Source organism: Streptomyces sp. NPDC111744, from assembly GCF_055634995.1.
This window is the reverse complement of record NZ_JBVKCG010000006.1, coordinates 336,330-393,356: the sequence shown is the minus strand read 5'-3', so window position 1 is coordinate 393,356 and position 57,027 is coordinate 336,330. Positions and strand designations below refer to the sequence as shown.

The window sequence follows — 57,027 nt, the reverse complement described above, 5'->3', positions numbered from 1 at the left end:
CAGCGCGGCCTTGCCGCCCGGCCCGGCGCAGCCGTCGAGCCAGGTCCGGTCCGGGCCGTCGAGCGGCACGTTGGCGAGCGCGAGGGCCACCAGCTGGCTGCCCTCGTCCTGCACACCGGCCCGGCCCTCCTGCACGGCCTCGATGGCGCCGGGCTCCCCGCCCTCGCTGAGCCGCACCGCGTACGGCGACCAGCGCCCCGGCACGGCCGCTTCCTCATCGAGCAGCTCCTCGGCGGTGGCCCGCCCCGGCCGGGCGACCAGCGTCACCTCGGGCCGCTCGTTGTCGGCGGCCAGCAGTTCCTCGATCCCCGCCCGGCCCCCGCCCAGGGAGTCCCAGAGTGCCGAGACGACCCACCGCGGGTGCGAGTGCACCACGGCGAGATGGTCTTCGGGGTCCTGGTCGTAGGGGGGCGCGACCTTCGCGAGCCAGCCGTCGAGGTCCTCCTGCGCGACCTTGCGCAGTACGGCGTTGACGAACTTGGCCCGTCCGTCTCCCAGCACCACCCGGGCCAGCTCGACGGAGGCGGACACGGCGGCGTGGGACGGGATCCGCGTGCCGAGGAGCTGGTGGACACCAAGGCTCAGCACGTCCAGCACCGGCGGGTCGACCTCGCGCAGCGGCCGGTCGACGCACTCGGCGATGATCGCGTCGTACGTCCCCTGCCGGCGCAGCGTCCCGTACACCAGCTCGGTCGCGAGGGCGGCGTCCCTCGCGTCGAACTTGTCGGGCCCCTCCTTCTCCCGCGCCTTGCGCAGCAACGGCGGCAGCACGAGGTTGGCATACGCGTCCCGCTCGTCCACGGCGCGCAGCGCCTCGAAGGCGAGGAGGCGGACGGGGTCCTTCTGAGGACGACGGTAGGGCTTGGCGGGCCGGCGCGGCCCCCGGGACTGCTGGCTCACGAAAAAGGTGCTCCGGTCATGGGAATGATGCGACTCCCAGGGTACGCCGCGCACACCGGAAAGCCGCTGCTGAGAAGGGCGGCTCAGTCGCCGAGGGTCTCCCCGGCGCCGATGCGCACGCCACGCGCCCAGTCGGCCGCCCGCATCGGCTTCTTGCCCTGGGCCTGCACCCAGAGCAGTTCCACGGCGTACGACCCCGTCCCCACATGCGCGCTGTTCTTCCCGACGGCGATCTGGGCCGGCGCGAGGTCGGTCCGCTCGGGCACCGGCGTGACCTGGATCAGCTTGAGCCGCTCACCGCGGAAGGTGGTCCAGGCACCGGGGGCGGGAGTGCAGCCGCGCACCACCCGGTCGACCCGCAGCGCGGGCGCCGACCAGTCGACCCTGGCGTCCTCGACGGTGATCTTCGGGGCGAGGGTGATGCCCTCGGCCGGCTGCGGTACCGCCTTGAGCGTGCCGTCCTCGATGCCGTCCATGGTCGCGGCGAGCAGCCCGGACCCGGCGAACGCGAGCCGCGTCAGCAGATCACCGCTGGTGTCGGTGGGCCGGATCTCCTCGGTGACGGTCCCGTAGACGGGCCCGGAGTCGAGACCCTCCTCGATCAGGAAGGTGGACGCGCCCGTGATCTCGTCGCCCGCCATGATGGAGTGCTGGACGGGCGCCGCCCCGCGCCAGGCGGGGAGCAGCGAGAAGTGCAGATTGACCCACCCGTGGGCCGGCACGTCGAGGGCGACCCGCGGCAGCAGCGCACCGTAGGCGACGACCGGGCAGCAGTCCGGCCCGATGACCTTCAGCCGCTCAAGGAACTCCGGATCGCGCGGCTTCTGCGGCCTCAGCACCTCGATCCCGGCCTCCATCGCCCGCTCGGCCACAGGGGAAGCGACCAGCCTGCGGCCCCGCCCGGCCGGCGCGTCGGGCCGCGTGACCACGGCGGCCACCTCGTGCCGCCCGGAGGCGATGAGAGCGTCCAGAGCGGGAACGGCGACTTCGGGGGTACCGGCGAAGACAAGCTTCATGGGCGACTGAGGGCCTCTCGGACGGGACGAACACGGGCAACGCACAAGTCTATGCCGCAACCCGAAACCACCACCCGCGAACCGCAAGCCGCCGACGGCGAAGGCACCACAGGTCGCCTCAGCCTCTCTGCCGGCCCGAACGGGCGGTGCGCGGACCGGAGAGAACACCACAACACTCCGGGTGGTGCACACCCCGGCGCACGGCGTACGCATATGCCCACACGCCCCCACACCGTGACCAGCGGAGCGCCCACGCGTTGGTCAAGAAAGAGTTGACCACAACGGGCCGCATACGCGGCCCATTCCTTTCAACGCCGGTTCGAGAGGCTTGTTCATGGCCGACCACGCAACCCACGACGCCCAGGCCCGGGCCAGCCTGCACTTGTTGGTGCGGGACATCGAGCGGGTCCGCCGGCAGGTGGACGCACTGCGCACCCTCACCGCCCAGTTGGGCAACGTCTACCGCCCGCGCCGCTCCGGCCCGTCCACGGGCTTCGTCGTCTACGGACGCGCCCCCGCCCCGACGGTCCGCCTTGCCCAGGAACTCCGGGACAGCGTCGAAACCCTGGTCACGGCCGCCGTGGACTTCGACCGCTCACTCGGCTTCTCGTGGGACGCGGTGGGCTCCGCGCTCGGGGTGACCAAGCAGGCGGTGCACCGCCGTTACGGCGCCCGTCGCGCCGCGGCCCAGCCGACGCCGGTCGCCGAGACGGAACGGCCGACGGAGCCGTCCGGCAGCCGCACGGTCAACGTGGGCGCCGGCCTGCCCACGGTACCCACGGTCCCGGCCGCCCGCTCCATGCCGACCCAGCCGGTCGCGGGCAGCCCCGCCCTCCGCGACGAGGCGAGGCCAACAGCCTTCCCAGGCCCGCGTAACGGCTGACCCGCGCAACGGCTGACCCGGACAGCGGTTGACCGGACAACCGCTGACCAGAAACAACAGCTGACCGGAAGCAACAGCTGACCAGGACAACGGCTGACCTCAAGGGGCTGCCCCGCCCGCCCTCTGCCCTCCGGGCAAGCGCCCGGGAGGGCAGCCGTCTGCCCGGCCGCCCGTCGTCTCGCCCTCAGCCGATGTCCGGCGGATCGACCCGCACCCGTACGGGCTCCGCACCCCCCCGCGCCATCCGCGCGGCCTGAGCCGTCTTCAGCGCGGCCGCCAGCGCGGCACCGCTCCCGGGCGGCACCCGTACCAACGCCCGCTCCCAGTGCTCCCCGGGCGGCGGCGCCCCCGCCCGCCGAGGCGCCCCGACCCGCACCACGGGCACCGGCACCGGCCCCAACACCTCTGCGTCCGGCGGCAGTTCGGCCGTAGCGAGGAACTCCGCGACTGCCTCCGCCGGCCCCGACACCGCCGCCATCCGCGACACCGGCGGAAACCCCAGCTCGGCCCGCTCGGCGAGTTCCCGTACCGCGTGCCCCACGGGATCCCAGCGCACCAGCGCCTGCACGGGCCGCAGCGTGGGCTCCGCGACGACGACCACGGTGCCGCCCTCGTCCTGCGGCCGCACCAGCGCCCCTGCCGCGATCCACCGCCGCAGCGCGTCCTCACCGGCCCGCAGATCCGGCCGCCCGAGCATCGCCCAGCCGTCCAGCAGCAGGGCTGCCGCATAGCCGCCCTCGGCGACCGGCTCGGCGCCCGGTGTGCTCACGACCAGCGCGGGCGTCTCCGGCACGGTGTCCAGCACATGCTCCCGCCCCGAGGTCCGTACCGGTACGGCGGGAAACGCCCGCCCCAGCTCCTCGGCGGTCCGCCGGGCCCCGACCACCTGGGCACGCAGCCGGAAACCACCGCACTCGGGGCAGTGCCAGTCGCTCTCCTCGCGCCCGCACCACGCACAGCCGAGCGCTCCGGCGTCCCGCGCCTCCAGCGGGCCGGCGCAGTGCCGGCAGCGGGCGGGCGCACGGCACTGGGCGCAGGCCATGCGCGGCACGTATCCCCGCCGGGGCACCTGCACGAGCACCGGTCCGTGCCGCAGACCGTCCCGGACCGCCTGCCAGGCGAGCGTCGGCAGCCGCGCGGCCCGCGCGGCCTCGTCCCGCGCGAGGTCGCTGTCGCCCACCGTCCGCACAAGCGGCGCGGACCGCCGTACCTGTTCCCGCCCGGCGACCAGGGGCCGCGCCCAGCCGTTCTCCACGAGTTGCGCGGCCTCCACCGTGCAGCTCCAGCTCCCCAGCAGAAAGCCGCACTTGTCCAGCGCGGCGCGCAGCAGCAGGACATCCCTCGCATGCGGTTGCGGGGCGTGCTGCTCGCTGTGGCTGTCGTCCCCGTCGTCCCAGACGGCGACGAGCCCGAGGTCCCGTACCGGCGCGAACATGGCGGCCCTCGTTCCCACCACCGCCCGCACCGAGCCGCGGCTGACGGCGAGCCACTGCCCGTACCGCTTCTCGGGCCCGGCATCGGCGGTGAGCAGTGCATGCCGGCCCGGGCCGAGGACATCGGTGAGCGCGGCATCGACCCGTGCGGCGGCCCGCCCGTCCGGTACGACGACGAGTGCGCCGCGTGCCGAGGCGAGCGTGGCGGCGACGGCCCGGGCGAGTTCGTCGCTCCACTCGGGTCCCGGCAGGGCGTTCCACACGGCGCGCGGCGCGCCACCGGAGGCCAGCGCCTCGATGAAGGCGGGACCGTGCTCGTACCGAGTCCAGGAACCGGCGTCCGGTGGGCTCGGCGGCGGCAGCGGTTCGGGCGAGGGCCGCTTCTCGGCCCGTGCGCTGCGTGGCGGCACGGCCAGCTGCAACACGTCCGCGAGGCTCCCCGCGTAACGGTCGGCGACGGCCCGGGCGAGCCGCAGCAGTTCCTCGCTCAGTACCGGCTCGGGCGACACCACCTGGGCCAGTGCGGCCAGCGGCCCCGGGTAGTCGGACTCGGGGAGCCGCTCCACGAGGAACCCGTCGATGAGCCCCCCGCCCTCCCGGCGTCCGTCCCGCACCCGGTGCCGACCGGCTCCGAACCGCACCCGTACCCGCACGCCGGGCTGTGCGTCGGCGTCCAGCTCGGCCGGGACGGCGTAGTCGAAGTACCGGTCCAGGTGGAGCACGCCCTTGTCCACGAGCACCCGCGCGACCGGCAGTCGCTCCGCCAGCGCGGCCCCCCGCCAGGTCCGTGGCTTGGCCCGGGGCACCTTGGCCCCCCGCACGCTCTCCCGGATGAGCGCGAGCTGCTCCGGCGGCGCCCCTTCGGCGCCGCCGCCCCCCTGCCCGTTCTCGCTGCTCACCCTTGCATTCTTACCAAACGCCACTGACAACGTCCGTGCCGCGAAGATTCGTCTCCCTGCCCCGCCAACCGGCCCGCAACGGCCTCGGCTCCTGTGATCACCGGGCGGTGATCACAGGAGCCGAGGTCAGTCGCGTCTGCGGGTCAGAGGCCCGCGGCCTTGCGCAGGGCGTCCACGCGGTCCGTCTTCTCCCAGGTGAACTCGGGGAGCTCGCGGCCGAAGTGGCCGTACGCGGCGGTCTGCGCGTAGATCGGGCGGAGCAGGTCGAGGTCGCGGATGATCGCGGCCGGACGCAGGTCGAAGACCTCGTCGATCGCCTTCTCGATCTTCTCGGCGTCGATCTTGGCGGTGCCGAAGGTCTCCACGAACAGACCAACGGGCTCGGCCTTGCCGATCGCGTAGGCCACCTGGACCTCGCAGCGGGAGGCCAGGCCGGCCGCGACCACGTTCTTGGCGACCCAGCGCATGGCGTAGGCGGCGGAACGGTCGACCTTGGACGGGTCCTTGCCGGAGAAGGCGCCGCCACCGTGGCGGGCCATGCCGCCGTAGGTGTCGATGATGATCTTGCGGCCGGTCAGGCCCGCGTCACCCATCGGGCCACCGATCTCGAAGCGGCCGGTCGGGTTGACCAGGAGGCGGTAACCCTCGGTGTCGAGCTTGATGCCCTCGTCCAGCAGGGCCTTCAGCTCCGGCTCCACGACGAACTCGCGGATGTCGGGGGCGAGCAGCGACTCCAGGTCGATGTCCGAGGCGTGCTGGCTGGAGACGACGACCGTGTCGAGGCGGACGGCCTTGTCGCCGTCGTACTCGATGGTGACCTGCGTCTTGCCGTCCGGGCGCAGGTAGGGGATGGTGCCGTTCTTGCGGACCTCGGACAGACGCTTTGACAGGCGGTGCGCCAGGAAGATCGGCAGCGGCATCAGGGTCGGCGTCTCGTCGGAGGCGTAGCCGAACATCAGGCCCTGGTCGCCGGCGCCCTGCTTGTCGAGCTCGTCCTCGTCGCCCTCGACCCGGGACTCGTAAGCGGTGTCGACGCCCTGTGCGATGTCCGGGGACTGCGCGCCGATCGAGACCGAGACGCCGCAGGACGCGCCGTCGAAGCCCTTCTTCGAAGAGTCGTAGCCGATCTCGAGGATCTTGTGGCGGACCAGCGTCGCGATGTCCGCGTACGTCTTGGTCGTGACCTCGCCGGCCACGTGCACCAGACCGGTGGTGATCAGCGTCTCGACGGCGACCCGGGAGGTCGGGTCCTCGCGCAGAAGCGCGTCGAGAATGGTGTCGCTGATCTGGTCAGCGATCTTGTCGGGGTGACCCTCGGTCACGGACTCCGAGGTGAACAGGCGACGGGACACAACGCTCCCTGGGGTTGCAGCGGCTGCTGGCTGATCATTGGCGGACGACACGGGGAGCTGCGCCCGGCATCGTCCGAGAACAGTTTATCGGTCGTACCTTGCCGTCGGCCCACCTGTCTCGCCACTCGGGAGTGCTGTGACCTGCGGCACAGGCATTCTGCCCAACGGGCGGCGGCGTTGAACAGGGCCCCACACCCTGATGTGACGTCCGGGAAAGTTTACAAATGGCTGAAAAAAGTTAAGCCAATCGAGCCGCCACCAGATCCCACACGATGTCGGCGAGAGCCTCCTTGGGCCCGTGCGGCACAGGCGTCTCACTGCCGTCGGCACCGAGCACCACGGCCTCGTTCTCCTCGGAACCGAAGGTCTTGCGCTCCCCCACCTCGTTCACCACGAGCAGGTCGCAGCCCTTGCGTGCCAGCTTGGTCCGGCCGTTGGCGAGGACGTCGTCGGTCTCGGCGGCGAAGCCGACGATCACCTGTCCGGGCCGCGCCCGGTCGGCCGAGATCTCCGCGAGGATGTCCGGATTCCGCACCAGGACGATCGGCTCGGGATCATGGCCGTCCTTCTTCTTGATCTTCCCGGCCGCGTAGACCGCGGGGCGGAAGTCGGCGACGGCGGCGGCCATGACCACGGCGTCGGCGTCGGCGGCCGCCTTGAGCACCGCCTCCCGAAGCTGTACGGCCGTACCGACCGGGACGACGTCCACGCCGGCCGGGTCGGGCAGACCGGTGGTGTTGGCCGCGACCAGCGTCACCCGGGCACCCCGTGCGGCAGCCGTGCGGGCGAGGGCGTAGCCCTGCTTGCCGGAGGAGCGGTTGCCGAGGAAGCGGACGGGGTCGAGGGGCTCTCGGGTACCGCCGGCGGAGATGACGACATGACGCCCCGTAAGGTCGGGCTCCCGCCCTCCCCGCGCGAGGATGCGACGGCAGTCCTCGAAGATCTCCACCGGGTCGGGGAAGCGGCCCTTGCCGGTGTCGACCCCGGTGAGTCGGCCGACCGCCGGTTCGATGACGACGGCGCCGCGGCGGCGCAGCGTGGCCACGTTCTCCTGGGTGGCCGGGTGCTCCCACATCTCGGTGTGCATCGCGGGGGCGAAGACGACCGGGCAGCGGGCCGTGAGGAGGGTGTTGGTGAGCAGGTCGTCGGCGAGGCCGTGGGCCGCCTTGGCGAGCATGTCGGCGGTGGCGGGGGCGACCACGACCAGGTCGGCGTGCTGGCCGATCCGGACATGGGGGACCTCTTCGACGTGGTCCCAGACCTCGGTGGAGACGGGGTTGCCGGAGAGGGCGGACCAGGTGGCGGCGCCGACGAAGTGCAGCGCGGAGGCGGTGGGCACGACCCGGACGTCGTGGCCCGACTCGGTGAACCTTCTCAGCAGCTCGCAGGCCTTGTACGCGGCGATGCCACCGCTGACCCCCAGCACGACCTTCGGCTTGTCCACCGGGCCTCCACTCGTTGAATCCACGACTCCATCACACACCACAGGCCCGGCAGCATGACTGCCGGGCCTGTGGATAAGTCAACCGCAATCTGAAAATACTACTGCGCCGGGCCTTCGACGGCCTCGGAGGTCAGCAGACCCGCGTTGATCTCGCGCAGGGCGATGGAGAGCGGCTTCTCGTGGACGTGGGTGTCGACGAGCGGACCGACGTACTCCAGGAGACCCTCGCCGAGCTGCGAGTAGTACGCGTTGATCTGACGGGCACGCTTGGCCGCGTAGATCACGAGGCTGTACTTCGAGTCGGTGGCCTCGAGGAGCTCGTCGATCGGAGGGTTGATGATGCCCTCGGGCGCGGTGATGGAAGAGGACACGCTCTGCCTTCCGATGGATGGGAAAGATTCAGTCTGAATGATCAGAGACGATCACACAACGTCCATCAAGGCTAGCAGCTCGCGCGCCACGTCCTCGACGGAGGTGTTGACCAGTGTCTCGTCGAACTCCGGCTCCGCCGCCAGCTCGATCTTGGCCGCGTCCAGACGGCGCTCGATCACCTCGGGCGGCTCGGTGCCCCGTCCGGTGAGCCTGCGCACCAGCTCCTCCCAGGAGGGAGGGGCCAGGAACACCAGCCGACCCTCCGGCATGGACTCGCGGACCTGCCGGGCGCCCTGGAGATCGATCTCCAGCAGCACCGGCACCCCGGACTCCAGGTGCTCCAGCACCGCCTGCCGCGGGGTGCCGTAGCGGTTGCCGGCGAATTCGGCCCACTCCAGAAGCTCGCCGTTGGCGATGAGCTTGTCCATCTCCTCGTCGGAGACGAAGAAATAGTGCACTCCGTGCTTCTCGCCCGGGCGGGGCCTGCGGGTGGTCGCCGACACCGAGAGCCAGACCTCGGGGTGCTCCTTGCGCATATGGGCGACGACCGTGCTCTTGCCGACCCCGGAGGGGCCGGAGAGCACGGTCAGCCGCGGACGTACGTCCGGGGGCTCGGGGGTCGTCCCCCGGAATGTTGCAGCCATGCAGCGATTATTCCAGCAATCGCGGGTTGCCCGGGACGACTGCCCCGGACCGCCCGGTGATCAGGAGCCGGTGCTGCCGAACTCGCGCTCAAGGGACGCGATCTGGTTGGAACCGAGGCCACGCACCCGCCGGCTCTCGGAGATCCCGAGTCGCTCCATGATCTGCTTGGCGCGGACCTTGCCCACGCCCGGCAGGGACTCGAGCAGGGCGGAGACCTTCATCTTGCCGATGACGTCGTTTTCCTGGCCCTGCTTGATGACCTCATGGAGAGAGGCACCGGAGTGCTTGAGTCGATTCTTGACCTCGGCCCGCTCCCGGCGAGCCGCGGCGGCCTTTTCGAGCGCGGCTGCGCGCTGTTCAGGGGTAAGGGGCGGAAGAGCCACGCCTACGTCACCTCGGATGTCGAACTGTCGGATACGGACCGGTGAGGAACCTAGTCGCCCCACACCTGGGGAGCTACGAGCAACACGCTTGCCCGTTCACTCTGCTCGGAGACTAGCGGGCAAGTCCGCCAGAGTCAGCGAGAACAGCGGAAAAGTCCTGGTCAGCCTCCGTCAGGCCAGACATTTCAGACATACTGCCCAGGATTTGAGGATGTATTCACGCTGAACCCGTCGCCGGAGCACTCGCCGAAGCACTCCAGGATCACTCATCGGAGGACTCATCCACCTGCGAGGACGTCCCGGATCTCACCCGCGAACCGCTCCGCGGCCGCCCGCAGCGCTCCGGCGTCGGGACCGTGACGCAAAACACCTCGGCTCACGTTTGGAACGACATTGCGCACCGCGGCCCCGAAGACCGTGGGAAGGTCGGCGGCGGTCGCCCCCTGGGCTCCGACGCCGGGCGCGAGCAGCGGACCGTTGATGTCGAGGTCGTACGACGACAGGTCGCCGACCGTCGCGCCGACGACGGCGCCGAAGGAGCCCAGCGGCTCCTCCCCCGTGTTCTCGGCGGCCAGGTGGGCCAGCATGGTCGCGCCGACCGTCCGGCCGTCGGCACGCACCGCGTGCTGCACCTCGGGGCCCTCCGGGTTCGAGGTCAGCGCCAGCACGAACAGGCCGGCTCCGCTCTCCCGGGCCAACGCCACGGCCGGGCTGAGCGAGCCGTAGCCGAGATAGGGTGAGACGGTCAGGGCGTCCGAGAACAGCGGCGCGTCCTTGCTCAGGTAGGCCTCCGCGTACCCGGCCATGGTGGAGCCGATGTCACCGCGCTTGGCGTCCATGACGACCAGCGTCCCGGCCGCCCGCGCCTCCTGCACCACCCGCTCCAGGACGGCCACCCCGCGCGAGCCGAACCGCTCGAAGAACGCGCTCTGCGGCTTCATGACCGCGACCCGGTCGGCCACCGCCTCCACCACGGTCCGGCTGAACCGCTCAAGCCCTGCCACGTCGTCGTTCAGACCCCACTCGGAGAGCAGCGAGGCGTGCGGGTCGATGCCGACGCACAACGGACCGCGCTCGTCCATCACACGGCGCAGCCGTGCGCCGAAAGGCTCCAACGGGCTCATACGGTCTTCCTCACATCGGCGCCCACCGCGTCGGCGAGCGTGGCGTACGGACTGGTGCGCAGGCGCGCCGCGAGCCCCTTGTGGATGGCGCGGCCCCAGAAGGGCCCCTCGTAGATGAAGGCGCTGTAGCCCTGGACCAGCGTGGCACCGGCCAGGATGCGCTGCCAGGCGTCCTCGGCGCTCTCGATGCCGCCGACACCGACCAGGGTGATCCGGTCGCCCACGCGCGCGTACAGCCGCCGCAGCACTTCCAGGGACCGCGCCTTCAGCGGGGCCCCGGAGAGCCCCCCGGTCTCCTTCACCAGCTCGGGGCCGGAGCGCAGCCCGAGCCCCTCGCGCGCGATGGTGGTGTTCGTCGCGATGATCCCGTCAAGGCCCAGCTCGACGGCCAGGTCGGCGACGGCGTCGACGTCCTCGTCGGCGAGGTCCGGCGCGATCTTCACCAGCAGCGGCACCCGGCGGTTCGCCACCACGCGGTCGGCGGCCTCGCGAACGGCCGTCAGGAGCGGACGCAGATGATCGACGGCCTGGAGGTCGCGCAGCCCAGGCGTGTTCGGGGACGACACGTTCACGACCAGGTAGTCGGCGTACCGCGCGAGCCGCTCGGCGGACTTCACGTAGTCGCCGACCGCCTCGGCCTCCGGTACGGCCTTGGTCTTGCCGATGTTGACGCCCACGACGGTGTTGAAGACGGGCTCACGGGAGGCGAGCCGGGCGGCGACGGTGAGCGATCCGTCGTTGTTGAATCCCATCCGGTTGATCAGCGCCCGGTCGGCGACCAGCCGGAACAGCCGCTTCTTGGGATTGCCGGGCTGCGCCTCGCCGGTGACCGTGCCGATCTCGACGTGGTCGAACCCGAGCATCGACATACCGTCGATCGCGACGGCGTTCTTGTCGAACCCGGCGGCCAGCCCGAAGGGCCCGTGCATCCGCAGCCCGAAGGCCTCGGTGCGCAGTTCCTTGTGGCGGGGAGCCAGGGCGGCCGCGACGAAGGTGCGCAGCACCGGGATGCGAACGGCCAGGCGGATCCAACGGAAGGCCAGGTGGTGGGCCTGTTCCGGGTCCATCCGCTTGAAAACGAGGTTGAAGAAGATCTTGTACATGGAGTCCTCATGCGGAGGGGGACACCGTCACCGGTGCCCCCCTTCATTGACAGCTGGGCAACGCGCCCCGTCAGGGGCGCGGGGAACTGCGCGACCAGCCAGAACCGGTCCGCATCCTCACTACGACCTTCTAGTCCCTCGCCGCGGTCAGGTGTTCCGCGTGCTCCTGGAGCGACCGCACACCCACGTCCCCGTGGTTCAGCGCGTCGATCCCCTGGACGGCCGCCGCCAGCGCCTGAACCGTCGTCAGGCACGGCACCGACCGGGCCACGGCGGCCGTCCGGATCTCGTACCCGTCCAGGCGACCCCCGGTGCCGTACGGGGTGTTGACGATGAGGTCGACCTCGCCGTCGTGGATGAGCTGGACGATCGTGCGCTCCCCGTTCGGCCCGATGCCGTCGGACTGCTTGCGCACCACCGTGGCGTTGATGCCGTTGCGCTTGAGCACCTCGGCCGTGCCGGAGGTGGCGAGCAGTTCGAAGCCGTGGGCGACCAGTTCCCGCGCCGGGAAGATCATCGAGCGCTTGTCGCGGTTGGCGACCGAGATGAACGCGCGGCCCTTGGTCGGCAGCGGCCCGTACGCGCCCGCCTGGGACTTGGCGTAGGCGGTGCCGAAGACGGAGTCGATGCCCATGACCTCGCCGGTGGAGCGCATCTCAGGGCCGAGCACGGTGTCGACGCCCCGGCCCTGGATGTCCCGGAACCGCGACCACGGCATGACCGCCTCCTTCACGGAGATCGGCGCGTCGAAGGGAAGTTCGCCACCGTCACCGCGGGCGGGCAGCAGTCCCTCGGCGCGCAGTTCGGCGACGGTGGCGCCCAGCGAGATCCGGGCGGCGGCCTTGGCCAGCGGCACCGCGGTCGCCTTCGAGGTGAAGGGGACGGTGCGGGAGGCGCGGGGGTTGGCCTCGAGGACGTAGAGGATGTCCCCGGCCATCGCGAACTGGATGTTGATCAGACCGCGGACCCCCACCCCGCGCGCGATGGCCTCCGTGGACGCCCGCAGCCGCTTGATGTCGAAGCCGCCGAGCGTGATCGGGGGAAGGGCGCACGCCGAGTCGCCGGAGTGGATGCCGGCCTCCTCGATGTGCTCCATGACGCCGCCGAGGTAGAGCTCCTCGCCGTCGTAGAGGGCGTCGACGTCGATCTCGATCGCGTCGTCCAGGAACCGGTCCACCAGGACCGGCCGGGTCGGGCTGATCTCGGTCGACTCGGCGATGTAGGCGGCCAGCCGGGTCTCGTCGTAGACGATCTCCATGCCGCGGCCGCCCAGGACGTACGAGGGGCGGACGAGGACCGGGTAGCCGATCTCGTCGGCGATGGCCTTGGCCTCGGTGAAGGTGGTCGCCGTGCCGTGCTTGGGCGCCGGCAGGCCCGCCTCCGCAAGCACCCGCCCGAAGGCGCCCCGGTCCTCGGCCGCGTGGATCGCCTCGGGCGGGGTGCCGACGACCGGCACCCCGTTGTCCTTGAGCGCCTGCGCCAGACCCAGCGGGGTCTGCCCGCCCAGCTGCACCACCACGCCCGCGATGGGGCCGGCCTGCTGCTCGGCGTGGACGATCTCCAGCACGTCCTCCAGGGTGAGCGGCTCGAAGTACAGCCGGTCGGAGGTGTCGTAGTCGGTGGAGACGGTCTCCGGGTTGCAGTTGACCATCACCGTCTCGTACCCGGCGTCCGACAGCGCGAAGGACGCGTGGACACACGAGTAGTCGAACTCGATGCCCTGGCCGATCCGGTTCGGGCCCGACCCCAGGATGATCACCGCGGGCTTCTCGCGGGACGCCACCTCCGTCTCCTCGTCGTAGGAGGAGTAGAAGTACGGCGTCTTCGCGGCGAACTCGGCCGCGCAGGTGTCGACCGTCTTGTAGACCGGGCGCACGCCCAGCGCGTGCCGGACCTCGCGGACGACGTCCTCGCGCAGGCCGCGGATCTCGCCGATCTGCTGGTCGGAGAAGCCGTGCCGCTTGGCCTCGGCCAGCAGGCCGGTGGTCAGCTCCGGCGATCCGGCCAGTTCGTCGGCGATCTCCTTGATCAGGAACAGCTGGTCCACGAACCACGGGTCGATCTTCGTGAACGCGAAGACCTCCTCGGGCGTGGCGCCCGCGCGGATGGCCTGCATGACCGTGTTGATCCGGCCGTCGGTGGGCCGCACCGCCTCGTGCAGCAGCGCCTTCTTGTCGCCGGGCTCGCCGGTGAACGTGAACTGGCTGCCCTTCTTCTCCAGCGAGCGCAGCGCCTTCTGGAACGCCTCGGGGAAGTTACGGCCGATGGCCATCGCCTCACCGACCGACTTCATGGTGGTGGTCAGCGTGGAGTCGGCCTGCGGGAACTTCTCGAACGCGAACCGCGGCGCCTTGACGACCACATAGTCGAGCGTGGGCTCGAAGGAGGCCGGAGTCTCCTGCGTGATGTCGTTGGGGATCTCGTCGAGCGTGTAGCCGACGGCCAGCTTCGCGGCGATCTTCGCGATCGGGAAACCGGTCGCCTTGGAGGCCAGCGCCGAGGACCGCGACACACGTGGGTTCATCTCGATCACGATGACCCGGCCGTCCTCCGGGTTCACCGCGAACTGGATGTTGCAGCCACCCGTGTCCACACCGACCTCGCGGATGACGGCGATGCCGATGTCCCGCAGGATCTGGTACTCGCGGTCGGTCAGCGTCATCGCCGGGGCCACCGTGATCGAGTCGCCGGTGTGCACGCCCATCGGGTCGAAGTTCTCGATGGAGCAGACGACCACGACGTTGTCGTGCTTGTCGCGCATCAGCTCCAGCTCGTACTCCTTCCAGCCCAGGATGGACTCCTCCAGGAGCACCTCGGTGGTGGGAGAGAGCGTCAGGCCCTGCCCGGCGATCCGGCGCAGTTCCTCCTCGTCGTGCGCGAAGCCGGAACCGGCGCCGCCCATGGTGAAGGAGGGCCGCACCACCACCGGGTAGCCGCCGAGGGTGTCGACACCGGCGAGGACCTCGTCCATGGTGTGGCAGATCACGGAGCGCGCGGACTCGCCGTGCCCGATCTTGCGGCGGACCTCGGCCACGACGTCCTTGAACTGGTCGCGGTCCTCGCCCTTGTGGATCGCCGCCACGTTCGCGCCGATCAGCTCGACACCGTACTTGGCGAGGACGCCGTTCGCGTCCAGCGAGATCGCGGTGTTCAGCGCGGTCTGCCCGCCCAGGGTGGGCAGCAGGGCGTCGGGACGCTCCTTCGCGATGATCTTCTCGACGAACTCCGGGGTGATCGGCTCGACATAGGTCGCGTCGGCGATCTCCGGGTCGGTCATGATCGTCGCCGGGTTGGAGTTGACCAGGATGACGCGTAGGCCCTCAGCCCGCAGGACACGGCAGGCCTGGGTGCCGGAGTAGTCGAACTCGGCGGCCTGGCCGATGACGATCGGGCCGGAGCCGATGACCAGGACGGACTGGATATCGGTGCGCTTAGGCACGCTGGCCCTCCATCAGGGAAACGAAGCGGTCGAACAGGTAGGCGGCGTCGTGCGGGCCGGCTGCCGCTTCGGGGTGGTACTGGACGGAGAAGGCCGGCTGGTCGAGCAGCTGCAGCCCCTCCACGACATCGTCGTTCAGGCAGACGTGCGAGACCTCGGCGCGGCCGAACTTGGTCTCGCTGACCTGGTCGAGCGGGGCGTCCACGGCGAAACCGTGGTTGTGCGCGGTGACCTCGACCTTGCCGGTCGTACGGTCCTGGACCGGCTGGTTGATACCCCGATGGCCGTACTTCAGCTTGTAGGTGCCGAAGCCGAGCGCGCGGCCGAGGATCTGGTTGCCGAAGCAGATGCCGAACAGCGGGGTCTTCCGCTCCAGGACGGCGGCCATCAGGGCCACCGGGCCGTCGGCCGTGGCCGGGTCGCCGGGTCCGTTGGAGAAGAACACACCGTCGGGGCCGACGGCGTAGACGTCATCCTCGGTGGCCGTGGCCGGCAGCACATGGACCTCGATGCCGCGCTCGGCCATCCGCTGCGGGGTCATGCCCTTGATGCCGAGGTCGATGGCGGCGACGGTGAATCGCTTCTCCCCGACCGCCGGGACGACGTACGCCTCCTTGGTGGCGACCTCCTCGTACAGCGAGGCGCCCTTCATGTGCGGCTGGGCCTGCACGCGCGCGAGGAGCTCGGAATCGGTGGCGATCGCCTCGCCCGAGAAGATGCCGGAGCGCATCGAGCCGCGCTCACGGAGATGGCGGGTGAGAGCGCGGGTGTCGATCCCGGAGATGCCCACCACGCCCTGGGCGACCAGCTCCTCGTCAAGGGACCGCTTGGCCCGCCAGTTGGAGGGCACGCGCGCGGGGTCGCGCACGACGTAGCCCGAGACCCAGATGCGGCCCGACTCGTCGTCCTCGTCGTTCCACCCCGTGTTGCCGATCTGCGGGGCGGTGGCGACCACGATCTGGCGGTCGTACGACGGGTCGGTCAGGGTCTCCTGGTAGCCGGTCATACCGGTGGAGAACACGGCCTCGCCGAAGGTCTCCCCCACGGCCCCGTAGGCGCGGCCGCGAAAGATCCGGCCGTCCTCCAGGACGAGTACGGCGGGAAGCGCTCTGTTCTGAAAAGCGGTTCCCCTGGTGGAGGTCGTCATCGTTCGGCGCCTTCCGTGCTGGGTGTCTTGATCATGGAGTTGATGGCGTCGACCCACTCGGGGTGCTCGGCCGCGTGGTCGGAGCGGAATCCGGAGTCGATCAACCGGTCGCCGTGCGCCCAGGTCACCACGAGCAGTCCGCCCTCGGTGAGGACCTTGCCCGCGATGCCCTTGCCGAGAAGGGCCTCACGGAGCGCGGGGGCGGGGATGAAGAAGTCGGTCGCCCCGGGGCGTACGACGTCCAGGCCCGCGTCGGTCAGGGTGAGCTCGACCCGGCTGCGGGAGCCGAGGCCGCGGGCCACGATGCGGTCCAGCCACTGCCCGGCGGTGGTGGAGCCGTGGTAGCGGCCGCTCATCGTCAGTTTCGCTTCGCCGAGGTCGTCCGGCGCGCTGGGCAGCTCCGGGAGGTCGCCCTGGAGGGTGCCGCGCCATTTCCAGCCCTCGCGCATCAGCCAGTAGACGAGCGCGACGAAGAGGGCGAGGCCGACGAGCCAGCCGATACGGGCGGACCAGTCGGTGACCGCGGCCGACTTCTTCTCGTCGGCCAGCAGGATCAGAGGTGTCACGTCAGCTTCCCGTCCACGAGCGTCGCCTTGCCCCGCAGCCACGTGTGGGTGACACGGCCCGGCAGCTCGCGTCCCTCGTACGGGGTGTTGCGGCTGCGCGAGGCGAAGCCCGCGGGGTCCACCAGGCCACGGTATTCCGTGTCGACAAGGGCGAGGTTGGCGGGCTCACCTGCCGAGACGGGACGGCCGTGTCCGGTGGCCTGTCCGATCTGCGCGGGCTTGACGGACATCCGGTCGGCAACGCCGGCCCAGGTCAGCAGGCCCGTGTCCACCATGGTCTCCTGCACCACTGACAACGCGGTCTCAAGGCCCACCATCCCCATGGCGGCCGCGGCCCACTCGCAGTCCTTGTCCTCGTGCGGGTGCGGGGCGTGGTCGGTGGCGACGATGTCGATCGTGCCGTCGGCCAGGGCCTCGCGCAGGGCCATGACATCGCGCTCGGTGCGCAGCGGCGGGTTGACCTTGTAGACCGGGTTGTACGACCGCACCAGTTCGTCGGTGAGGAGCAGGTGGTGCGGGGTGACCTCGGCGGTGACGTCGATGCCCCGGGACTTGGCCCAGCGCACGATCTCGACGGACCCGGCGGTCGAGAGATGGCAGATGTGGACGCGGGAGCCGACGTGCTCGGCGAGCAGCACATCGCGCGCGATGATCGACTCCTCGGCGACGGCCGGCCAACCACCCAGCCCCAGCTCAGCCGAGACGACACCCTCGTTCATCTGGGCGCCCTCGGTCAGCCGCGGCTCCTGGGCGTGCTGGGCGACGACCCCGCCGAAGGCCTTCACGTACTCCAGCGCGCGGCGCATGATCACGGCGTCGTCGACGCACTTGCCGTCGTCGGAGAAGACGGTGACCCCGGCGGCCGACTCGTGCATGGCCCCGAGTTCGGCGAGTTTCCTGCCCTCCAGGCCGACGGTCACGGCGCCGATGGGCTGGACGTCGCAGTAGCCGTGCTCCTGGCCGAGCCGGTAGACCTGCTCGACCACACCGGCGGTGTCGGCGACCGGGAAGGTGTTGGCCATGGCGAACACGGCCGTGTAGCCGCCGGAGGCAGCCGCGCGGGTGCCGGTCAGCACGGTCTCGGAGTCCTCACGGCCCGGCTCGCGCAGGTGGGTGTGGAGGTCGACCAGCCCCGGCAGCAGCACCTTTCCGGCGGCCTCCACGACCTCTGCGCCCTCTTCCGAGAGTCCCTTGCCGACCGCCTCGATCACCGGGCCGTCGATCAGGACGTCCTGCGGCTCACCGCCGAGCACCTTCGCACCACGGATCAGGATCTTGCTCATGGGTCTTACTTCTCCTCGATGCTGCGGGCGGGACTGCCGGCGGGTTCGTTGCCGCCGAGCAGGAGGTAGAGAACGGCCATCCGGATGGAGACTCCGTTTGCGACCTGCTCGACCACGGTGCAGCGGTCCGAGTCGGCGACCTCGGCGGTGATCTCCATGCCGCGGACCATCGGTCCCGGGTGCATCACGATGGCGTGCTCGGGCATCCGCGCCATGCGGTCGCCGTCGAGGCCGTAGCGCCGCGAGTACTCGCGCTCGGTCGGGAAGAACGCGGCGTTCATGCGCTCGCGCTGGACGCGCAGCATCATCACCGCGTCGGACTTGGGTAGGACGGCGTCGAGGTCGTACGACACCTCGCAGGGCCAGTTCCCGACACCGACCGGCACCAGGGTGGGCGGAGCGACCAGGGTGACCTCGGCGCCGAGGGTGTGCAGCAGGTCGACGTTGGAGCGGGCGACCCGGCTGTGCAGGACGTCGCCGACGACGGTGATGCGCTTGCCGGCCAGGTCCTGCCCTATCCCGGCGTCCCGGCCGACGAGCCGGCGGCGCATGGTGAAGGCGTCCAACAGGGCCTGGGTGGGGTGCTGGTGGGTGCCGTCGCCCGCGTTGATGACGGCGGCGTCGATCCAGCCGGAGTTGGCGAGGCGGTAGGGGGCTCCGGAGGCGCCGTGCCGGATGACGACGGCGTCGACACCCATGGCCTCCAGGGTCTGGGCGGTGTCCTTCAGGGACTCGCCCTTGGAGACGCTCGACCCCTTGGCGGAGAAGTTGATGACATCCGCCGACAGCCGCTTCTCGGCGGCCTCGAAGGAGATCCGGGTCCGGGTCGAGTCCTCGAAGAAGAGGTTGACCACGGTGCGGCCGCGCAGGGTCGGCAGCTTCTTGATCGGCCGGTCGGCGACCCTGGCCATCTCCTCGGCGGTGTCGAGGATCAGGACGGCGTCGTCGCGGGTGAGGTCGGCGGCCGAGATGAGATGACGCTGCATCTGTCAGGCTCCGTAAGGCAGTTCATATATCGGGAGATTGCGGGCAAGCGTGGGCGCACCCGTCCGGTGCGGACCCCTGGGCTTGCTACGAGGTCGGCTTCACACCGAGCAGCACGGTGTCGCGACCGTCCTCCTCGGTGAGCAGGACCTTGACCGTCTCCCGCAGCGACGTGGGGAGGTTCTTGCCGACGTAGTCGGCGCGGATGGGCAGTTCGCGGTGGCCTCGGTCGACGAGGACCGCGAGCTGGACCGCGCGCGGGCGCCCGATGTCGTTGAGGGCGTCGAGGGCGGCGCGGATGGTGCGGCCGGAGAACAGCACGTCGTCGACGAGGACGACCAGTCTGCCGTCGATACCGTCACCGGGGATCTCGGTGCGGGCCAGCGCACGCGGCGGGTGCATGCGCAGGTCGTCGCGGTACATGGTGATGTCGAGCGAACCGACGGGCATCTTGCGGTCGGTGATCTCCTCCAGCTTGGCGGCGAGCCGCCGGGCGAGGAAGACACCGCGGGTCGGAATGCCGAGGAGAACCACGTCGTCGGCGCCCTTGGCGCGCTCGACGATCTCGTGGGCGATGCGGGTCAGCACCCGCGCGATGTCGGGCCCTTCGAGAACGGGCCGGGCATCGGATGCCTGAAGGTCAGGCCTGAGCTGCTTGTCCATACGAAACGGACCTCCTTCTCCGCCTCACGGGACGGACCTTAAAGGACGTCGGATTTGCGCCATCCACCGTATCAGGTGCCGGAGAGGCCCCTGATCACCCCCTTGGCCTAATCGGTCATCGCTTCCACGGAAGAGTCGGTGCGGACCATTCGGCTTGACGCGAGAGAGTAACGCTGCGTAACCTCACAGTGAGTTACCAGCCGCGCGGCGGGACCAAGGCCGGCCGCGTCGACACAGTGTCCGGGGAGCCATATGTCCAGCGAATACGCCAAACAGCTCGGGGCCAAGCTCCGGGCCATCCGCACCCAGCAGGGCCTTTCCCTCCACGGTGTCGAGGAGAAGTCCCAGGGGCGCTGGAAGGCCGTGGTGGTCGGTTCGTACGAGCGCGGCGACCGTGCCGTGACCGTGCAGCGCCTTGCCGAGTTGGCGGATTTCTACGGCGTTCCGGTGCAGGAGCTGCTGCCGGGCACCACCCCGGGCGGAGCCGCCGAGCCCCCGCCGAAGCTGGTCCTGGACCTGGAGCGGCTGGCCACCGTGCCGGCCGAGAAGGCGGGCCCGCTCCAGCGCTACGCGGCGACGATCCAGTCCCAGCGCGGTGACTACAACGGCAAGGTGCTGTCGATCCGCCAGGACGACCTGCGCACCCTGGCCGTCATCTACGACCAGTCCCCTTCGGTCCTTACCGAGCAGCTGATCAGCTGGGGCGTCCTGGACGCGGACGCCCGCCGCGCGGTGGCCACCCACGAGGACGCCTGACCCGCAAAACGCCTGAGCAGAAACGTGCCGCCGAGGGTGGCCGGAACCCGTGGGTTCCGGCCACCCGGCGGCTTTTCGTCATCGCCCCCTCGCGTACCGACCGACGGCCACACATCCACCACAGGGGCGCGGGGCTGTATCGATATGCGCCCCCCCCGCGTGGACGTGTGGACGCGACAAGCCCCCACACGCCCCGCAGACGCCCTCTGAGCGCACCACCCATCCCACTGGGCACCCAGACGCCGGAAGGCCCGCAGCAAGCGCACGCTGCAGGCCCTCCGGCGTTTTCTCGGCTCACGCCTCCCGGCGCAGCGACGGCTTCAGCTCCTTCAGCCGCCCCAGCAGTCCGTTCACGAACGACGGCGACTCCTCCGTCGAGAACTCCTTCGCCAGCTGCACCATCTCGTCGAGGACGACCGCGTCCGGCGTCTCGTCGACCCAGATCAGCTCGTACGCCCCGAGGCGCAGGATGTTGCGGTCGACGACCGGCATCCGGTCGAGCGTCCAGCCGACCGCGTACTGGGCGATCAGCTCGTCGATCCGCCGCGTGTGCTCGGCGTAGCCCTCGACCAGCTGCATCGTGTACTCGCTCACCGGCGGCTGCCGGGTGTCGTCCCGGGAGAGGCGGATCCAGTCCGCCAGAACGGTCAGGACGTCGGCCCCGCGCTGGTCGCCCTCGAAGAGGATCTGGAAGGCACGCTTGCGGGCCGTGTTGCGGGCAGCCACGGTTAGCTGTTCACCCGGCCGAGGTAGTCGCCGGTGCGGGTGTCGACCTTGATCTTCTCACCGGAGGTGATGAAGAGCGGGACCTGGATCTCGTAGCCGGTCTCCAGCTTGGCGGGCTTGGTGCCGCCGGTGGAGCGGTCGCCCTGGACGCCCGGCTCGGTCTCGGCGATGGTCAGCTCGACGGCGGCGGGCAGCTCGACGTAGAGCACCTGCCCCTCGTTCTGCGCGACCATGGCCTCGAAGCCCTCGATCAGGAAGTTCGCGACGTCGCCGACGGTCTTGCGGTCGACGTGCAGCTGGTCGTACGTGTCCATGTCCATGAAGACGAAGTAGTCGCCGTCCATGTACGAGAACTGCATGTCGCGCTTGTCGACGTTGGCCGTCTCGACCTTGACGCCGGCGTTGAAGGTCTTGTCGACCACCTTGCCGGACAGCACGTTCTTCAGCTTGGTGCGCACGAAGGCCGGGCCCTTGCCGGGCTTGACGTGCTGGAACTCGACGACGGACCAGAGCTGGCCGCCTTCGAGCTTGAGCACCAGGCCGTTCTTGAGGTCGTTCGTGGAAGCCACGGTTGCGGAATCTCCTGGACTGACGTACGACCCCGGGTCACGCGCTACAGCGCGAGCAGCTCCTTGGTCGTGATGGTGAGTAGCTCGGGTCCGCCGTCCGCCTCAGGGCGTACGACGAGCGTGTCATCGATCCGGACACCGCCCCGGCCCGGGAGGTGGACCCCCGGTTCGACGGTGACCGGCACGCAAGCGTCCAGTTTACCCATGGACGACGGGGCAAGCTGCGGGTCCTCGTCGATTTCGAGTCCGACGCCGTGTCCCGTGAGGGGCTGCAGTCCCTCGGCATAGCCCGCGGAGTCCAGTACCTGGCGGGCGGCGCGGTCCACGTCGCGGTACGCGGCCCCGGGCACGAGCCTCTCCCGGCCGGCCCGCTGGGCGGTGAAGACGAGGTCGTACAGCTCGATCTGCCAGTCGGCGGGCGAGGTGCCGATGACGAAGGTACGGCCGATCTCGCAGCGGTAGCCACGGTAGGTGGCGCCGAGGCAGACGGAGAGGAAGTCGCCCTCCTCGACCCGCCGGTCGGTGGGGCGGTGACCGCGACGGCCGGAGTTCGGTCCGGTCGCCACGGAGGTGGGGAAGGCCCGGCCGTCGGCGCCGTGGTCGACCAGGCGGCGCTCCAGCTCGAGGGCGAGATGCCGTTCGGTACGGCCGACGAGGATCGACTCCAGCAGCTCGCCGAGGGCCTGGTCGGCGATCTCGGCGCCGATGCGGAGGCAGGAGATCTCCTCCTCGTCCTTCACGATCCTGAGCTGCTCGACGGCACAGCCGAGGTCGGTGAGGCGCAGACGGGGGGCGACCGAGGCGAGAGCGCGGTGCCGGGTCACGGTGAGGTGGTGCTCCTCGACGGCGAGGGCATCGGCGTCCTGAGCGGCGGCGAGGCCGGCGGCGGCCACGGCGGGGTCGCCGCCGGGTCCTTCGATGAGGTGCTGCCGAAGTGAGTCGTCGGGGCGTGCCTCGGTGGGGCGGTCGTCCTGTGCACCGGGGCTGACGAGGAGGTCCTCGCGTTTGCCGAGCAGCAGGACTGAGCCGGTGGGGACGGCGCCGGCCAGGTATCTCACGTTGGCGGGGTGTGAGATGAGGGCGGAGGCGCTGCCGCCGGCTTGGCAGCGGTCCCGTAGGCGGGTTCGGCGGGTGGCGTACACCTCTGACATGAGTCGAGCGTAGGAGTCGTGGGCGATTTTTGCCGGTTGAGGAGGGCCGAGTGGGGCGCGTTGTCGGATGCGGGCCGGTGGAGGTTGCTCGCCCAGGCGGCGGAGCCGCACATCGATACAGCCTCGCGCCCCTCGGGTTTCTCCGCTGATCCTCATTTACCAGCTGGGCGGGCTCGCTATCGCCCGTGCCAGGACCTCGTCCAGCACGCGGGCCGTGCTCGGCACGTCCAGCTGTGAGTTGTCGATGATCGGGAGGCCCGAGCCGTACCAGCCCGCCATGCGGCCGTGGATGCGGGCCACCTCCTCGTCGGTGAGGCGGCGGTTGCCGGTGCGTTCGGCGTTGCGCTCCAGGACGACGTCCAGGCCGGGGAGGAGGACGACCGGGAGGAGGCCGGGACCGACGTGGCGCTTCCAGCCGCCGAGGCCGACGACCGGGCGGTCAGGGAAGACCGCGTCGTCGAGGACGCACGAGATGCCGTTGGCGAGGAAGTTGCGCGCGGCGAAGCCGCAGGTGCGGCGGGCCAGGCGGTACTGGGCCTCGGCGTTGTCGTTCCAGCCGGACTGGGGGTCGGCGAAGCCGGAGCGGACCCATTCGCGGACGTCGTCGAGGCTGATGTGGGCCGTGGGGACCCGGCGGTGATCGGCCCAGTACTTGGCCACGCTCGTCTTGCCCGCACCCGCCGGGCCGATGAGGAGGACGGCCAGGGTGGTGGCGGTCGGGTCGGGCGCGGTGGTCGCGGCCGGGGGTGCGGTGGGGATACCCACCGGGGCGCCCGGCGGCAGCGGGACATGGCCCGTGGTGTCGGGGGGCGGCGGGGCCGAGGGCAGCGGGGGAGGCGGCGGAACCGACGGCTGCGGGGGCGCGGCCGGTGGCGGCGGCACGGGCGCGGGGCCCTGCGGCGCTCCCGGGTGGTGTGCGGCCGGCGGCCAGCCGGTCGGTCCCTGCCCCGGCTGATGGGGCGGCGGCAGCGGAGATCCCACTGCGTGCTGCATCCGGTGCCACTCCGTCTCGTCATGTTCGGCTGCGCTCGTTACCGAACGGTACCGCCCCCGGTCGTCGTTTGGTGAAACGGCCGGGGGCGGTACGAAGTGCCCGTGCCGCGAGGCGAATCGGGCGGAAGGAACAACGGCTGACTTACTGCCCGACCTCGCCGTAGGCGGCGAGCAGCACGGCCGGGTCCGGGCCCTCCAGGACGGTCGGCTTGGCGAGGCCGTCCAGGACGATGAAGCGCAGCAGGTCGCCGCGGGACTTCTTGTCGACCTTCATCGTCTCGACGAGCTTGGGCCACTGGTCGTAGCGGTAGTACAGCGGGAGGCCGACCGACTCCAGGACCGTGCGGTGGCGGTCCGCCGTCGCATCGTCCAGGCGTCCGGCGAGCCGGCCCAGTTCGGCGGCGAAGTGCATGCCGACGGCGACCGCGGCGCCGTGCCGCCACTTGTAGCGCTCGTTCTTCTCGATGGCGTGGCCGAGCGTGTGGCCGTAGTTGAGGATCTCCCTGAGGCCCGACTCCTTGAGGTCGGAGGAGACGACCTCGGCCTTGACCCGGATGGAGCGCTCGATCAGCTCGGCCGTGTGCGGGCCGGCCGGGGTGCGCGCGGCCTGGGGGTCGGACTCGATGAGCTCCAGGATCGCCGGGTCGGCGATGAAGCCGGCCTTGATGACCTCGGCGAGCCCGGAGACGTAGTCGTTGACGGGCAACGAATCCAGTGCGGCCAGGTCGCAGAGCACACCCGCCGGCGGGTGGAAGGCGCCGACCAGGTTCTTGCCCTCGGCGGTGTTGATGCCGGTCTTGCCGCCGACCGCCGCGTCGACCATGGCGAGGACGGTGGTCGGGACGGCGATCCAGCGGACCCCGCGCAGCCAGGTGGCGGCCACGAAACCGGCCAGGTCCGTCGTCGCCCCGCCGCCCACGCCGACGATGACGTCGGAGCGGGTGAACCCGGACTGGCCGAGCGCCTTCCAGCAGTAGGCGGCGACCTCGGCGGTCTTGGCCTCCTCCGCGTTGGGCACCTGGATGGCGACGGCCTCGTAGCCCTGCCCGGCCAGGTCGGCGCGGAGCGCGTCGCCGGTCTCGGCGAGCGCCTCGGGGTGGATCACGGCGACCCGCTTGGCCTTCTCACCGACCAGTCCGCCCAGTTCGCCGAGGAGTTGACGGCCGACCAGGACCTCGTACGGCTCGGTGCCCGCCGTGCCGCCGACCTGGATCCGGGTGACTGCCTCGCTCATGCTTCCTTCAACTCCAGTGCGTCCAGGGCTTCTTGGGTGACCTCTTCGGGCGTACGGCCGTCCGTCGCGACGACGGCCGTGGCGACCTCCTCGTACAGGTGCCGCCGCGCCTGCATCAGCTCGCGCCATTGCTTGCGCGGGTTGATGGCGAGCAGCGGCCGGGCCGCGTTCAGACCGGTGCGCTTCACGGCCTCCTCGACGTCCATCGAGAGGTAGACCACCCGCCGTCCGGCGAGCAGCGCACGCGTGTCCGCGTCGAGGATCGCACCGCCGCCGAGCGCCAGGACGCCCTCGTGCTCGGCCAGCGCCACCCGCACCGCCCGCTTCTCGATCTCCCGGAAGACCGGCTCGCCCTCGGCCACGAAGATGTCGGCGATGGTGCGGCCCTCGGCGGCGACGATGTCCTCGTCGGTGTCCCGGTAGCCGACGCCGAGCCGCTCGGCGAGCAGCTGCCCGACCGTGGACTTGCCCACCCCCATCGGCCCGACCAGCACCACCATCGGCGCGCTGCTCACCGGATGACCAGGTTCTCGAGGTAGGACCGCACGTTGCGGCGGGTCTCGGGCACCGAGTCACCGCCGAACTTCTCCGCCACCGCATCCGCCAGCACCAGCGCGACCATCGCCTCGGCGACGATCCCCGCGGCCGGCACCGCGGACACGTCGGAGCGCTGGTGGTGGGCCTGGGTGGCCTCGCCGGTGGACACGTCCACGGTCTGCAGGGCGCGCGGCACGGTCGCGATCGGCTTCATCGCGGCCCGCACCCGCAGCAGTTCACCGGTGGACAGCCCGCCCTCGGTGCCTCCGGCACGCCCGGAGACCCGCCGGATGCCCTCGGGCGTGCCCACGATCTCGTCGTGCGCCTGGGAGCCGGGCACCCGGGCCAGCTCGAAGCCGTCGCCGACCTCGACGCCCTTGATCGCCTGGATGCCCATCAGGGCACCAGCGAGGCGGGCGTCCAGCCTGCGGTCCCAGTGGACGTGCGAGCCGAGGCCGACCGGCACGCCGTAGGCCAGCACCTCGACCACACCGCCGAGGGTGTCGCCGTCCTTGTGGGCCTGGTCGACCTCCGCGACCATCGCCTTCGACGCATCCGCGTCCAGGCAGCGCAGCGGGTCGGCGTCCAGCCTCTCGACGTCGGCCGGGGTCGGGTACACACCCTTCGGGGCCTTGACCGCGCACAGCTCGACGACGTGGGAGACGATCTCGATGCCGGCCGTCTCCTTCAGGTACGAGCGGGCGACCGCGCCGAGTGCCACCCGGGCCGCGGTCTCCCGCGCGGAGGCACGCTCCAAAACCGGCCGGGCCTCGTCGAAACCGTACTTCTGCATGCCGGCGAGGTCGGCGTGGCCGGGACGCGGGCGGGTCAGCGGCGCGTTACGGGCCAGCCCCGCGAGGATCCCGGGATCGACCGGGTCGGCCGCCATCACCTGCTCCCACTTGGGCCACTCGGTGTTGCCCACCATGATCGCGACCGGGGAGCCGAGGGTCAGACCGTGCCGCACGCCGCCCAGGAAGGTGACCTCGTCGCGCTCGAACTTCATCCGCGCACCGCGGCCATAGCCGAGCCGCCGCCGCGCCAGGTGGTCCGCGACCATCTCGGTCGTGATCGGCACGCCGGCGGGAAGGCCCTCCAGCGTCGCGACAAGTGCGGGACCGTGGGACTCCCCCGCGGTAAGCCAACGCAGCCTGCTCAACGTTGCTCCTCAGTGCTCGCGCCCTGGTACTGCCCTGCGTACGCGTGTCCTCGCGTACGGCGACGGCCCGACCGGGTGCGCGGCCCCGGTCCGCCACTCCGATCCTCCCACGTCCGGGCGGTGAACCCGGCCGCCGGTCCAGCAGACGGACGCGGATGTGTGCCGCGTCAGCGCTCTGCGAGCGCCTTCTCCCCGGCGCGACGCATGGCCTCCAGGGGCGCCGGGGCGCGGCCGGTCATCTGTTCGACCTGGAGCACGGCCTGATGGACAAGAAGGTCGAGGCCGCTCACGACGGCTCCCCCGAACATGGACCAGCGTGCGGCGAGCGCCGTGGGCCAGGGGTGGTAGAGGACGTCGAACAGGGTGGTGGGGCGCTCGGGTACGGCGGCGGCGAGGGCGTCGGTGGTACCGGCCGGGGTGGTGGCGATCACCAGTGGGGCGCTCAGCGCCTGCTCGGCGTCGGCCCAGTCGGCGGTGCGGACCTCGACGTCGAGCCGCTCGCCCCAGTGCCGCATCTCTGCGGCGCGCTCCTCGCTGCGGACGTAGGCGACGACCTCGCCGGTGCAGATCCGGGCGAGCGCGGCCAGCGCCGAGGACGCTGTGGCACCTGCGCCGAGGACGGCGGCGGAATCGACCTGTTCGATGCCATGCTCGCGCAGCGCGGCGACCATGCCCGGGATATCGGTGTTGTCCCCGAGCCGTCGGCCGTCCTCCGTGAAGACGACCGTGTTGACCGCGTCGACCGAGGCCGCCGTCTCGCTGATCTCGTCGACCAGCGGGATCACCGCCCGCTTCAGCGGCATGGTCAGCGACAGACCCGCCCATTCCGGTCCCAACTGCCCGAGGAAGCCGGGCAGCCGGGTCTCGTCGACCTCGAAGCGCTCGTACGACCAGTCGGTGAGCCCGAGTTCGCCGTACGCGGCCCGGTGCAGCACCGGGGAGAGGGAGTGGGCGATGGGCTTACCGAGCACGGCGGCCCGGCGGGCATCAGTTGCCCGAGTTGGCATTGAACTTTTCCTTGAGCTGCTTGAATTCTTCGTAGGTCTTCGCGAATTCGGTGTTGCTCTGGCCGTCGGTCGCCACGAAATAGATCCAGCCTTCTTCGGTCGGATTCAGCGCCGCCTTCAGTGCTTCGTCGCCGGGGTTGCCGATCGGACCTGGCGGAAGACCCTTCTGGGTGTAGGTGTTGTAGGGATCCCTGTTGCGGTTGATCTCCGACTCGCTGATATGGATGTTGCTCGTGCCCTTCAGGTAGTTGAAGGTCGAGTCGAATTGCAGCAACTGGTTCGTCTCGGTGTTCGTGGGCTGGAGACGGTTGTAGACCACTTCCGCCATCTTGCGGAAGTCGTCGTGTGTCTTTCCTTCGGCCTGGACGAGGCTGGCGACCGTGATGACCTGCAGCGGGTTGTCCAGGTTGTACTTCTTCGCCTGTGCCGCGAGGTCGAAGCCGGCGTATTCTTCCTTGGCCGCGGCGACCATCTGTTTCAGGATCACATCGGGCTTCATGCCCTTGGCGGCGGGATAGGTACCCGGGAAGAGGAAGCCCTCCAGCGGGTCCATGATCTTGCTGTTGGTGTTCGCGTAACTCGGCAGGCCAAGGGTCTTGTATTCGGTCTTGGCGACCTTCTTGGTGGTGCCGGAGGAAAGCCCGAGCTTCTTGTCGAGGGCCGCGTAGACGGCTGCCGCGCGCTCGCCCGGGGTGACCACCACATTGGCCCTGCTCTTCGGGTCGAGCATCAACTGCACGGCACTCGCGGCGGACATCTCCCTCTTCAGTTGGTAGGCGCCTGCCTGAATCGTTTTTCCGTCCGGGTTCTGCGACTGGGCGGCCACGAACGCGTCGACGCTCTTGACGACGCCGGCCTCCTTCAGACGCCGGCCGATGTCATAGCCGACCGCGCCCTTCGGGATCTCGACGGTCACCGAGCCGTTGCCGCCGCCCGCGTAGTCCGGGGCCGCACCGAAACGATTTTGGTAGAAGTGCCAGCCGTAGTAGCCGACTCCGGCCGCACCGCCGCCGAAGACCAGGCAGACCACCAGACAGGCACAACCGTTACGGCGTTTCTTGGCCCCCTTGCCGCCCTTCGCGTCCTTGCCGCGGCCACCACCGCGGCGCCCTTTCGGGTCGTCGTCATCGTCGTCGTCATCGTCGGCGCCCGTGAAGAAGGGGTGCTGCTCCTCCTCCTCGGCCACGGGCTCCGGCTGCGGTTCGGCCTCCGGATCCCGCCGTCGGCCGGGCGGCTCCGGCGGCGGGTAGGCGTCCTCGGTTCCGTAGAAATCGGGCTGCTCCCCGCCGTACGCCACCGGCTGCTGGCCGTAGGGGTCGCCCGGGTCGGCGGCGTAGGGCACCTGGCCGTGGGTGCCGGTCGCGTCCCAACCGCCCTGGTGGTACTGCTGCGGGGCATGTCCGACGTACTGCTGGTCGTACTGCTGCTGACTGTGGCCGTCGGCGTACTGGAGCTGGCCCTGTTCGTCGTAGTAGGCGTACTGCTGCTGGACGAGGTGCTGGTCGTACCCGCCCTGCGGGTGCTGGCCCCAGTCGCCGTGCTGCTGCTGCGACTGCTGCGGATAGTGCTGCGGCTGGCCGCCGTAGGGGGACTGCTGACCCACGTGGGCCTGCTGTCCTCCCCATCCGCCGTCCCCGTACAACGGGTCCTCCGGATGCCACGGTTCGGAGCCTTCGCCCCGGCCATACTCAGTCATCGATCCCCTAGAGCCGCGAGGCGGCGCGTCACGCGGCTGGTGGGCCGACCGGCGTTCCGCCTCTTGCTGTGCAGTGGCTGTTCGAAAACCATCGCATCGCGCGGAACGTTACCGTATCGCGATCAGATGACCACTTCGACGCCCTCACCGGGCTGATTACCTGACACCCGTTCGGATTCCAACGCCTGCTGGAGGATGATGACCGCGGCCGCCTGGTCGATGACCGAGCGGCCCTTCTTGGATTTCACCCCCGAGGCGCGCAGTCCCTGACTGGCCGTCACGGTCGTCATCCGCTCGTCGACCAGCCGGACCGGCACCGGCTTGATGCCCTTGGCCAGCTCCTGGGCGAAGGCCCGGACCTTGACGGCGGCCGGGCCCTCGCCTCCCTTGAGGGAGCGCGGGAGGCCGACGACGACCTCGATCGGTTCGTACTCCTCGACCAGTTGCCGCAGTCGGCGGTGGGCGGCGGGGATGTCCCGGCCGGGGACGGTCTCGACCGGGGTGGCGAGGATCCCGTCGGGGTCGCACGAGGCGACCCCGATCCGGGCGTCCCCGACGTCGATGGCGAGTCGACGTCCTCTGCGCATATTCGTGACCGTTTCTTACTTGGCGGTCTCGGCCACGAGACGCTCCACCGCGTCGATGGCCTCGCCGACGGCGGCCGGGTTCTGGCCGCCGCCCTGGGCGACGTCCGGCTTGCCGCCGCCACCGCCACCGAGGGTCTTGGCGGCGGTGCGCACCAGGTCACCGGCCTTGAGGCCGCGGTCGCGGGCAGCGTCGTTGGTGGCGATGACCGTGAGCGGCTTGCCGTTGTTGACCGTGAACAGAGCGACCACGGCGGCCCGTCCACCCTGGATGCGGCCGCGCACGTCGAGGACGAGCCTGCGCAGGTCGTCGGGGGTGGTGCCGTCCGGGACCTGCCCGGTCACCACGGCCACACCGCGCACGTCCTTGGCGGACTCGACCAGACCGCCGGCGGCCTGCAGCACCTTCTCCGCGCGGAACTTCTCGATCTCCTTCTCGGCGTCCTTCAGCTTGCCGAGCATGGCGGAGACCTTCTCCGGAAGCTCCTCCGGGCGGCCCTTGATCAGCTCCTGGAGCTGGGCGACGACCGTGTGCTCACGGGCGAGGAAGTTGTAGGCGTCGACGCCGACGAGGGCCTCGATACGGCGGACACCGGATCCGATCGACGACTCGCCGAGCAGCTTCACCAGGCCGAGCTGGGCGGTGTTGTGCACATGGGTGCCGCCGCACAGCTCCTTGGAGAAGTCGCCGATGGTCACGACACGCACCCGCTCGCCGTACTTCTCGCCGAACTCGGCGATGGCACCCTGCTTCTTGGCCTCGTCGATGCCCATGATGTCGGCGCGCACGTCAAGGTCGCGGGCGAGCACCTCGTTGATCTTCTGCTCGACGTCGGTCATCACGGCCGTCGGAACGGCGGACGGCGAGCCGAAGTCGAAGCGGAAGCGGCCGGGCTGGTTCTCGGAACCGGCCTGGGCGGCCGTCGGGCCGAGGGCGTCGCGCAGCGCCTGGTGGGTGAGGTGGGTGGCCGAGTGGGCGCGGGCGATGGCCTTGCGGCGACGCGAGTCGATCGAGGCGTGGGCCTTGGCGCCGACGGTGACCTCGCCGACCTGGACGACACCCTTGTGGACGTAGACGCCCGGGACCGGCTTCTGGGTGTCGCGGACCTCGATGACGGCACCCGTGTCCACCTTGATCCGGCCGGTGTCGCCGATCTGGCCGCCGCCCTCGGCGTAGAACGGGGTGCGGTCCAGGACGATCTCGACCTCGTCCCCCTCGGTGGCGGCCGGCGAGGAGACGCCGTCGACGAGGATGCCGACGATGGTGGTCTCGCCCTCGGTGTCGGAGTAGCCGATGAAGTCGGTCGCGCCGGTCTTGTCGGCGATCTCACGGTAGGCGCCGGCGCCGGCGTGCCCGGTCTTCTTGGCCTGGGCGTCGGCCTTGGCGCGCTCCCGCTGCTCCTTCATCAGGCGGCGGAAGCCCTCCTCGTCCACGGCCAACCCCTGCTCGGCGGCCATTTCGAGAGTGAGGTCGATCGGGAAGCCCCAGGTGTCGTGGAGCAGGAAGGCCTTGTGGCCGGCGAGGACCGTGCCGCCGGCCTCCTTGGTCTCGGTGACGGCGGTGTCGAGGATGTTGGTGCCGGCCTTCAGCGTCTTGAGGAAGGCGTTCTCCTCGGCGACGGCGACCTTCTCGATGCGCTCGCGGTCGGTGACCAGCTCCGGGTACTGCTGGCCCATCATCCGGATGACGGTGTCGATCAGGTCGAGGACGACCGGGCCGGTGGCGCCGAGCAGCCGCATGTTGCGGATGGCGCGGCGCATGATGCGGCGCAGGACATAGCCGCGGCCCTCGTTGCCGGGGGTGACACCGTCGCCGATGAGCATCACGGACGTACGCATGTGGTCGGTGACCACGCGCAGCGAGACGTCCGAGTCGTGGGCGTCGCCGTAGGCCACGCCGGTCAGCTCGGTGGCCTTGTTGATGACGGCCATGGAGGTGTCGATCTCGTACATGTTCTGCACGCCCTGCAGAATCATGGCGAGACGCTCCAGGCCGAGGCCCGTGTCGATGTTCTTGCTCGGGAGCTCGCCGAGGATCTCGAAGTTGTCCTTGCCGATGCCCTCGCCTCGCTCGTACTGCATGAAGACCAGGTTCCAGATCTCCACGTACCGCTCGTCGTTGACGGCCGGGCCGCCCTCGACGCCGAACTCGGGGCCGCGGTCATAGTTGATCTCGGAGCAGGGGCCGCAGGGGCCGGGGACGCCCATGGACCAGTAGTTGTCCTTCATGCCGAGGCGCTGGATGCGCTCCCTCGGCACGCCGATGACGTCGTGCCAGATGCGCTCGGCCTCGTCGTCGTCCTTGTAGACGGTGATCCACAGGCGGTCCGCCTCAAGGCCGTAACCACCTTTGTCCTGGGGGCTGGTGAGCAGCTCCCAGGCGTACTTGATGGCGCCTTCCTTGAAGTAGTCGCCGAAGGAGAAGTTGCCGCACATCTGGAAGAAGGTGCCGTGCCGGGTGGTCTTGCCGACCTCTTCGATGTCCGGTGTGCGCACGCACTTCTGCACGCTGGTGGCGCGGTCGAAGGGCGGCTTGACCTCACCCAGGAAGTAGGGCTTGAAGGGCACCATGCCGGCCGGGACGAGGAGCAGAGTCGGGTCGTCCGCGATGAGCGACGCCGAAGGGACGACGGTGTGCCCGCGCTCCTCGAAGAAGCTCAGCCAGCGGCGGCGAATCTCTGCCGACTCCATCAGTGGTCCTCATTCCGGTCGTGCGAGTACGTCGTGTTCTCGATGTACTTCGGGTTGCTGCGGTTGTTCTCGATGGCGGCGAACCGCCGGGGCGCGGGGAGTTCGGGGTCCACGTTGATGCCCAGCGCCTCCCCCAGCTCTTCCTCCCGCTGGGCCATGTTGTCGCGGACGTCGAGCGCGAAACCGATCGCCCGGTCCTTGATCCGGTGGCCGGTCTCCAGCGCCTTGTTCGCGGCGGTGGCGGCGAGGCTCTCGGGGGTCAGCTGCCTGAGCTTGCGGTTGACCTTGGTGGTGGCCCAGACACCGGCGGCGACACCGGTGGTGAACCAGAAGGTACGGCGGAACATCTGCCTGGCTCCTACTTTCCCCGGTTCTTCCGCCGTGCGGCCGGCACGGTCCGGCCCACGATCACGGTACGCCCGGGCTCCCGGGCGGGCACGTCCTCCGCCTTGCGGCCGGCCAGAGCCCGGCGCACGCCGTAGCCGAACGCCGCGACCTTGACCAGCGGGCCACCGAAGGTGGAGGCGACGGTGGTCGACAGCGCGGAGGCGTTGGAGGTGACCTCCTGGACGTCGGAGGCGATCGCGTCGACCCGGTCGATCTGGGTCTGTGCGGAGCGTACGGCCGCGGAGGCGTCGGCGAGCAGCGGGACGGCCTGGTCGGTCACATCCGCCACGAGCTTGGTGGTCGCCCTGAGCGTCTGGGCCAGCCTCACGAGAGCCACCGCGAGGAAGGAGACCAGGATCGCCCAGAAGACGGCCACCAGGATCCCGGCCACCTCTCCACCGGACACTGCGCGCACCCGCTCCCTGAAACGTGCCTCAACATCGAAAAGTCTGCACCGAGCCTATCGCGCCGGGGACGGGACCCCCTACCGGATTACCGCGCGCGGGAGGTGGAGTTGCGGGAACGACGGCCCGGCGGGCGCTGGGCGAGGAGCGGTACGCGGAGTGCGTACGGCAGGGTGCCCGGCTGGACCGGGAGGCGGCGGTGGCCCGGGCGCTGGAGTACTTCGGGGTACGGCCGCTGGACGCGATGCCGTCACCGCGCGGGCCGGTGCGGCAGCGGCGAGACGGTGCCGGTACGCCAAAGCCCGCCGCCTCGCCCACCCGGAAGGGCGGGGAGACGGCGGGCTGACGCCTGGAGTGCTATGCCGGGGCTGGGATCAGCGGGCGTAGTACTCGACGACGAGCTGCTCGTCGCAGATGATCGGCACTTCCTTGCGGTTGGGCTCGCGGTCCAGGCGGAACGCCAGGGCCTTGAGGTTCACCTGCAGGTAGCGCGGGATCTCGCCGTCGGGGGCGAAGCCACCCTCACGGGCGATCTGGAAGAGCGTCTTGTCCTTCGAGCGGTCACGGACCTGGATGACGTCGTCCGGCCGCACGCGGTAGGACGGCTTGTCGACCTTCTGGCCGTTGACCTGGATGTGGCCGTGGACGACCATCTGGCGGGCCTGGTAGATCGTGCGGGCGATGCCCGAACGCAGGACCAGCGCGTCGAGGCGGCGCTCCAGCTCGATGATCAGAGCCTCACCGGTCTTGCCCTGCACCTTGGAGGCACGCTCGTAGGCGCGGACGAGCTGGCGCTCGGACACGTCGTACTGCGCGCGCAGACGCTGCTTCTCCAGCAGACGGACCTTGTAGTCCGAGTTCTGCTTGCGGCCGCGGCCGTGCTCACCCGGCGGGTAGGGACGGGCCTCGAAGTACTTGACGGCCTTCGGGGTCAGCGCGATACCGAGGGCACGCGACTTCTTGACCTTGGGGCGGGACTGGTTCGCCACTTGTCTCTTTCTTCCTTCTGATATCCGGCTTGTCAGGGTTAAGGGAGGTCGCAATCCGCAGCCGGGGAAACCCGCCGGAACCCGTTGCCGGGCCTGGTGGGCAGCCGCTCCCCTGGTCTGGGCACATACGTGCAGCACGCGAGTGGCCCACCGACCGCTCCCGCCGTACGGCAAGGTGGTGGTGGGCTGCCCGCGACACCGTTCGACGGTGCGCGACGCTCCTGGGGCCCCCTTGCGGAGGCTCCGGCCGACTGTCCCGCTCTGACAGCGCGGGACTCAGCGCTTCGAGGGATTCTACAGGCTGCTCAGGACCGTCTGCGACCCAGGTGCTTCCTGGTCCACTCGACCGCGTCCGCGTACCGCGCCTCGGAGCCGTGCCGGGTCGGGGTGTAGTACTCGCGGTCCTTGATCGGGTCCGGGGCGTACTGCTGCTCGGCGATGCCCTCGGGCAGGTCGTGCGGATAGACGTACCCCTGCGCGTGCCCGAGCTTGGCGGCGCCCTTGTAGTGCCCGTCGCGCAGATGCGGGGGCACCTGTCCGGCCAGTCCCTTGCGTACGTCCTCCAGGGCGGCGCCGATCGCCATGGTCGCGGAGTTGGACTTGGGGGCCAGGGCGAGGGCGATGGTGACGTGGCTGAGGGTGAGGGCGGCCTCGGGGAAGCCGATCATGGCGACGGCCTGGGCGGCGGCCACGGCTATCGGCAGGGCTCCCGGATCGGCGAGCCCGATGTCCTCGCTGGCGGAGATCATCAGACGGCGGGCGATGAAGCGGGGGTCCTCGCCGGCCTCGATCATGCGGGCCAGGTAGTGCAGGGCAGCGTCGACGTCGGAGCCCCGGATGGACTTGATGAGGGCGCTGGCCACGTCGTAGTGCTGGTCGCCGTCCCGGTCGTACTTGACGGCGGCCCGGTCGACGACCTCTTCGAGGGTCTGGAGACCGATCTCCGGCTCGCCCTTGTCGAGGGCGGCTCCGGCGGCGGCCTCCAGGGCGGTCAGGGCGCGGCGGGCGTCGCCGCCGGCGATCCGCAGCAGGTGCTCCTCGGTGTCCTCGGGGAGGGCGACGGAGTCCTTGAGGCCGCGCTCGTCGGTCAGGGCCCTTCTGAGGAGCCCCCGGACGTCGTCGTCGGTGAGCGGTTCCAGGGTGAGGAGCAGGGAGCGGGAGAGCAGGGGGGAGATCACCGAGAAGTACGGGTTCTCGGTGGTCGCCGCGATCAGGGTGACCCAGCGGTTCTCGACCGCCGGGAGCAGGGAGTCCTGCTGGGCCTTGCTGAAACGGTGGATCTCGTCGAGGAAGAGGACGGTCTCCTTGCCGTATCCCCCGGTGGCGCGGCGGGCGCCGTCGATGACCGCGCGGACCTCCTTGACTCCCGCGGTGATCGCGGAGAGCTCCACGAACCGCTTGTTGGTCGCCTTGGAGACGACATACGCGAGGGTCGTCTTGCCGGTGCCGGGCGGGCCCCAGAGGATCACCGAGGAGGGGCCGGCCGGGCCGCCGGAGCCCTCGCCGACCAGTCTGCGCAGCGGGGATCCCGGCTTCAGCAGATGCTGCTGGCCCACCACCTCGTCCAGGGTGCGCGGGCGCATCCGCACCGCCAGGGGGCTGCCGGTCGGGTCCTTCTCCTGGCGTTCTTCTGCGGCTGCGGTGAACAGGTCGGGTTCCACGCTGAAACCCTAAAACACGGCACTGACAATGCGGCGCGCGCTGTCAGCTGGTCCAGAAGTCCCACCAGCGGGTCAGGATCAGCATGCCGATGATGCCGATGTGCAGGACCGGCAGCACCCAGGTGAACTCGCCGAAGAACGACTTCAGCCAGTTCGGGGCCGGCAGGAAGCTCTTGCGGACGTTGAAGGAGGTCACGTACCAGAACATGACGATCGTGGCGACCCAGGCCAGCGAGCACCACAGGCACAGCGCGTTGATCCGGTACAGGGACTGGAACTGCAGCCAGGTGCAGAAGCCGACGCCGAAGAGCGTGCCGAAGTTGAAGGTCAGCCAGTACCAGCGCGGAAACCGGGCGCGGGCCAGCAGGCTCATGCCGACGCAGATGACGATGCCGTAGCAGACCAGGCCGAGCATCGGGTTCGGGAAGCCGAAGGCGGCGGCCTGCTTGGACTCCATGACGCTGCCGCAGGAGACGACCGGGTTGAGGCTGCAGCCGGGGGTGAACGTCTTGCCCTCGACCTTGGCTTCCAGCAGCTTGAACTTGTCGATCGTGATGACCCAGGCGGCCAGCAGGCCGGCGGCGCCGGTGATGATCAGCAGCAGACCGAAGGCGATGCCGCCGCCCTCGGTGCGCGGTGCTGCGGAGACATGCTCGGGCCCGGGCTCGGTGGAGACGTCGTTGACTGTCGTCTTGCTCATCACGCCGATTCCGCCTGTTTGAGAGTTGGAACTTCTTCGGGCAGGGGCCATTGTGCCGCACGAGGCGCCCTGTCCACCGTTCGGTGGACATAAGGAAGTACGCACCGGTGGCCCGGTGGGTTCGCTGCGAACGAACTCGTGGCGGACGTCCGGGGGCTGCGCAGGCGGTATGGGGGCCTGACCGCGGTGGACGGTATCGATCTGGGCATCGGTGAGGCGAGGTGTTCGGCCTGCTCGGGCCCAATGGCGGTCCCGGTGAGAATCGTCTGGCAGGACGAATCGGCGCCCGCCGAGTTGACGGTCCGCGAGACGGTACTGGCAAGGCGAACCAGCCGGATCAAGGGCGGTCTCGGGCGGCCGGCGCCGGCGCCTCGACGTGGCGCTCGGTGTGATCGGCGACCCCGGGCTGCTTCTCCTCGACGAGCCGACGACCGGTTTCGACAGGCGGCCAGGCACCAGTTCTGGTACCTGATCCGGCTCCTCACGGACGAGGGCACCACGATCCTGCCCACCACCCCCTACCTGGAGGAGGCGGAGGCCCTCGCGGACCGGCCGGCGATCGTCGCCCGCGGCCGGGTGGTCGCCGAGCGAGCAGACGCTCCGGGACCGCTTCGGCACCGGCGCCACCGTCGAGCGGACGGAACCAGACGGCACCCTCGGTGGCGGCGCGCCTGGTGGACCGGCTGAGGGTGCGGCCGGAGCGCCCCCGTCTCTCGGAGCGGGAGACGCGGTACTGCGTCTGGTGGCCGACGGCTGCACGAACGCGGAGATCGGCCGCCGGCTCTTCATCGGGGAGTTGCTGGAGTGAGGGGACTCGCGCCCCCTCACTCCGCCGGGCTCAGCCCAGCCTCGACTCCAGTTCCGCCACGATCTCGTTCACGCCGATCGCCGTCTGCTCGCCGGACTCCATGTCCTTCAGCTGGACGACACCCTCGGCGAGGTCACGCTCGCCGGCGACGATCGTGTAGCGGGCCCCGCTGCGGTTGGCGCTCTTCATCGCGCCCTTGAGGCCCTTGGCGCCGTAGGAGAAGTCCGCCGCGACGCCCGCCCGGCGGAGCTCCGTGACCTTGGCGAACAGGACCCGGCGCGCCTCCTCGCCCAGCGGTACCGCGAAGACGCTGGTGGCGGAGGGGAGGTTCAGTTCCACGCCCTCGGCCTCCAGGGCGAGGACCGTGCGGTCGACGCCGAGCGCCCAGCCGACGGACGGCAGCGCGGGGCCGCCGATCATCTCGGAGAGACCGTCGTAGCGGCCGCCGCCGCCCACGGCGGACTGGGAGCCCAGACCGTCGTGGACGAACTCGAAGGTCGTACGGGTGTAGTAGTCGAGGCCGCGGACCAGCTTCGGGTCGTCCTCGAAGGCCACGCCCGCGGCCGTGATCAGTTCGCGGACCTCCTCGTGGTACGCCTTGCACGCGTCGCAGAGGTAGTCGCGGAGCAGGGGGGCACCGCCCAACTGCTTCTGGACCGACTCGCGCTTGTCGTCCAGGACGCGGAGGGGGTTGATCTCCGCCCGGCGGAGGGTGTCCTCGTCCAGGTCCAGGCCGCGCAGGAAGTCCTGCAGGGCCGCGCGGTACACCGGCCGGCACTCCTTGTCGCCCAGGCTGTTCAGCAGGATGCGGAAGTCGCGCAGGCCCAGCGAGCGGTACGCCTGGTCGGCCAGGATGATCAACTCGGCGTCGAGTGCCGGGTCCTCCGCGCCGATCGCCTCGGCGCCGACCTGGGAGAAGTGACGGTAACGGCCCTTCTGTGGGCGCTCGTAGCGGTAGTACGAGCCGGAGTACCAGAGCTTGACGGGGAGGTTGCCGACCTTGTGCAGGTTCGCCTCGAGGGCGGCGCGCAGGACGGACGCGGTTCCCTCGGGGCGCAGCGCCAGCCTGTCGCCGCCCTTCGTCTCGAACGCGTACATCTCCTTGGTGACGATGTCGGTCGACTCGCCCACCCCGCGCGCGAACAGTTCGACGTTCTCGAAGCCGGGCGTCTCGATGTAGCCGTAGCCGGAGTCGCGCAGCGGCGCGGCGATCGCCTCACGGACGGCCAGGTACTTGGCGCTCTCCGGCGGGATCAGGTCGTAGGTGCCCTTGGGGGCCTGGAAGGTACTCACTCAGCTCTCTCGTCACATTCCTCGTCGGGGAGCGTCCACGCTCCCGAGGCCGGCCGCCACCTGGCGCAGATAGGCGTTGGTGGCTCGCTCCTGGCCGATGGTCGTCTGGGGGCCGTGGCCGGACAGCACCACGGTGGAGTCGTCGAGCGGCAGGCAGACACGGGCCAGCGAGGCCAGCATGTCGTCCATGGAGCCGCCCGGCAGGTCCGTGCGTCCGATGGAGCCGGCGAAGAGCAGATCGCCCGAGAAGAAGACCGAGGGGATGTCGGCCGTCTCCGGCATCTGGAAGGTCACCGACCCCTTGGTATGGCCCGGCGCGTGCGCGACGGAGAGTTCGAGTCCGGCCAGCTCCAGCTTCGCGCCGTCGGCCAGTTCGAACACGTCGTCCGGCTCCCCCACCGTCAGCTCGCCCATCAGCGACATGCCGATGGTCCGGCCGAGCGCCTTCTCGGGGTCGCTCATCATGTACCGGTCCTCGGGGTGGATCCAGGCCGGCACGTCGTGCGCGCCGCACACGGGGACGACCGAGGCCACGTGGTCGATGTGGCCGTGGGTGAGGACGACGGCGACGGGCTTGAGCCGATGCTTCTTCAGTGCTTCCTCGACGCCTTGGGCGGCCTGGTGGCCGGGGTCGATGATCACGCACTCCGCGCCGGCGGCGGGGGCGACGAGATAACAGTTCGTCCCCCAGGCCCCGGCAGGGAACCCGGCAATGAGCACGATCGTCCTTCGTTGTGTCGATTCGGGCGGCTACCAGCTGTGGTCCAGAGCCTACCGGCGCTGCCGTTTCCTCAGCGAACCCATATACGGTACGGGGCTACACGCAGTGGTCGGCTCACACAGCGCACAGGACGCACGCGTACCGGTCGACATACGACACGCATGAGGAGAGAACCCGGTGGTCAGCCAGGAGCAGCGGCGGCGTCAGCTCGCCCGGGAGAAGTTCTTGCGGCAGCAGCAGCGGCGCACGAGCGCACGGCGCAAGTCACGCATGCGCAACTCCGTGATCGCGTCCGTGCTCGCCGTGATCGTGATCGGCGTTGTCGTGATCTACACGACCGGCGCGCTGAAGAACGACAACAAGGCGAACGCCGGCTCGAAGACGACACCCAGCGCCACGCCCACCAGCAAGGCGCCGGACCCGTGCGAGAAGGCCGCGGCCGGCTCGGTGAAGAAGCTGAGTTGGAAGAAGGAGCCGGCGATGACGATCGACACGTCCGCCGGCTACACGATGAAGCTGGCGACGACATGCGGTGACATCGACATCGCGCTGAAGACGGGGGCGGCCCCGCACACGGTGAACTCGTTCGACTTCCTCGCGTCGAAGGGCTACTTCGACCACACCAAGTGCCACCGGCTCACCACCAACGGCATCTACGTGCTCCAGTGCGGCGACCCGACGGGTACGGGCAGCGGCGGCCCCGGGTACACGATTCCGGACGAGAACCTGAAGGACAAAAGCCTGAAGGGCGGTGTCTACCCGGCGGGCACGATCGCGATGGCCAACACCGGTCAGAAGCACACCGGCGGCAGCCAGTTCTTCCTGGTCTACCAGGACAGCCAGTTGCCGGCCAGCTACACCCCGTTCGGCACGGTCGACGCGGCCGGACTGAAGGTCCTCAAGAAGATCGCCGCCGCCGGCGAGAGCACCGGAGCCGGTGACGGGGCCCCGAACGCGACGGTCGTCATCAACAAGGCGACGGTCACGAAATCCTGAGGTCCAACTGCGGAATTTCGGTCGCGCGGGATGCGGACAGGCAACCCGCCGGTCGCCTATGTTGGCCGTGACGAAACTGTGGACGATGTCCGGGGGCGCTGAGGCCCCTCGCGGGCATCATGTGGAGGAGGCGCTGTGAGCAGCGACCCGTGGGGCCGCGTCGACGAGACGGGGACCGTGTACGTGCGTACAGCCGACGGCGAGCAGGTCGTCGGTTCCTGGCAGGCCGGCTCCCCTGACGAGGCGCTGGCCTACTTCGAGCGCAAGTACGAGGGCCTGGTTGTCGAGATCGGCCTCCTCGAAAAGCGAGTACGCACCACCGACCTGTCCGCGAAGGACGCCCAGGCCGCCATCGACCACCTGCGCGAGCAGGTGGAGGCGCACCACGCGGTCGGTGATCTGCAGGCGCTGCGGGACCGGCTGGACGAGCTGGTGAAGACCGTGGAGTCGCGTCGCGAGGAGCGTCGGGCGCAGCGTGCCAAGCAGTCCGACGAGGCCCGCAAGGCCAAGGAGGACCTGGTCGTCGAGGCGGAGCAGCTGGCCCAGTCCGACCAGTGGCGGTCGGCCGGTGAGCGGCTGCGCGCGCTGGTGGACACCTGGAAGGGGCTGCCGCGCCTCGACCGCAAGTCGGACGACGAGCTGTGGCACCGCTTCTCGCACGCCCGGTCGGCGTTCTCCAAGCGCCGCAAGGCGCACTTCGCGCAGCTGGACGCACAGCGCGAGGACGCCCGCAAGGCCAAGGAGAAGCTGGTCGCCGAGGCCGAGTCGCTGTCGAACTCGACGGACTGGGGTCCGACGGCCGCGCGCTACCGCGAGCTGATGACGGAGTGGAAGGCCGCCGGCCGCGCCCAGCGCGAGCACGAGGACGACCTGTGGAACCGCTTCCGCGGTGCCCAGGACGTCTTCTTCGCGGCCCGTGGCTCGGCCTTCGCCGAGCGGGACGCGGAGCAGACCGAGAACCTGAAGCTGAAGGAGGAACTGGCCGCCGAGGCCGAGAAGCTCCTGCCGATCGCGGACCTGAAGTCCGCGCGGTCCGCCTTCCGCTCGATCAACGAGCGCTGGGAGGCCATCGGCCATGTGCCGCGCGACGCGCGTCCGAAGGTCGAGGGCCGGATGCACACGGTCGACCGGGCCATCCAGGAGGCCGAGGAGGCCGAGTGGCGCCGGACCAACCCGGAGGCACGCGCGCGTGCCGCGGGTCTGACCGGCCAACTGCAGGCCGCGGTGGACAAGCTGAGGACCCAGATCGACCAGGCCCGTGCCCAGGGCAACACCTCCAAGGCGGAGAAGCTGGAGCGTGAGCTGGAGGGCCGCCAGGCGCTCCTGGACCAGGCTCTGAAGGGCCTGCATGAGTTCGGCGGCTGAGGCCGCAGCATACGACGAGAGGGGCCCTGTACGCCGTGTACGGGGCCCCTCTCGTCGTATGCGTGCTCTACGACCGGTTGCGCGCCGAGGTCACCCGGTAGACGTCGTACACGCCCTCCACGCCCCGTACGGCCTTCAGGACGTGGCCCAGATGCTTGGGGTCGCCCATCTCGAAGGTGAAGCGGGAGGTGGCCACCCGGTCGCGGGAGGTCTGGACGGCCGCGGAGAGGATGTTGACGTGCTGGTCGGACAGGACGCGGGTGACGTCGGAGAGGAGCCGGGAGCGGTCCAGGGCCTCGACCTGGATGGCGACCAGGAAGACCGAGGACTGGGTGGGCGCCCACTCGACGTCGAGGATGCGCTCGGGCTCGCGGGACAGTGAGTCCACGTTGACGCAGTCGCTGCGGTGCACCGATACACCGCTCCCGCGTGTGACGAAGCCGATGATCGGGTCACCGGGTACCGGCGTACAGCAGCGGGCCAGTTTGACCCAGACGTCGTCGACGCCCTTCACGACCACACCGGGGTCCTGGTTGCTGCGGCGCTTGCTGCGGCGGCCGCGGGTCGGCGGGACCGACTCGTCGATCTCCTCGGTGGCCGCCTCCTCGCCGCCGAGCGCCTGCACCAGTTTCTGCACGACGTTCTGCGCGGCGACATGGCCCTCGCCGATCGCCGCGTACAGCGAGGAGATGTCCGGGTAGCGCATCTCGTGCGCGAGTGTGACCAGCGAGTCGCCGGTGAGGATGCGCTGGATCGGCAGGTTCTGCTTGCGCATCGCGCGGACGATGGCGTCCTTGCCCTGCTCGATCGCCTCGTCCCGGCGCTCCTTGGAGAACCAGGCGCGGATCTTGTTGCGGGCGCGCGGTGACTTGACGAAACCGAGCCAGTCGCGGGAGGGGCCGGCGCCGGGTGCCTTGGAGGTGAAGACCTCGACCAGGTCGCCGTTGTCCAGGGTGGATTCGAGCGGAACCAGGCGGCCGTTGACCCTCGCGCCTATCGTGCGGTGGCCGACCTCGGTGTGCACGGCGTACGCGAAGTCGACGGGGGTGGCTCCGGCCGGGAGCGCTATGACATCGCCCTTGGGAGTGAAGACGAAGACCTCGTTGCGGGACAGGTCGAAGCGCAGGGACTCCAGGAACTCACTGGGGTCCTCGGTCTCCTTCTGCCAGTCGAGCAACTGGCGCAGCCACGCCATGTCGTTGAGATGGTCGTCCTTGCCCTTGCCGGACGACTTCGGCACGTCCGTACGGACCTTGGAGGCGCCGGCGACGGCCTCCTGCTTGTACTTCCAGTGCGCGGCGATGCCGTACTCGGCGCGGCGGTGCATGTCGAACGTCCGGATCTGGAGTTCGACGGGCTTGCCGTTGGGGCCGATGACCGTCGTGTGCAGCGACTGGTACATGTTGAACTTGGGCATCGCGATGTAGTCCTTGAAACGCCCCGGAACCGGGTTCCAGCGCGCGTGGACGGTGCCCAGGGCCGCGTAGCAGTCGCGGACGGTGTCCACCAGGACGCGGATGCCCACCAGGTCGTAGATCTCCGCGAAGTCCCGGCCGCGGACGATCATCTTCTGGTAGACGCTGTAGTAGTGCTTCGGACGGCCGGTGACGGTCGCCTTGATCCGCGCGGCGCGCAGGTCGGACTGGACCTCGTCGGTCACTATGGCCAGGTACTCGTCACGCTTCGGTGCCCGCTCGGCAACCAGCCGGACGATCTCGTCGTACATCTTGGGGTAGAGGATCGCGAACGCGAGGTCCTCCAACTCCCACTTGATGGTGTTCATGCCCAGGCGGTGGGCGAGCGGCGCGTAGATCTCCAGGGTCTCGCGCGCCTTCTTCTCCTGCTTCTCGCGCTTGAGGTAGCGCATGGTGCGCATGTTGTGGAGGCGGTCGGCGAGCTTGATGACCAGGACGCGTGGGTCCTTGGCCATGGCGACGACCATCTTGCGCACGGTCTCGGCCTGCGCGGCCTCGCCGAACTTGACCTTGTCGAGCTTGGTGACGCCGTCGACGAGCAGCGCGACGACGTCACCGAAGTCGCGGCGCAGGTCCTCCAGACCGTACTCGGTGTCCTCGACGGTGTCGTGCAGCAGGCCCGCCATCAGGGTCGCCGGGTCCATGCCCAGCTCGGCGAGGATGGTGGTCACCGCGAGCGGGTGGGTGATGTACGGGTCGCCGCTCTTGCGCTTCTGGCCGCGGTGCCAGCGCTCGGCGACCTGGTAGGCGCGCTCGATCTGGCGCAGCGTGGCGTTCTCGATCTTGGGGTCGTTGCTGCGGACTATGCGCAGCAGGGGTTCCAGGACCGGGTTGTACGGGTTCGCGCGCTGCACACCGAGGCGGGCAAGACGGGCGCGGACGCGGTTGGAGGAACCGGTGCGCGCGGGCTGGCCACTGTTGGGGCGGGCCACCGGGCGCTCGGCGGGAGCCGGTTTGGGGCGCGAGGTCTCGGCCGACTTCTCGGCGGGCGCGGACTGGGCGTGCTCGACCGGCCCACGGGTGTCGTTCTTCGTCTGCGACACGTTCGGCGCGGGCTTGGCCGCGGGCGCCGAGGCGGGCTCGGGCTTGGCGGCGGTCAGTGGCTGGGCCTCGTCTGGCAAGAGGGCTCCTCGTGCACGGTCCGGGTCCCCCGGTCAGGCTCCGGAGTCCCCATGGTAGCGATCCTGGGCCATGTCATCGCCTGGAGGCCGAACGGAGGACCGTATACGGGAGAAACACGGGAGGCTGCCGAAGGATTCCACTGGGGTGTCCTGGGGGGGTGCGGAGGCCCTGGGCAGGCCCTGGACAGAAGCGAACGGCCGCCCCAGAAGGACGGCCGCTCGATCGGTTGTACGACGCTCAGACCTGGAGGAGGGCCTCCAGCAGCGCTCCGTCCAGGGCCGGTGCCAGGCGGGCGCGGCCGCCCAGGAATCCCAGTTCCATGAGAACGACGAGACCCGCGACCTCGGCGCCCGCCCGGCGGATGAGCTGGACCGAGGCCTCGGCGGTGCCGCCGGTGGCGAGGACGTCGTCGACGATCAGGATCCGGTCGTCCTCGCCGAGGTCCTCGGCGTGCACCTCGATCTCGGCCGAGCCGTACTCCAGGTCGTAGGCCTGGCGCAGGGTCGCCCCGGGGAGCTTGCCCGCCTTGCGGACCGGGATGAAGCCGAGGCCGGCCCGGACGGCGACCGGGGCGCCCAGGATGAAGCCCCGGGCCTCCAGACCGACGACCTTGGTCGCGCCGGTGCGCTCGGCGACCTCGGCGAGGGCGTCGGTGAGCGCCGAGAACGCCGCCGGGTCCGCCAGGAGCGGGGTGATGTCCTTGAACATCACGCCCGGCTCCGGGTAGTCGGCCACATCGCGGATACGGCTGAGGAGCAGCTCCCTGATGTCGGTCATCGGCGCTTCCCGGACGGTCGGTTACGGCCCCGGGTGCGGGACGCGGGCTGGTTGCGCGGGCCCACGACGGCCGGAGCGGCGTCCTCCGGGCCCTCGGAGCCGTCGAACCGGGCCTCGGCCATCTCCTCCTCGGCGGCGGCCTGGGCGCGCTTGGCGAGGACGCGCTTCTTCAGGGCCTTCATCTGCGGCTCGGCCTCCTTGAGGTCGGCGACGAGCGGCGTGGCGATGAAGATCGAGGAGTACGCACCGGCGGCGAGACCGACGAACAGCGACAGCGAGATGTCGTTGAGCGTGCCCGCGCCGAGGAAGCCGCCGCCGATGAACAGCAGGCCCGCGACCGGCAGCAGCGCGACGATCGTGGTGTTGATCGAACGGACCAGGGTGCCGTTGATCGAGTGGTTGGCGATATCGCTGTAGGTGAAGCGGGTCTGCTTGGTGATGTCCTTCGTCTGCTCCTTGAGGCTGTCGAAGACGACGACCGTGTCGTAGAGCGAGTAACCGAGGATCGTCAGCAGACCGATGACCGTGCCGGGCGTGACCTCGAAGCCGACCAGGGCGTAGATACCGGTCGTGATGGTGATGTCGTGGATCAGCGCGACCAGGGCCGCGAGCGCCATCCGCCACTCGAAGGCGATCGCCAGGTAGATCACCACGAGGACCATGAAGATGCCGAGGCCCTCCCAGGCCTTGTTGGCGATCTCCTGACCCCAGCTCGGCCCGACCAGGTCGGCGGCGATGGACTCGGGGTCCATCTTCAGGTCCTTGGCCAGCTCGGTCTTGGTCTCGTCCGACTTAGCGGTGTCCATGCCGGCGATCTGGATGCGCAGACCGCCCGTGCCGAGCTTCTGCACGACCGCTTCGTGGCCGGAGGCCTGCGACGCGTAGGTCTCCGCCTGGGCCACCGAGACGCTGGTCTTCGAGGTGGTGAAGACGGCGCCGCCCTGGAAGTCGATGCCCATGTTCAGGCCGCGCACCGCCAGGCCGACGATGGCCGTGATGGTGATCAGGATGGAGATGCCGTACCAGATCTTGCGCTTGCCGACGAAGTCGTAGCTGATCTCGCCGCGGTGGAGTCGGGCGCCGAGGTTGCCGAGTTTCGACATCGCTCACGCTTCCTTCGGATCGACAGGGCCGGCGGCAGGACCGGCGGGACGGCGGGTACGGCGCAGCGGCGCCTTGGCGCCCAGGCCCTTCGGGTCGAGCCCGGACCACTTGTGGCCGCTCGCGAAGAACTTACGCCGGGCGAGGAGCGTCATCAGCGGCTTGGTGAAGAAGAAGACGACGACAACGTCGAGCACGGTGGTCAGACCGAGGGTGAACGCGAAGCCCTGGACCTTGCCGACGGTCACGATGAACAGCACGGCGGCGGCCAGGAACGACACGAAGTCGGAGACCAGAATGGTGCGCCGGGCGCGTGGCCAGGCCCGCTCGACGGCGGGGCGCAGTGTGCGGCCCTCGCGGATCTCGTCCCGGATGCGTTCGAAGAACACGATGAACGAGTCCGCTGTGATGCCGATCGCGACGATCGCACCGCAGACGGCCGGCAGGTTGAGAGCGAAGTGGATCGTGGGGCCGAGCAGCGCCATGATCGTGTAGGTGAGGATCGCGGACACCAGCAGCGAGGGGATCGCGACAAGCGACAGACCGCGGTAGAAGGCCACCAGGTAGATCACGACGAGCGCGAGACCGACGGCACCGGCCAGCAGACCGGCGTGCAGCTGGTCGCCGCCGAGGGCGGCGGTGACGGTGGTGACGCTCTGCGTCTTGAAGGAGAGCGGGAGCGCGCCGTACGACAGCATGTTGGCGAGGCTCTGGGCCTCTTGCTGGGTGAAGCTGCCCGAGATCTCCGCCTGGCCGCCGGTGATGGCCTGGCTCACGGTCGGGCTGGAGACGACCTCGCCGTCGAGGACGATGCCGAACTCGTTCTGCGGCGGCTGGGAGTTCTTGGCGAGCTGGCCGGTCACGTCGGCGAACTTCGTGCCGCCGCCGGAGGTGAAGGTCATCTGGACCTGCCAGCCGGCCGCGCTCTGCGTGTTGAAGACGGCCTGGGCCTTCTTGACGTCGGTGCCGTTGACGGCGGCCGGGCCGAGCACGTACTTGTACCAGGCACCGGAGACCTGGCCACAGGCCACCGTGGAGTCGCTCGGCTTGGCGGTCTTGCCGGCCTTGGCGCGCTGCGCGGCCTTGGAGCAGTCCAGCGCGGTGTACTCGGCCTCGAGCTTCGAGGCCGCGGCGGAGGCGCTCGCGGACGCCGAGGAGGAGGCGGAGGGGCTCGCGGACGAACTCGCGGAGGCCGAGGAGGAAGGCGTGGAGCCCGCCTTCAGGGCGTCCGTGACGGCGCGGCCCTGGGAGGTGGCGGACGACGACGGCGAGGCGGAGGACGACCCGGTCGCCTTCTCGGACCCCGACGCGCTGCTCGACGGGCTCGGGGAGGCGCTGGAGCTGCCGCTGGAGGACGCACTCGGGGAGGCGCTGGACGCGGCGCCGGCACTGGCCTCCTGGGCCAGGACCGGGCGGAAGTACAGCTTCGCGGTGGTGCCGACCTGCTTGCGGGCCTCTTCGGAGTTCGTGCCCTTGGGGATGTTGACGATGATGTTGCTGGTGCCCTGGGTCTGAACCTCCGTTTCAGACACACCCAGACCGTTGACACGGCGGTTCATGATGGAGACCGCGGTGTCCATGTTGGTCTTGTTGATCGCGTTGGGCTGGCCCGGCTCGTTCTTCGCCTGAAGCGTGATGCTCGTACCACCGGCCAGGTCGATACCGAGACGCGGAGTGGTGTTTCCGGAGGCGAACATTCCCCCGGTGAGCGCCACGATGGCGATCAGGATGAGGGCCAGCGAGCGCCCTGGCTTGCTCTGGGCGCTCGCGCTCCGGCCCCTCTTAGGTGCTGCCACCTTCTCGTACTCCCTCTCGGGCCGCCGCGCGCCTGGTCGGTGCGGTCGGCCATGACATGGTGTCGGGATCCCGTCCGGGAAACAGACGCGCCCGGGGCGCGGCCGGCGCGCGTGATGCGCGCCGCGCTCCCCGGGAGACGGCTGCTACTTCGCGTCGGAGTCGCCGTCGGTCTTCTTCGGCTCTTCGTCGGCCTTCGCCTCGGTGGGCTCCGCCTCCTCGGCCTTGTCCTCCACCGTGTCCTCGGCCTTCTCCTCGGCCACGTCCTTCTTTCCGAAGTCGACGGCCTTGTCGCCGGAGGCGGCGGCAGCGCCGGCGGGCTCGTCGTCGGTCTCGGTGAGGGAGGAGGCGTCGTCCGGGACGATGGCGGTGTCGGACTTCAGGTCGTGCTCGATGCCGTGCACGATGCGGTTGTACTCGTCGTCCGTGAGAACCGCGCCGATCGCGTTCTTCGCGAAGAGGAGGTCGATGCCCGGGCCGGCGTCGAGGAGGACCGTGTCCTCGTTGACTTCCTTGACCGTCGCGTACATGCCCCCGATGGTGCGGACGCCACTGCCGGGCTGCATCTCGTTCCGCATCTGCTTGGCCTGCTGCTGGCGCTTCCTGTTGGAACGCGTCATCAGGAACATGGCCGCGATAAGGACGATGAAGAAGAGAAGAGGCAAGGTATTCACGAGACGGAATTTCCTTCGCGCAGCCGCGGCAGTGAGCGGCCTGGATGATGGGGGTGTGGTCGGCGCCGCCCGCGAAGGGCAGCATCGGCGGAGTCTAAGCGAGTCCGCGCGCATGGAACAACGCTCAGCATGGCACCTGGGTTCCTGTGCCCGCCAATACCCCGCCGTCACGAAGAGATCACGTCTGCCCACGGGCCGGGCGGGGCAGGCGGCGGGAGACCGGCGGTCAGGGGTGATGGTGAGGGGGACACATCCCACGGCAGGCGCGAAGGCGGTCTGCGGTGGGATGCGCGCCGGTGTTCGGGCGTCCGCCCGGTGTCACGTGCCGAACAGGTCCTGTTGGCCGGGTCCTGTCCCCCGTGGGGCGGTCAGGCCCAGGTGTGCCCAGGCGGCGGGCGTGGCGACCCGGCCGCGCGGGGTGCGGGCGAGCAGGCCCTCGCGGACCAGGAAGGGCTCGGCGACCTCCTCGACCGTCTCGCGCTCCTCCCCCACCGCGACGGCGAGCGTGGACAGGCCGACCGGGCCGCCGCCGAACAGCTTGAGCAGGGCCTCCAGGACCGCGCGGTCGAGGCGGTCGAGGCCACGCTCGTCCACCTCGTAGACGGCCAGCGCGGCGTGCGCGATCTCGCGTGTGATCAGCCCGTCCGCCTTGACCTGCGCGTAGTCGCGGACGCGGCGGAGCAGCCGGTTGGCGATCCGGGGCGTGCCACGAGAGCGGCCGGCGATCTCGGCGGCGCCGGCCGGGTCGATCTCGACGTCGAGGAGGTTCGCCGAGCGGTGTACCACCCGCTCCAGTTCCCGCGGCTCGTAGAACTCCATGTGCGCGGTGAAGCCGAAACGGTCGCGCAGCGGTGGGGGCAGCAGTCCCGCGCGGGTGGTGGCGCCGACCAGGGTGAACGGGGGCAGCTCCAGGGGGATGGCGGTCGCGCCCGGGCCCTTGCCGACGATGACGTCCACCCGGAAGTCCTCCATCGCCATGTACAGCATCTCCTCGGCGGGCCGGGACATGCGGTGGATCTCGTCGAGGAAGAGGACCTCGCCTTCCTGGAGGGAGGAGAGGATCGCGGCCAGGTCGCCGGCGTGCTGGATGGCGGGGCCCGAGGTGATGCGGATGGGCGCGCCCATCTCCGCCGCGATGATCATGGAGAGGGTGGTCTTGCCCAGGCCTGGCGCGCCGGAGAGCAGCACATGGTCGGCGGTGGCGCCTCGCGCGCGTGCGGCCCGCAGGACCAGGTCGAGCTGCTCGCGGACCTTCTCCTGGCCGATGAACTCGCCGAGGTCCTTGGGACGCAGGGCGGCCTCGACGGCCTGGTCCTCACGGTCGGCGACAGCACCCACCAGCCGCTCCGCGTCGGCGCCGGTGTCGGTCGTGTCGTCCCAGTTCATAAGTGATGTGCCTCAGCGGTGGTGGGGTCAGCGGGCGCGGTTGAGGGTCTGCAGGGCCGCCTTGAGCAGCTGGCCGACCTGAGGGGTACCCCCGGCGGCCTCGGCCTGCGGGGCGACGGCGGTGACGGCCTCCTCGGCCTCCCGGGTCGCGTAGCCGAGGCCGATCAGCGCGGCGTGCAGCTGGTCCCGCCAGCCCTGGCTGACTGGCGCGCCGATCGCGGGGGCGCCGAGAGGCTCGCCGAGCCGGTCCTTCAACTCGAGGAGCAGCTTCTGGGCGCCCTTCTTGCCGATGCCGGGGACGGCGACGAGAGCCTTCTCGTCGCCGGTGGCGACGGCCCGGCGCAGGGCATCGGGGCTGTGCACCGCCAGCATGGCCTGAGCGAGCCGGGGCCCGACGCCGCTCGCCGTCTGCAGCAGTTCGAAGGTCTGGCGCTCGTCGTCGTCGGCGAAGCCGTACAGGGTGAGCGAGTCCTCCCGTACCACGAGAGAGGTGGCGAGCTTGGTCTGCTGGCCCATCCGCAGCCCGGACAGGGTGTTGGGAGTGCACTGGACGGCGATGCCGATCCCGCCCACCTCGACGACCGCGGAGTCCGGGGCGAGGGCGGCGACCGGGCCGCTCACGAAGGCGATCATGCCGTACGGCCTTTCGTTGCGTTGGCTGCGTGCAGGGCGACGGCCTGCTGGAGTCGGTTCTGGGCGGGGGCACGCCAGATGTGGCAGATGGCGAGCGCGAGGGCGTCGGCGGCGTCGGCCGGCCTGGGCGGGGCGCTCAGTCTGAGCAGCCGGGTGACCATGGCGCCGACCTGGGCCTTGTCGGCGCGCCCGGAGCCGGTGACGGCGGCCTTCACCTCACTGGGGGTGTGCAGGGCTACCGGGATGCCCCGGCGGGCAGCGCACAGCATGGCGACGGCACTGGCCTGGGCGGTGCCCATCACGGTCCGTACGTTGTGCTGGCTGAACACGCGCTCCACGGCGACGTATTCGGGCCGGTGCTCGTCCAGCCACTGCTCGATGCCCTGCTCGATGGCGACGAGGCGAGGGCCGAGCTCGCCGTCCACGGGCGTGCGCACGACACCGACGCCGACCATGGTCAGCGGCCGCCCGGCGACCCCCTCGACGACCCCGACACCGCATCGGGTCAGTCCCGGGTCCACCCCGAGTACTCGCACCGCGCCCCTCCCGTCGTTCTCCCCGAGCCACCGCCGGCCGGTACCCCCGGTTCGTGCAGGCTATCCGCTGCCACCGACAACAGCGGCGGGCCGGTGGGACGTGTCCCACCGGCCCGCCGAATCCGCTCGGCCCGCGGCCGCGTTACGCGTCGACCTTCTCCATGACCTCGTCGCTGACGTCGAAGTTGGCGAAGACGTTCTGCACATCGTCGCTGTCCTCAAGGGCGTCGATCAGCTTGAAGATCTTCCGGGCGCCCTCCTCGTCCAGCTCGACCTGCATGGTCGGGACGAAGTTGGCCTCGGCGGAGTCGTAGTCGATCCCGGCCTCCTGAAGGGCGGTGCGGACCGCGACCATGTCGGTGGCCTCGCTGAGCACCTCGAAGGACTCGCCCAGGTCGTTGACCTCCTCGGCGCCCGCGTCGAGCACCGCGCCCAGGACGTCGTCCTCGGTCAGCTCGCCCTTGGGGACGATCACGACGCCCTTGCGGTTGAACAGGTACGACACCGAGCCCGGGTCGGCCATGTTGCCGCCGTTGCGGGTCATCGCCACGCGCACGTCGGAGGCGGCGCGGTTGCGGTTGTCGGTGAGGCACTCGATGAGGACGGCGACGCCGTTCGGGCCGTAGCCCTCGTACATGATCGTCTCGTAGTCGGCACCGCCGGCCTCGAGGCCACCGCCACGCTTGATCGCGGAGTCGATGTTCTTGTTCGGAACCGACTGCTTCTTGGCCTTCTGGACGGCGTCGTAGAGCGTCGGGTTTCCTTCGAGATCCACGCCACCCATGCGCGCCGCGACTTCGATGTTCTTGATCAGCTTCGCGAAGAGCTTGCCGCGCTTGGCGTCGATCACGGCCTTCTTGTGCTTCGTCGTGGCCCATTTAGAGTGGCCGGACATCTGCCTGTCTCCTTCGCGTAACCCATCTCTGCAACGAACGCCAGAGATCCTACTAGGACTCCGTCGCCCGGTTCGCGTGCACCATGTCGACGAACAGGGAGTGCACACGGTGGTCGCCGGTGAGTTCCGGATGGAACGACGTGGCGAGCGCGTTGCCCTGGCGGACCGCGACGATGTGGCCGTCGTGCTCGGCGAGCACCTCGGCCTCGGCGCCGACCGACTCGACCCAGGGGGCGCGGATGAACACGCCCTCTACAGGATCGCCGTCAATCCCACGCACGTCGACCGCCGCCTCGAACGACTCGTTCTGCCGTCCGAAGGCGTTGCGGCGCACGATCATGTCGATGCCGCCGATCGTCTCCTGGCCCGAGCGCGGGTCGAGGATCTTGTCGGCGAGCATGATCATGCCCGCGCAGGTGCCGTAGACGGGCATTCCGGCCCGCACGCGCGCGCGGAGGGGCTCCATCACGCCGAACAGGACGGCCAGCTTGGAGATGGTGGTGGACTCGCCGCCCGGGATGACCAGGCCGTCCACCTCCGCGAGTTCCTCGGCGCGCCTGACCGGCCTGGCCACGGCGTCGGCCGCGGCCAGGGCGACGAGGTGCTCCCGTACGTCGCCCTGGAGCGCGAGCACGCCGACCACGGGAGTGGTCATCACCAGCCCCGGTTCGCGTAGCGCTCGGTCTCGGGGAGGGTGTCGCAGTTGATGCCGACCATGGCCTCGCCGAGGTTGCGGGACGCCTCGGCGATGATCTTCGGGTCGTCGTAGAAGGTGGTCGCCTTGACGATGGCGGCGGCGCGCTTGGCCGGGTCGCCGGACTTGAAGATGCCGGAGCCGACGAAGACGCCCTCGGCGCCGAGCTGACGCATCAGGGCCGCGTCGGCCGGGGTGGCGACACCGCCGGCGGAGAACAGCACCACCGGGAGCTTGCCGAGCTCGGCGACCTCCTTGACCAGCTCGTAGGGGGCGCGCAGCTCCTTGGCGGCGGCGTACAGCTCGTTGTTGTCGCAACCGCGGAGCTTGGCGATCTCGCCCTTGATCTGGCGCAGGTGGCGGACGGCCTCGACGACGTTGCCGGTGCCGGCCTCGCCCTTGGAGCGGATCATGGCCGCGCCCTCGGCGATCCGGCGCAGGGCCTCACCGAGGTTGGTGGCGCCGCAGACGAAGGGGGTGGTGAAGGCCCACTTGTCGGAGTGGTTGACCTCGTCGGCCGGGGTGAGGACCTCGGACTCGTCGATGTAGTCGACGCCGAGCGACTGGAGGACCTGGGCCTCGACGAAGTGGCCGATCCGGGACTTGGCCATGACCGGGATGGAGACCGCGTCGATGATGCCCTCGATCATGTCCGGGTCGGACATCCGGGCCACTCCGCCGTCCTTGCGGATGTCGGCCGGGACCCGCTCGAGGGCCATGACGGCGACGGCGCCCGCGTCCTCGGCGATCTTCGCCTGCTCCGGTGTGACGACGTCCATGATCACGCCGCCCTTGAGCTGCTCGGCCATGCCGCGCTTCACGCGGGCGGTGCCGGTCTCGGGGGCCTGGTTCTCGGTGCTGGACACGGGTGACCTCACTGGGTGAAAGAGAGTTCTGCAAACACCGAGGAAACGTGAGTGGACCAGTCCACAGCAAGGGCCAATGGCCAGCCGGTGGATCCTTTTGGCCTGCCCGGGTCGGACGGCCCCAGCTCAGGAGGCTGATCCGGCGCCCCGGTCCACCAGTGCGGCGGGCGGCTCGTCGTCCATTTCGAAGGCCATCGGGAAGGGGGCGTATCCGGCCAGGCGGAACCAGCGGACCTTGCGGTGCTCGCGCAGCCGGCGGGCCGCGCCGACTGCGTCGTTGTGGAAGCGGCGGGCCATCGGCACCCGGCGCACGGCCTCGGCCAGCTCGCCCGTCGCGGCCTCGCCGCCGGGCGCGGCACGGACCTCCTCGACCTGCTGCGGATGCTCGAACACCGCACGCAGGGCCTGGCTGAGGTCGCTCTCGGCGACCTCCCGCTGGTCCTCCTCGGCCTGCCGGGCGGCGTGCGCGGCCTCGTACAGCACGATCGACGCGGCGGGATCCAGCACTCCCGAGGTCGCCAGCTCCTGGGCGATGGAGGCGCGCCGCAGCAGCTGGGCGTCGAGGGCGGCGCGAGCGGCGTCGATACGCGCGTGCAGCCGGTCGAGCCGCCCCGCGGTCCAGCTCAGGTAGAGGCCGGTCGCGACGAGGGCGGCGAGGATCCAGAGCGTCCAGATGAGGGTTGCGGTCACGGGCGCACACGGTAGCGGCCCATCGGCACGCCCGGGGACTCGGTCCCGCGCCAGCCCGAACCGTGCCCACAGAACTCAGCCCCACACCACCCGAACCACACCACGCACCCAGCCGAACCACGCGCGGCCACTTTGCCCCGCGCGCGACCCCCACCCCCAGAACTCAAACCCACGCCAGCCCGCACCCCACACCCACAGACCCCAACCCCACACCACCCGACCCCCGCCCCCCAGAATTCAATCCGCGCCCCTCCGAGCCCCGCCCCCGGAACTCAATCCCGCGCCAGTCCGAACCGTGCCCGCAGTCCCGGTCGTTCGTCCGCTGCCACCGCGGCCGCGCCCGTTGTCACCGTCTCGTAGACCGACAGGATGTCCGCACCCACCGTCGACCAGTCGAAGCGGCGCACATGCAGACTGCCGCGTGCGCTCAGCGCGGCCCGGCGCTCCGGGTCCGCCAGGAGCCGTACCGCCGCCTCCGCCAGCGCGTCCGCGTCCTCGTTGGCGAAGAGCTCGCCCGCCGCCCCCTGGTCCAGGACCTGGGTGAAGGCGTCGAGGTCGGAGGCGAGGACGGGAGCCCCGGCGGAGAGCGCTTCGACCAGGACGATCCCGAAGCTCTCGCCGCCCGTGTTGGGTGCGATGTACAGGTCGAGGCTGCGCAGGAAGCGGGCCTTGTCCTCGTCGCTGATCATGCCGAGGAACTCGACGCGGGAGCGCAGCTCGGCGGGGAGGGACTCGACCGCGGCGGCCTCGTCGCCGCGGCCCGCCACCAGGAGCCTGGTCCGCGGTCGGGCGGCGAGGATCGCAGGCAGGGCCTTCATCAGCACCGGGAGGCCCTTACGGGGCTCGTCGATCCGGCCGATGAAGCCGATGGTGTCGTCCTGCCACTCGGGGCGCGGCTCGGCCTTGGCGAAGAAGTCGACGTCGACGCCGTTGGGGATGACCACCGCGTCCCCGCCGAGGTGCTCGACCAGGGTGCGGCGGGCGTACTCGCTGACCGCGATCCGGGCGCTGATCTTCTCCAGGGCGGCCTGGAGGATCGAGTACGCGGCGATCATCGCGCGGGAGCGGGGGTTGGAGGTGTGGAAGGTCGCGACCATCGGGCCCTGCGCCGCCCAGCAGGTCAGCAGGCCGAGGGAGGGCGAGGCCGGCTCGTGGATGTGGACCACGTCGAACGCGCCGTCGTGCAGCCAGCGCCGCACCCGCGCGGCCGACAGGAAGCCGAAGTTGAGACGGGCCACCGAGCCGTTGTACGGCACCGGGACCGCGCGGCCGGCCGAGACGACGTAGGGAGGGAGTGGGGTGTCGTCGTCGGCGGGGGCAAGGACGGAGACGTCATGGCCGAGGCGGATGAAGTATTCGGCGAGGTCGCGGATGTGGAACTGGACGCCACCCGGCACGTCCCAGGAGTACGGGCAGACGATGCCGATCCTCACGACGGTCCCTTCGCGGGGTCGAGGTCGGCGAGCCACAGCCGCTGGAGCATGTGCCAGTCCTCCGGATGGTCGGCGATCCCCGTGGCGAAGGCATCGGCCAGCGCCTGTGTCATGACAGACGTCTTCGACGCCCGGTCACCTGACTCGGGTACGTCGATCGGGGCGTGCACCCGGCCCTTCATGACGGGAGTGTCGTCGTACCAGAGGGTCACGGGGAGCAGATACGCGCCGGTCTGCTGGGCCAGGAGGGCCGGTCCGGCGGGCATCCGCGCGGTGGCGCCGAAGAAGTCGACCTCGACACCGGAGGCGGACAGGTCGCGGTCGGCGACCAGGCAGATCAGGCCGCCGTCCCGCAGCCTGCGGGCGAGGGTGCCGAAGGCGGAGCCGCCGCTGTGCGGCACAACCTCCATGCCCAGGCTCTCGCGGTAGGCGACGAAACGATCGTAGAGCGTCTCGGGCTTCAGGCGCTCGGCGACCGTGGTGAACGGGGTCTTCAGCTCGGTGGTGACCCAGGCGCCGGCGAGGTCCCAGTTGGCCAGGTGCGGCAGCGCGATGATCACGCCCTTGCCGGAGGCGAGGCCGTCGGTGAGGTGGTGGACGTCCTTGACGTCGAAGCCGGACCGGATGCGGTCCTCGCTCCAGGCCGGGAGCCGGAAGGACTCCATCCAGTAGCGCAGGTACGAGCGCATGCCCGCGCGCGACAGCTCGCGCAGCCGCTCCGGGCCGGCGTCGGGCAGGACTCGCGCGTAGTTGGACTCCAGGCGCTGGACGCCCTTGCCGCGCTGCCTCCAGGCGAGGTCCGCGATGGACCGGCCGAGGCGCACGGCGACCGGCTCGGGGAGCTTCCTGACGGTGCTCCAGCCGAGCCCGTACAGACCGTCGGTGAGC

At 70.3% G+C, this 57,027-nt stretch carries 53 protein-coding genes and 2 pseudogenes (2 of these 55 running past the window's edge); 7 read left to right on the top strand and 48 right to left on the bottom strand.

All coding sequences use genetic code 11. The features are described from left to right. A protein-coding gene (locus ACZ7OO_RS16925; RefSeq protein ID WP_471505417.1) for an RsmB/NOP family class I SAM-dependent RNA methyltransferase crosses the window boundary here: on the bottom strand, positions 1 to 900 show its 5' portion. Its footprint begins 528 nt before the window's first position; only the first 900 of its 1,428 coding nucleotides appear in the window; it begins with the start codon at positions 898 to 900; its stop codon lies beyond the left edge, outside the window. Between the two features lie 83 nt (positions 901 to 983). Continuing rightward, positions 984 to 1,916: a methionyl-tRNA formyltransferase gene (gene fmt, locus ACZ7OO_RS16920; RefSeq protein ID WP_471505416.1), complete on the bottom strand. Its 933-nt coding sequence runs from the start codon at positions 1,914 to 1,916 to the stop codon at positions 984 to 986. A 334-nt stretch (positions 1,917 to 2,250) separates the two neighbouring features. On the opposite strand from fmt, the gene ACZ7OO_RS16915 reads away from it, so the two are divergent. Beyond that, on the top strand, positions 2,251 to 2,799 hold the full coding sequence (locus ACZ7OO_RS16915) for a hypothetical protein (protein ID WP_471505414.1): 549 nt from the start codon (positions 2,251 to 2,253) through the stop codon (positions 2,797 to 2,799). Between the two features lie 184 nt (positions 2,800 to 2,983). Here the strand turns inward: ACZ7OO_RS16915 and ACZ7OO_RS16910 are convergent, their stop codons facing one another. The 14 genes from ACZ7OO_RS16910 to pyrR all read right to left on the bottom strand — a co-directional run bounded on the left by ACZ7OO_RS16910 (position 2,984) and on the right by pyrR (position 19,636). Further along, positions 2,984 to 5,131, bottom strand: a complete 2,148-nt coding sequence (locus tag ACZ7OO_RS16910; RefSeq protein WP_471505412.1) for a primosomal protein N' — start codon at positions 5,129 to 5,131, stop codon at positions 2,984 to 2,986. Between the two features lie 143 nt (positions 5,132 to 5,274). After that, positions 5,275 to 6,483, bottom strand: coding sequence for a methionine adenosyltransferase (gene metK, locus ACZ7OO_RS16905; protein ID WP_471505411.1), 1,209 nt, complete (start codon positions 6,481 to 6,483; stop codon positions 5,275 to 5,277). A gap of 238 nt (positions 6,484 to 6,721) precedes the next feature. Beyond that, positions 6,722 to 7,927 carry a bifunctional phosphopantothenoylcysteine decarboxylase/phosphopantothenate--cysteine ligase CoaBC gene (gene coaBC, locus ACZ7OO_RS16900; RefSeq protein WP_471505409.1) on the bottom strand — a complete coding sequence of 402 codons (1,206 nt, stop codon included), beginning with the start codon at positions 7,925 to 7,927 and terminating at the stop codon, positions 6,722 to 6,724. A 98-nt stretch (positions 7,928 to 8,025) separates the two neighbouring features. Beyond that, positions 8,026 to 8,298, bottom strand: a complete 273-nt coding sequence (gene rpoZ, locus ACZ7OO_RS16895) for a DNA-directed RNA polymerase subunit omega (protein ID WP_003982715.1) — start codon at positions 8,296 to 8,298, stop codon at positions 8,026 to 8,028. 51 nt (positions 8,299 to 8,349) lie between these two features. After that, positions 8,350 to 8,943, bottom strand: a complete 594-nt coding sequence (gene gmk, locus ACZ7OO_RS16890; protein ID WP_352223691.1) for a guanylate kinase — start codon at positions 8,941 to 8,943, stop codon at positions 8,350 to 8,352. A gap of 60 nt (positions 8,944 to 9,003) precedes the next feature. After that, positions 9,004 to 9,327, bottom strand: coding sequence for an integration host factor (locus ACZ7OO_RS16885; protein ID WP_003977346.1), 324 nt, complete (start codon positions 9,325 to 9,327; stop codon positions 9,004 to 9,006). Between the two features lie 278 nt (positions 9,328 to 9,605). Beyond that, on the bottom strand, positions 9,606 to 10,451 hold the full coding sequence (gene pyrF / locus ACZ7OO_RS16880) for an orotidine-5'-phosphate decarboxylase (RefSeq protein ID WP_471505408.1): 846 nt from the start codon (positions 10,449 to 10,451) through the stop codon (positions 9,606 to 9,608). Next, on the bottom strand, positions 10,448 to 11,554 hold the full coding sequence (locus ACZ7OO_RS16875) for a quinone-dependent dihydroorotate dehydrogenase (RefSeq protein ID WP_471505406.1): 1,107 nt from the start codon (positions 11,552 to 11,554) through the stop codon (positions 10,448 to 10,450). Before ACZ7OO_RS16875 ends, pyrF begins: the two co-directional genes overlap by 4 nt. 130 nt (positions 11,555 to 11,684) lie before the next feature. Next, positions 11,685 to 14,993, bottom strand: a complete 3,309-nt coding sequence (gene carB / locus ACZ7OO_RS16870; RefSeq protein WP_471505405.1) for a carbamoyl-phosphate synthase large subunit — start codon at positions 14,991 to 14,993, stop codon at positions 11,685 to 11,687. Continuing rightward, a complete protein-coding gene (gene carA / locus ACZ7OO_RS16865; protein WP_471505403.1) occupies positions 14,986 to 16,140 on the bottom strand; it encodes a glutamine-hydrolyzing carbamoyl-phosphate synthase small subunit in 1,155 nt (384 codons plus the stop codon). The genes carB and carA overlap by 8 nt, the downstream gene beginning before the upstream one ends. After that, positions 16,137 to 16,706: a PH-like domain-containing protein gene (locus ACZ7OO_RS16860; protein ID WP_471505402.1), complete on the bottom strand. Its 570-nt coding sequence runs from the start codon at positions 16,704 to 16,706 to the stop codon at positions 16,137 to 16,139. Before ACZ7OO_RS16860 ends, carA begins: the two co-directional genes overlap by 4 nt. Further along, a complete protein-coding gene (locus ACZ7OO_RS16855) occupies positions 16,703 to 17,989 on the bottom strand; it encodes a dihydroorotase (protein WP_471505400.1) in 1,287 nt (428 codons plus the stop codon). The genes ACZ7OO_RS16860 and ACZ7OO_RS16855 overlap by 4 nt, the downstream gene beginning before the upstream one ends. A 5-nt stretch (positions 17,990 to 17,994) precedes the next feature. After that, on the bottom strand, positions 17,995 to 18,975 hold the full coding sequence (locus ACZ7OO_RS16850; RefSeq protein WP_471505399.1) for an aspartate carbamoyltransferase catalytic subunit: 981 nt from the start codon (positions 18,973 to 18,975) through the stop codon (positions 17,995 to 17,997). 85 nt (positions 18,976 to 19,060) lie between these two features. After that, positions 19,061 to 19,636: a bifunctional pyr operon transcriptional regulator/uracil phosphoribosyltransferase PyrR gene (pyrR, locus tag ACZ7OO_RS16845; protein ID WP_352223700.1), complete on the bottom strand. Its 576-nt coding sequence runs from the start codon at positions 19,634 to 19,636 to the stop codon at positions 19,061 to 19,063. Between the two features lie 252 nt (positions 19,637 to 19,888). On the opposite strand from pyrR, the gene bldD reads away from it, so the two are divergent. Further along, the gene (bldD, locus tag ACZ7OO_RS16840) at positions 19,889 to 20,392 is read left to right on the top strand and encodes a transcriptional regulator BldD (protein WP_020938842.1); all 504 of its coding nucleotides are present in this window, start codon (positions 19,889 to 19,891) and stop codon (positions 20,390 to 20,392) included. Between the two features lie 294 nt (positions 20,393 to 20,686). Here bldD and nusB read toward each other — a convergent pair whose 3' ends face one another. The 13 genes from nusB to ACZ7OO_RS16775 form a co-directional block, all read right to left on the bottom strand. Continuing rightward, positions 20,687 to 21,118 carry a transcription antitermination factor NusB gene (nusB, locus tag ACZ7OO_RS16835; RefSeq protein WP_352223701.1) on the bottom strand — a complete coding sequence of 144 codons (432 nt, stop codon included), beginning with the start codon at positions 21,116 to 21,118 and terminating at the stop codon, positions 20,687 to 20,689. Between the two features lie 2 nt (positions 21,119 to 21,120). Then, positions 21,121 to 21,687, bottom strand: coding sequence for an elongation factor P (gene efp / locus ACZ7OO_RS16830; protein ID WP_352223702.1), 567 nt, complete (start codon positions 21,685 to 21,687; stop codon positions 21,121 to 21,123). A 44-nt stretch (positions 21,688 to 21,731) separates the two neighbouring features. Continuing rightward, complete coding sequence (locus ACZ7OO_RS16825) at positions 21,732 to 22,838, bottom strand: M24 family metallopeptidase (protein ID WP_471505396.1); 1,107 nt, start codon at positions 22,836 to 22,838, stop codon at positions 21,732 to 21,734. A gap of 156 nt (positions 22,839 to 22,994) precedes the next feature. Further along, positions 22,995 to 23,831, bottom strand: a complete 837-nt coding sequence (locus ACZ7OO_RS16820; protein ID WP_471505395.1) for a Pro-rich N-terminal domain-containing protein — start codon at positions 23,829 to 23,831, stop codon at positions 22,995 to 22,997. Positions 23,832 to 23,973: 142 nt separating this feature from the next. After that, positions 23,974 to 25,065: a 3-dehydroquinate synthase gene (gene aroB, locus ACZ7OO_RS16815; RefSeq protein WP_471505393.1), complete on the bottom strand. Its 1,092-nt coding sequence runs from the start codon at positions 25,063 to 25,065 to the stop codon at positions 23,974 to 23,976. Next, positions 25,062 to 25,565, bottom strand: coding sequence for a shikimate kinase (locus tag ACZ7OO_RS16810; protein WP_471505563.1), 504 nt, complete (start codon positions 25,563 to 25,565; stop codon positions 25,062 to 25,064). Before ACZ7OO_RS16810 ends, aroB begins: the two co-directional genes overlap by 4 nt. A gap of 11 nt (positions 25,566 to 25,576) precedes the next feature. Next, entirely contained in the window at positions 25,577 to 26,761 is a 1,185-nt protein-coding gene (gene aroC, locus ACZ7OO_RS16805; protein ID WP_471505392.1) for a chorismate synthase, read from the bottom strand. A 167-nt stretch (positions 26,762 to 26,928) separates the two neighbouring features. After that, entirely contained in the window at positions 26,929 to 27,768 is an 840-nt protein-coding gene (locus tag ACZ7OO_RS16800) for a shikimate dehydrogenase (RefSeq protein WP_471505391.1), read from the bottom strand. Beyond that, positions 27,749 to 29,464, bottom strand: a complete 1,716-nt coding sequence (gene mltG / locus ACZ7OO_RS16795; protein ID WP_471505389.1) for an endolytic transglycosylase MltG — start codon at positions 29,462 to 29,464, stop codon at positions 27,749 to 27,751. The genes ACZ7OO_RS16800 and mltG overlap by 20 nt, the downstream gene beginning before the upstream one ends. A gap of 122 nt (positions 29,465 to 29,586) precedes the next feature. Continuing rightward, positions 29,587 to 30,051, bottom strand: coding sequence for a Holliday junction resolvase RuvX (gene ruvX / locus ACZ7OO_RS16790; RefSeq protein WP_352223709.1), 465 nt, complete (start codon positions 30,049 to 30,051; stop codon positions 29,587 to 29,589). A gap of 15 nt (positions 30,052 to 30,066) precedes the next feature. Continuing rightward, a complete protein-coding gene (gene alaS, locus ACZ7OO_RS16785; RefSeq protein WP_471505387.1) occupies positions 30,067 to 32,739 on the bottom strand; it encodes an alanine--tRNA ligase in 2,673 nt (890 codons plus the stop codon). Then, complete coding sequence (locus ACZ7OO_RS16780; protein ID WP_471505386.1) at positions 32,739 to 33,086, bottom strand: hypothetical protein; 348 nt, start codon at positions 33,084 to 33,086, stop codon at positions 32,739 to 32,741. Before ACZ7OO_RS16780 ends, alaS begins: the two co-directional genes overlap by 1 nt. Before the next feature lie 11 nt (positions 33,087 to 33,097). After that, positions 33,098 to 33,541, bottom strand: coding sequence for a DUF948 domain-containing protein (locus ACZ7OO_RS16775; protein WP_352223712.1), 444 nt, complete (start codon positions 33,539 to 33,541; stop codon positions 33,098 to 33,100). 188 nt (positions 33,542 to 33,729) lie between these two features. On the opposite strand from ACZ7OO_RS16775, the gene ACZ7OO_RS16770 reads away from it, so the two are divergent. Next, positions 33,730 to 33,876 (top strand): hypothetical protein, encoded by a 147-nt coding sequence (locus tag ACZ7OO_RS16770; RefSeq protein WP_471505384.1) that lies wholly within the window; start codon positions 33,730 to 33,732, stop codon positions 33,874 to 33,876. A 28-nt stretch (positions 33,877 to 33,904) separates the two neighbouring features. On the opposite strand, the gene rpsD is transcribed toward ACZ7OO_RS16770, so the two are convergent. The 3 genes from rpsD to ACZ7OO_RS16755 all read right to left on the bottom strand — a co-directional run bounded on the left by rpsD (position 33,905) and on the right by ACZ7OO_RS16755 (position 36,880). Next, on the bottom strand, positions 33,905 to 34,519 hold the full coding sequence (gene rpsD, locus ACZ7OO_RS16765) for a 30S ribosomal protein S4 (protein ID WP_351707197.1): 615 nt from the start codon (positions 34,517 to 34,519) through the stop codon (positions 33,905 to 33,907). Between the two features lie 305 nt (positions 34,520 to 34,824). Further along, a complete protein-coding gene (locus ACZ7OO_RS16760) occupies positions 34,825 to 36,180 on the bottom strand; it encodes a replication-associated recombination protein A (protein ID WP_471505382.1) in 1,356 nt (451 codons plus the stop codon). 43 nt (positions 36,181 to 36,223) lie between these two features. Beyond that, positions 36,224 to 36,880: a vitamin K epoxide reductase family protein gene (locus tag ACZ7OO_RS16755; protein ID WP_471505381.1), complete on the bottom strand. Its 657-nt coding sequence runs from the start codon at positions 36,878 to 36,880 to the stop codon at positions 36,224 to 36,226. A gap of 138 nt (positions 36,881 to 37,018) precedes the next feature. On the opposite strand from ACZ7OO_RS16755, the pseudogene ACZ7OO_RS16750 reads away from it, so the two are divergent. Both ACZ7OO_RS16750 and ACZ7OO_RS16745 read left to right on the top strand, forming a co-directional pair. Next, positions 37,019 to 37,535, top strand: a pseudogene (locus ACZ7OO_RS16750) (ATP-binding cassette domain-containing protein); the annotation flags it as partial. Then, positions 37,525 to 37,676 (top strand): annotated as a pseudogene (locus ACZ7OO_RS16745) (LuxR C-terminal-related transcriptional regulator); the annotation flags it as partial. The pseudogenes ACZ7OO_RS16750 and ACZ7OO_RS16745, both read left to right, overlap by 11 nt. 42 nt (positions 37,677 to 37,718) lie before the next feature. Here the strand turns inward: ACZ7OO_RS16745 and hisS are convergent. Further along, entirely contained in the window at positions 37,719 to 38,981 is a 1,263-nt protein-coding gene (hisS, locus tag ACZ7OO_RS16740; protein WP_471505379.1) for a histidine--tRNA ligase, read from the bottom strand. A gap of 12 nt (positions 38,982 to 38,993) precedes the next feature. After that, entirely contained in the window at positions 38,994 to 39,701 is a 708-nt protein-coding gene (locus tag ACZ7OO_RS16735; RefSeq protein ID WP_471505378.1) for an MBL fold metallo-hydrolase, read from the bottom strand. Between the two features lie 178 nt (positions 39,702 to 39,879). Here ACZ7OO_RS16735 and ACZ7OO_RS16730 point away from each other — a divergent pair, with 178 nt between their 5' ends. Next, on the top strand, positions 39,880 to 40,698 hold the full coding sequence (locus ACZ7OO_RS16730; protein WP_471505376.1) for a peptidylprolyl isomerase: 819 nt from the start codon (positions 39,880 to 39,882) through the stop codon (positions 40,696 to 40,698). Between the two features lie 135 nt (positions 40,699 to 40,833). Next, a complete protein-coding gene (locus ACZ7OO_RS16725; protein WP_471505375.1) occupies positions 40,834 to 42,063 on the top strand; it encodes a DUF349 domain-containing protein in 1,230 nt (409 codons plus the stop codon). Positions 42,064 to 42,130: 67 nt separating this feature from the next. Here the strand turns inward: ACZ7OO_RS16725 and ACZ7OO_RS16720 are convergent, their stop codons facing one another. From ACZ7OO_RS16720 to ACZ7OO_RS16655, 14 genes are all read right to left on the bottom strand, one after another. After that, positions 42,131 to 44,659: a RelA/SpoT family protein gene (locus ACZ7OO_RS16720; protein WP_471505373.1), complete on the bottom strand. Its 2,529-nt coding sequence runs from the start codon at positions 44,657 to 44,659 to the stop codon at positions 42,131 to 42,133. A gap of 238 nt (positions 44,660 to 44,897) precedes the next feature. Beyond that, on the bottom strand, positions 44,898 to 45,437 hold the full coding sequence (locus ACZ7OO_RS16715; RefSeq protein ID WP_471505372.1) for an adenine phosphoribosyltransferase: 540 nt from the start codon (positions 45,435 to 45,437) through the stop codon (positions 44,898 to 44,900). Beyond that, complete coding sequence (gene secF, locus ACZ7OO_RS16710) at positions 45,434 to 46,540, bottom strand: protein translocase subunit SecF (protein WP_471505370.1); 1,107 nt, start codon at positions 46,538 to 46,540, stop codon at positions 45,434 to 45,436. Before secF ends, ACZ7OO_RS16715 begins: the two co-directional genes overlap by 4 nt. 3 nt (positions 46,541 to 46,543) lie before the next feature. After that, positions 46,544 to 48,334, bottom strand: coding sequence for a protein translocase subunit SecD (secD, locus tag ACZ7OO_RS16705; RefSeq protein WP_471505368.1), 1,791 nt, complete (start codon positions 48,332 to 48,334; stop codon positions 46,544 to 46,546). Positions 48,335 to 48,478: 144 nt separating this feature from the next. Further along, a complete protein-coding gene (yajC, locus tag ACZ7OO_RS16700; RefSeq protein WP_471505366.1) occupies positions 48,479 to 49,006 on the bottom strand; it encodes a preprotein translocase subunit YajC in 528 nt (175 codons plus the stop codon). A gap of 318 nt (positions 49,007 to 49,324) precedes the next feature. Further along, positions 49,325 to 50,392: a Holliday junction branch migration DNA helicase RuvB gene (ruvB, locus tag ACZ7OO_RS16695; RefSeq protein ID WP_471505364.1), complete on the bottom strand. Its 1,068-nt coding sequence runs from the start codon at positions 50,390 to 50,392 to the stop codon at positions 49,325 to 49,327. Between the two features lie 27 nt (positions 50,393 to 50,419). Beyond that, positions 50,420 to 51,025 (bottom strand): Holliday junction branch migration protein RuvA, encoded by a 606-nt coding sequence (gene ruvA, locus ACZ7OO_RS16690; RefSeq protein WP_471505362.1) that lies wholly within the window; start codon positions 51,023 to 51,025, stop codon positions 50,420 to 50,422. Further along, positions 51,022 to 51,561 (bottom strand): crossover junction endodeoxyribonuclease RuvC, encoded by a 540-nt coding sequence (ruvC, locus tag ACZ7OO_RS16685; protein WP_471505360.1) that lies wholly within the window; start codon positions 51,559 to 51,561, stop codon positions 51,022 to 51,024. Before ruvC ends, ruvA begins: the two co-directional genes overlap by 4 nt. Before the next feature lie 142 nt (positions 51,562 to 51,703). Beyond that, a complete protein-coding gene (locus tag ACZ7OO_RS16680) occupies positions 51,704 to 52,456 on the bottom strand; it encodes a YebC/PmpR family DNA-binding transcriptional regulator (protein ID WP_471505358.1) in 753 nt (250 codons plus the stop codon). A gap of 52 nt (positions 52,457 to 52,508) precedes the next feature. Continuing rightward, positions 52,509 to 53,111, bottom strand: a complete 603-nt coding sequence (pdxT, locus tag ACZ7OO_RS16675) for a pyridoxal 5'-phosphate synthase glutaminase subunit PdxT (protein WP_352223731.1) — start codon at positions 53,109 to 53,111, stop codon at positions 52,509 to 52,511. Then, a complete protein-coding gene (pdxS, locus tag ACZ7OO_RS16670) occupies positions 53,111 to 54,016 on the bottom strand; it encodes a pyridoxal 5'-phosphate synthase lyase subunit PdxS (protein ID WP_471505355.1) in 906 nt (301 codons plus the stop codon). Before pdxS ends, pdxT begins: the two co-directional genes overlap by 1 nt. A 126-nt stretch (positions 54,017 to 54,142) precedes the next feature. After that, positions 54,143 to 54,706 (bottom strand): LemA family protein, encoded by a 564-nt coding sequence (locus tag ACZ7OO_RS16665; protein WP_352223732.1) that lies wholly within the window; start codon positions 54,704 to 54,706, stop codon positions 54,143 to 54,145. A gap of 272 nt (positions 54,707 to 54,978) precedes the next feature. Next, positions 54,979 to 56,139, bottom strand: a complete 1,161-nt coding sequence (locus ACZ7OO_RS16660) for a glycosyltransferase family 4 protein (RefSeq protein WP_471505353.1) — start codon at positions 56,137 to 56,139, stop codon at positions 54,979 to 54,981. Further along, a protein-coding gene (locus ACZ7OO_RS16655) for a phosphatidylinositol mannoside acyltransferase (RefSeq protein WP_471505351.1) crosses the window boundary here: on the bottom strand, positions 56,136 to 57,027 show its 3' portion. Its footprint extends 17 nt past the window's final position; only the last 892 of its 909 coding nucleotides appear in the window; its start codon lies beyond the right edge, outside the window; the stop codon is at positions 56,136 to 56,138. The genes ACZ7OO_RS16660 and ACZ7OO_RS16655 overlap by 4 nt, the downstream gene beginning before the upstream one ends.

What these genes read in the sequence shown, in the direction of transcription:
- fmt (WP_471505416.1), bottom strand. Translation starts at nt 1,916, where the DNA reads ATGAAGCTTGTCTTCGCCGGTACCCCCGAAGTCGCCGTTCCCGCTCTG.
- ACZ7OO_RS16915 (WP_471505414.1), top strand. Translation starts at nt 2,251, where the DNA reads ATGGCCGACCACGCAACCCACGACGCCCAGGCCCGGGCCAGCCTGCAC.
- gmk (WP_352223691.1), bottom strand. Translation starts at nt 8,943, where the DNA reads ATGGCTGCAACATTCCGGGGGACGACCCCCGAGCCCCCGGACGTACGT.
- pyrF (WP_471505408.1), bottom strand. Translation starts at nt 10,451, where the DNA reads ATGAGCCCGTTGGAGCCTTTCGGCGCACGGCTGCGCCGTGTGATGGAC.
- ACZ7OO_RS16875 (WP_471505406.1), bottom strand. Translation starts at nt 11,554, where the DNA reads ATGTACAAGATCTTCTTCAACCTCGTTTTCAAGCGGATGGACCCGGAA.
- carA (WP_471505403.1), bottom strand. Translation starts at nt 16,140, where the DNA reads ATGACGACCTCCACCAGGGGAACCGCTTTTCAGAACAGAGCGCTTCCC.
- ACZ7OO_RS16855 (WP_471505400.1), bottom strand. Translation starts at nt 17,989, where the DNA reads ATGAGCAAGATCCTGATCCGTGGTGCGAAGGTGCTCGGCGGTGAGCCG.
- ACZ7OO_RS16850 (WP_471505399.1), bottom strand. Translation starts at nt 18,975, where the DNA reads ATGCAGCGTCATCTCATCTCGGCCGCCGACCTCACCCGCGACGACGCC.
- pyrR (WP_352223700.1), bottom strand. Translation starts at nt 19,636, where the DNA reads ATGGACAAGCAGCTCAGGCCTGACCTTCAGGCATCCGATGCCCGGCCC.
- bldD (WP_020938842.1), top strand. Translation starts at nt 19,889, where the DNA reads ATGTCCAGCGAATACGCCAAACAGCTCGGGGCCAAGCTCCGGGCCATC.
- ACZ7OO_RS16825 (WP_471505396.1), bottom strand. Translation starts at nt 22,838, where the DNA reads ATGTCAGAGGTGTACGCCACCCGCCGAACCCGCCTACGGGACCGCTGC.
- ACZ7OO_RS16820 (WP_471505395.1), bottom strand. Translation starts at nt 23,831, where the DNA reads ATGCAGCACGCAGTGGGATCTCCGCTGCCGCCGCCCCATCAGCCGGGG.
- aroB (WP_471505393.1), bottom strand. Translation starts at nt 25,065, where the DNA reads ATGAGCGAGGCAGTCACCCGGATCCAGGTCGGCGGCACGGCGGGCACC.
- ACZ7OO_RS16810 (WP_471505563.1), bottom strand. Translation starts at nt 25,565, where the DNA reads ATGGTGGTGCTGGTCGGGCCGATGGGGGTGGGCAAGTCCACGGTCGGG.
- ACZ7OO_RS16800 (WP_471505391.1), bottom strand. Translation starts at nt 27,768, where the DNA reads ATGCCAACTCGGGCAACTGATGCCCGCCGGGCCGCCGTGCTCGGTAAG.
- mltG (WP_471505389.1), bottom strand. Translation starts at nt 29,464, where the DNA reads ATGACTGAGTATGGCCGGGGCGAAGGCTCCGAACCGTGGCATCCGGAG.
- ruvX (WP_352223709.1), bottom strand. Translation starts at nt 30,051, where the DNA reads ATGCGCAGAGGACGTCGACTCGCCATCGACGTCGGGGACGCCCGGATC.
- alaS (WP_471505387.1), bottom strand. Translation starts at nt 32,739, where the DNA reads ATGGAGTCGGCAGAGATTCGCCGCCGCTGGCTGAGCTTCTTCGAGGAG.
- ACZ7OO_RS16780 (WP_471505386.1), bottom strand. Translation starts at nt 33,086, where the DNA reads ATGTTCCGCCGTACCTTCTGGTTCACCACCGGTGTCGCCGCCGGTGTC.
- ACZ7OO_RS16755 (WP_471505381.1), bottom strand. Translation starts at nt 36,880, where the DNA reads ATGAGCAAGACGACAGTCAACGACGTCTCCACCGAGCCCGGGCCCGAG.
- ACZ7OO_RS16715 (WP_471505372.1), bottom strand. Translation starts at nt 45,437, where the DNA reads ATGACCGACATCAGGGAGCTGCTCCTCAGCCGTATCCGCGATGTGGCC.
- secF (WP_471505370.1), bottom strand. Translation starts at nt 46,540, where the DNA reads ATGTCGAAACTCGGCAACCTCGGCGCCCGACTCCACCGCGGCGAGATC.
- ruvB (WP_471505364.1), bottom strand. Translation starts at nt 50,392, where the DNA reads ATGAACTGGGACGACACGACCGACACCGGCGCCGACGCGGAGCGGCTG.
- ruvA (WP_471505362.1), bottom strand. Translation starts at nt 51,025, where the DNA reads ATGATCGCCTTCGTGAGCGGCCCGGTCGCCGCCCTCGCCCCGGACTCC.
- ACZ7OO_RS16680 (WP_471505358.1), bottom strand. Translation starts at nt 52,456, where the DNA reads ATGTCCGGCCACTCTAAATGGGCCACGACGAAGCACAAGAAGGCCGTG.
- pdxT (WP_352223731.1), bottom strand. Translation starts at nt 53,111, where the DNA reads ATGACCACTCCCGTGGTCGGCGTGCTCGCGCTCCAGGGCGACGTACGG.